Annotated in this window: 40 protein-coding genes; 20 read left to right on the forward strand and 20 right to left on the reverse strand. The window is 70.9% G+C overall.

The genetic code is table 11. The features are described from left to right. From ABZ635_RS21470 to ABZ635_RS21505, 8 genes are all read right to left on the reverse strand, one after another. Positions 1 to 170, reverse strand: a 170-nt coding sequence (locus ABZ635_RS21470; RefSeq protein WP_357768132.1) for a helix-turn-helix domain-containing protein, incomplete at its 3' end; no start/stop codon positions are given. A gap of 84 nt (positions 171 to 254) precedes the next feature. Next, positions 255 to 971 (reverse strand): DUF4191 domain-containing protein, encoded by a 717-nt coding sequence (locus ABZ635_RS21475; RefSeq protein ID WP_357768029.1) that lies wholly within the window; start codon positions 969 to 971, stop codon positions 255 to 257. 214 nt (positions 972 to 1185) lie between these two features. Beyond that, positions 1186 to 2139, reverse strand: a complete 954-nt coding sequence (lipA, locus tag ABZ635_RS21480) for a lipoyl synthase (protein ID WP_357768032.1) — start codon at positions 2137 to 2139, stop codon at positions 1186 to 1188. A 95-nt stretch (positions 2140 to 2234) separates the two neighbouring features. Continuing rightward, a complete protein-coding gene (gene lipB / locus ABZ635_RS21485; protein WP_357768034.1) occupies positions 2235 to 2939 on the reverse strand; it encodes a lipoyl(octanoyl) transferase LipB in 705 nt (234 codons plus the stop codon). 368 nt (positions 2940 to 3307) lie between these two features. Further along, positions 3308 to 3871 carry an NAD(P)H-dependent oxidoreductase gene (locus ABZ635_RS21490; RefSeq protein ID WP_357768037.1) on the reverse strand — a complete coding sequence of 188 codons (564 nt, stop codon included), beginning with the start codon at positions 3869 to 3871 and terminating at the stop codon, positions 3308 to 3310. A 193-nt stretch (positions 3872 to 4064) separates the two neighbouring features. Then, complete coding sequence (gene sucB, locus ABZ635_RS21495) at positions 4065 to 5780, reverse strand: 2-oxoglutarate dehydrogenase, E2 component, dihydrolipoamide succinyltransferase (protein WP_357768040.1); 1716 nt, start codon at positions 5778 to 5780, stop codon at positions 4065 to 4067. 105 nt (positions 5781 to 5885) lie between these two features. Next, positions 5886 to 7262 carry a dihydrolipoyl dehydrogenase gene (gene lpdA, locus ABZ635_RS21500; RefSeq protein ID WP_357768043.1) on the reverse strand — a complete coding sequence of 459 codons (1377 nt, stop codon included), beginning with the start codon at positions 7260 to 7262 and terminating at the stop codon, positions 5886 to 5888. Between the two features lie 141 nt (positions 7263 to 7403). Next, entirely contained in the window at positions 7404 to 8924 is a 1521-nt protein-coding gene (locus ABZ635_RS21505; protein WP_357768045.1) for a leucyl aminopeptidase, read from the reverse strand. Positions 8925 to 9361: 437 nt separating this feature from the next. Between ABZ635_RS21505 and ABZ635_RS21510 the strand changes: the two genes are divergently transcribed. Continuing rightward, positions 9362 to 11104, forward strand: a complete 1743-nt coding sequence (locus ABZ635_RS21510; protein WP_357768048.1) for a hypothetical protein — start codon at positions 9362 to 9364, stop codon at positions 11102 to 11104. Between the two features lie 37 nt (positions 11105 to 11141). Here ABZ635_RS21510 and ABZ635_RS21515 read toward each other — a convergent pair whose 3' ends face one another. Together ABZ635_RS21515 and ABZ635_RS21520 are read right to left on the reverse strand one after the other, a co-directional pair. Beyond that, positions 11142 to 11927, reverse strand: coding sequence for an adenosylcobinamide-GDP ribazoletransferase (locus ABZ635_RS21515; RefSeq protein ID WP_357768051.1), 786 nt, complete (start codon positions 11925 to 11927; stop codon positions 11142 to 11144). After that, positions 11924 to 12922, reverse strand: coding sequence for a bifunctional adenosylcobinamide kinase/adenosylcobinamide-phosphate guanylyltransferase (locus tag ABZ635_RS21520; protein ID WP_357768135.1), 999 nt, complete (start codon positions 12920 to 12922; stop codon positions 11924 to 11926). Before ABZ635_RS21520 ends, ABZ635_RS21515 begins: the two co-directional genes overlap by 4 nt. Positions 12923 to 13128: 206 nt before the next feature. On the opposite strand from ABZ635_RS21520, the gene ABZ635_RS21525 reads away from it, so the two are divergent. After that, the gene (locus ABZ635_RS21525) at positions 13129 to 13332 is read left to right on the forward strand and encodes a hypothetical protein (RefSeq protein WP_357768053.1); all 204 of its coding nucleotides are present in this window, start codon (positions 13129 to 13131) and stop codon (positions 13330 to 13332) included. Positions 13333 to 13395: 63 nt separating this feature from the next. On the opposite strand, the gene ABZ635_RS21530 is transcribed toward ABZ635_RS21525, so the two are convergent. Next, the gene (locus ABZ635_RS21530; RefSeq protein ID WP_357768056.1) at positions 13396 to 14400 is read right to left on the reverse strand and encodes an aldo/keto reductase family protein; all 1005 of its coding nucleotides are present in this window, start codon (positions 14398 to 14400) and stop codon (positions 13396 to 13398) included. 122 nt (positions 14401 to 14522) lie between these two features. Beyond that, a complete protein-coding gene (locus tag ABZ635_RS21535) occupies positions 14523 to 15185 on the reverse strand; it encodes a DUF3043 domain-containing protein (protein ID WP_357768059.1) in 663 nt (220 codons plus the stop codon). A 96-nt stretch (positions 15186 to 15281) separates the two neighbouring features. Between ABZ635_RS21535 and ABZ635_RS21540 the strand changes: the two genes are divergently transcribed. The 7 genes from ABZ635_RS21540 to rpsD all read left to right on the forward strand — a co-directional run bounded on the left by ABZ635_RS21540 (position 15282) and on the right by rpsD (position 20755). Further along, the gene (locus ABZ635_RS21540; protein WP_357768062.1) at positions 15282 to 16049 is read left to right on the forward strand and encodes a PspA/IM30 family protein; all 768 of its coding nucleotides are present in this window, start codon (positions 15282 to 15284) and stop codon (positions 16047 to 16049) included. Further along, on the forward strand, positions 16046 to 16324 hold the full coding sequence (locus ABZ635_RS21545) for a hypothetical protein (protein WP_357768065.1): 279 nt from the start codon (positions 16046 to 16048) through the stop codon (positions 16322 to 16324). Before ABZ635_RS21540 ends, ABZ635_RS21545 begins: the two co-directional genes overlap by 4 nt. 185 nt (positions 16325 to 16509) lie before the next feature. Continuing rightward, positions 16510 to 17430 (forward strand): zinc metalloprotease HtpX, encoded by a 921-nt coding sequence (gene htpX, locus ABZ635_RS21550; protein ID WP_357768067.1) that lies wholly within the window; start codon positions 16510 to 16512, stop codon positions 17428 to 17430. Positions 17431 to 17464: 34 nt separating this feature from the next. Next, on the forward strand, positions 17465 to 18085 hold the full coding sequence (locus tag ABZ635_RS21555; protein WP_357768070.1) for a hypothetical protein: 621 nt from the start codon (positions 17465 to 17467) through the stop codon (positions 18083 to 18085). A gap of 261 nt (positions 18086 to 18346) precedes the next feature. Beyond that, the gene (locus tag ABZ635_RS21560) at positions 18347 to 18697 is read left to right on the forward strand and encodes an iron-sulfur cluster assembly accessory protein (protein WP_049565618.1); all 351 of its coding nucleotides are present in this window, start codon (positions 18347 to 18349) and stop codon (positions 18695 to 18697) included. Between the two features lie 188 nt (positions 18698 to 18885). Beyond that, the gene (locus tag ABZ635_RS21565; RefSeq protein WP_357768073.1) at positions 18886 to 19857 is read left to right on the forward strand and encodes a carbohydrate kinase family protein; all 972 of its coding nucleotides are present in this window, start codon (positions 18886 to 18888) and stop codon (positions 19855 to 19857) included. Positions 19858 to 20143: 286 nt separating this feature from the next. Then, a complete protein-coding gene (gene rpsD, locus ABZ635_RS21570) occupies positions 20144 to 20755 on the forward strand; it encodes a 30S ribosomal protein S4 (protein WP_357768076.1) in 612 nt (203 codons plus the stop codon). A 233-nt stretch (positions 20756 to 20988) separates the two neighbouring features. Here the strand turns inward: rpsD and ABZ635_RS21575 are convergent, their stop codons facing one another. Further along, a complete protein-coding gene (locus ABZ635_RS21575) occupies positions 20989 to 21240 on the reverse strand; it encodes a sulfurtransferase TusA family protein (RefSeq protein WP_357768079.1) in 252 nt (83 codons plus the stop codon). Between the two features lie 535 nt (positions 21241 to 21775). Between ABZ635_RS21575 and coxB the strand changes: the two genes are divergently transcribed. From coxB to ABZ635_RS21595, 4 genes are all read left to right on the forward strand, one after another. Further along, positions 21776 to 22615: a cytochrome c oxidase subunit II gene (gene coxB / locus ABZ635_RS21580; RefSeq protein ID WP_357768082.1), complete on the forward strand. Its 840-nt coding sequence runs from the start codon at positions 21776 to 21778 to the stop codon at positions 22613 to 22615. Then, a complete protein-coding gene (gene ctaD, locus ABZ635_RS21585) occupies positions 22615 to 24288 on the forward strand; it encodes a cytochrome c oxidase subunit I (RefSeq protein WP_357768085.1) in 1674 nt (557 codons plus the stop codon). Before coxB ends, ctaD begins: the two co-directional genes overlap by 1 nt. Before the next feature lie 12 nt (positions 24289 to 24300). Beyond that, positions 24301 to 24726 carry a cytochrome c oxidase subunit 4 gene (locus tag ABZ635_RS21590; protein WP_357768088.1) on the forward strand — a complete coding sequence of 142 codons (426 nt, stop codon included), beginning with the start codon at positions 24301 to 24303 and terminating at the stop codon, positions 24724 to 24726. A gap of 249 nt (positions 24727 to 24975) precedes the next feature. After that, on the forward strand, positions 24976 to 26295 hold the full coding sequence (locus ABZ635_RS21595) for an Ig-like domain-containing protein (protein ID WP_357768091.1): 1320 nt from the start codon (positions 24976 to 24978) through the stop codon (positions 26293 to 26295). A gap of 21 nt (positions 26296 to 26316) precedes the next feature. Here the strand turns inward: ABZ635_RS21595 and ABZ635_RS21600 are convergent, their stop codons facing one another. From ABZ635_RS21600 to ABZ635_RS21620, 5 genes are all read right to left on the reverse strand, one after another. Beyond that, entirely contained in the window at positions 26317 to 27465 is a 1149-nt protein-coding gene (locus ABZ635_RS21600; RefSeq protein WP_357768094.1) for a glycosyltransferase family 4 protein, read from the reverse strand. Between the two features lie 87 nt (positions 27466 to 27552). Further along, positions 27553 to 28593: a C40 family peptidase gene (locus ABZ635_RS21605; protein ID WP_357768097.1), complete on the reverse strand. Its 1041-nt coding sequence runs from the start codon at positions 28591 to 28593 to the stop codon at positions 27553 to 27555. A 350-nt stretch (positions 28594 to 28943) separates the two neighbouring features. Then, positions 28944 to 29945, reverse strand: a complete 1002-nt coding sequence (locus ABZ635_RS21610; protein WP_357768100.1) for an NlpC/P60 family protein — start codon at positions 29943 to 29945, stop codon at positions 28944 to 28946. A 366-nt stretch (positions 29946 to 30311) separates the two neighbouring features. Further along, complete coding sequence (locus tag ABZ635_RS21615; protein WP_357768103.1) at positions 30312 to 31742, reverse strand: NYN domain-containing protein; 1431 nt, start codon at positions 31740 to 31742, stop codon at positions 30312 to 30314. Next, positions 31739 to 32020 (reverse strand): hypothetical protein, encoded by a 282-nt coding sequence (locus ABZ635_RS21620; RefSeq protein ID WP_357768106.1) that lies wholly within the window; start codon positions 32018 to 32020, stop codon positions 31739 to 31741. The genes ABZ635_RS21615 and ABZ635_RS21620 overlap by 4 nt, the downstream gene beginning before the upstream one ends. 131 nt (positions 32021 to 32151) lie before the next feature. Between ABZ635_RS21620 and ABZ635_RS21625 the strand changes: the two genes are divergently transcribed. The 3 genes from ABZ635_RS21625 to ABZ635_RS21635 are packed head-to-tail and all read left to right on the forward strand — an operon-like array spanning position 32152 to position 34991. Then, positions 32152 to 33918 carry a DEDD exonuclease domain-containing protein gene (locus ABZ635_RS21625; RefSeq protein WP_357768109.1) on the forward strand — a complete coding sequence of 589 codons (1767 nt, stop codon included), beginning with the start codon at positions 32152 to 32154 and terminating at the stop codon, positions 33916 to 33918. Next, positions 33896 to 34660 carry a rhomboid family intramembrane serine protease gene (locus ABZ635_RS21630; RefSeq protein WP_357768112.1) on the forward strand — a complete coding sequence of 255 codons (765 nt, stop codon included), beginning with the start codon at positions 33896 to 33898 and terminating at the stop codon, positions 34658 to 34660. The genes ABZ635_RS21625 and ABZ635_RS21630 overlap by 23 nt, the downstream gene beginning before the upstream one ends. Positions 34661 to 34715: 55 nt before the next feature. Beyond that, positions 34716 to 34991: an Lrp/AsnC ligand binding domain-containing protein gene (locus ABZ635_RS21635; protein WP_357768115.1), complete on the forward strand. Its 276-nt coding sequence runs from the start codon at positions 34716 to 34718 to the stop codon at positions 34989 to 34991. Between the two features lie 39 nt (positions 34992 to 35030). Here the strand turns inward: ABZ635_RS21635 and trpD are convergent, their stop codons facing one another. Together trpD and ABZ635_RS21645 are read right to left on the reverse strand one after the other, a co-directional pair. Next, positions 35031 to 36122: an anthranilate phosphoribosyltransferase gene (gene trpD, locus ABZ635_RS21640; RefSeq protein WP_357768118.1), complete on the reverse strand. Its 1092-nt coding sequence runs from the start codon at positions 36120 to 36122 to the stop codon at positions 35031 to 35033. A gap of 210 nt (positions 36123 to 36332) precedes the next feature. Further along, positions 36333 to 36770, reverse strand: coding sequence for a hypothetical protein (locus ABZ635_RS21645; protein ID WP_357768121.1), 438 nt, complete (start codon positions 36768 to 36770; stop codon positions 36333 to 36335). A gap of 536 nt (positions 36771 to 37306) precedes the next feature. On the opposite strand from ABZ635_RS21645, the gene ABZ635_RS21650 reads away from it, so the two are divergent. The 4 genes from ABZ635_RS21650 to ABZ635_RS21665 all read left to right on the forward strand — a co-directional run bounded on the left by ABZ635_RS21650 (position 37307) and on the right by ABZ635_RS21665 (position 41626). Continuing rightward, a complete protein-coding gene (locus tag ABZ635_RS21650) occupies positions 37307 to 37882 on the forward strand; it encodes a heme-copper oxidase subunit III (protein ID WP_357768123.1) in 576 nt (191 codons plus the stop codon). Positions 37883 to 37977: 95 nt separating this feature from the next. Next, positions 37978 to 38847, forward strand: a complete 870-nt coding sequence (locus ABZ635_RS21655; protein ID WP_357768138.1) for a cytochrome c — start codon at positions 37978 to 37980, stop codon at positions 38845 to 38847. Then, a complete protein-coding gene (locus tag ABZ635_RS21660; protein ID WP_357768126.1) occupies positions 38840 to 39970 on the forward strand; it encodes a Rieske 2Fe-2S domain-containing protein in 1131 nt (376 codons plus the stop codon). Before ABZ635_RS21655 ends, ABZ635_RS21660 begins: the two co-directional genes overlap by 8 nt. Before the next feature lie 3 nt (positions 39971 to 39973). Beyond that, on the forward strand, positions 39974 to 41626 hold the full coding sequence (locus ABZ635_RS21665; RefSeq protein ID WP_357768129.1) for a cytochrome bc complex cytochrome b subunit: 1653 nt from the start codon (positions 39974 to 39976) through the stop codon (positions 41624 to 41626). Positions 41627 to 41950 lie beyond the last annotated feature (324 nt).

Here is a 41950-nt window from a genome sequence, read left to right on the forward strand (position 1 = left end):
GTGCCGCGCCCGTTGCGCCACTTCCTGCCAGTGCGTTCATCGATACCGATGGTCCGGCAGGCTTCGGCGTTGCTGTAGCCCTGCTTCATGAGCTGTAAGTATGCCGCTCGTTCAGCGGAGAGCTTCGTTCGTCCCTGCGGTGTTCGGTCCTCGCGGATTCGAAAGTGCATAGCACCCCTTGAACTGGGGTGTTGCGACGACCACTAGAACCCAAGCAGACGGCCCCTTCGACGTGTGTCGGGCGGGTTCCCGGGTCAGCCCCCGGCCTTGTTGCCGCGCATGCCCTTGGGCAGCTTCGCGCCCTTGGGCATGGGGCCCTTGGGCATCCGCATCGCGGGCGGCAGGGCCTTGAGCCGGTAGTTCAGCTCGGCGGTGTCGCCCTTGTCCAGGTTGCGCGGCAGCTTGACCAGCGCACGCTGGAGCTTGGAGACCGGGACCTGGTCCTCGCCGTTGCCGACCTTGAAGTCGTAGATGGGCGTGTCGTGGGCCACGCGGGCCACACGCTTCTTCTCACCGGCGATCAGGCCCTTGAGGCGGCCGGGGTCGCCCTCGCCGACCAGGACCACTCCGGGGCGGCCCACCACGCGGTGGACGACGTCCATCTGCTTGTTGGCGGCCACACCGGGCTCGACCACCCAGTTGCCGCGCATGTTCTCCAGGATCGCCATGCCGGCGCCCAGGCGGCCGTCCAGCATCTGGTACTGGACCCTCTGGGCGGAGCGGGTGAACATGATGAAGCCGACCAGGAAGGCGACGGGCAGACCGGTGAGCGGCCAGATGATCCAGGAGCCGGTCCACACGCCCACGCCGACGAAGGCGGCGAAGATCAGGAGCGCGACGGCGATCGCGATCGGGATCGTCCGCGGGCTCTGCTTGTGCACGACCTTGGCGACCATGCCGATCTGCTTCAACCGGCCCGGCTGCTTCTCGCCACCCTGACCGGCGGTCGTTTTCTCGGGCTTCTTCGCCATCGTGCTTTCAGGCAGCGCACGCCGAACACTTCGGCGGGGAAGGAGATCCCTGTGCTGCCTTGCCTCCTCTTCGCGGTCGACCTGTGGTGCGGCGCCTTCGGGCGCCGCCAGCTGGGCGCCTTGCAACCCAGGATATGCGTGTGGCCCCCGAGATGCGGAACGGTGGCCCGCGGGCCACCGTTCCAGCTTGGTCACGACTCGGGTGTATCAGCCGTTATGCGTCGCTCGTGGCCTTGGCGGACTCGGCGTCACGCTTCTCGCGAGCCTGCTTGTACAGGGTCCCGGCGCGGTACGACGAACGCACGAGCGGGCCGGACATGACCCCGGCGAAGCCGATCTCCTCGGCCTCCCGGCCCAGCTCCACGAACTCCTGCGGCTTCACCCAGCGGTCGATCGGGTGGTGCAGCTTGGAGGGGCGCAGGTACTGGGTGATGGTCAGCAGGTCGCACCCGGCCTCGTGGAGGTCCCGCATGGCCTCGCTGATCTCCTCGCGGGTCTCGCCCATGCCCAGGATCAGGTTGGACTTGGTGACCAGCCCGTCCTCGCGCGCCTCGGTGATGACCCGCAGCGAACGCTCGTAGCGGAAGCCGGGGCGGATGCGCTTGAAGATGCGCGGCACGGTCTCCACGTTGTGCGCGAGCACCTCGGGGCGCGAACCGAAGACCTCGGCCAGCTGGTCGGGGTCGGCGTTGAAGTCCGGGATCAGCAGCTCGACGCCGGTGCCCGGGTTGAGCTCGTGGATCTTGCGGACCGTCTCGGCGTAGAGCCAGGCGCCGCCGTCCTCCAGGTCGTCACGGGCCACACCGGTGACGGTGGCGTAGCGCAGCTCCATCTTCTTGACGGAGGTGGCGACCTTGGTCGGCTCCATCCGGTCGAGCGCGGTGGGCTTGCCGGTGGCGATCTGGCAGAAGTCGCAGCGCCGGGTGCACTGGTCGCCGCCGATGAGGAACGTGGCCTCCCGGTCCTCCCAGCACTCGTAGATGTTGGGGCAGCCCGCCTCCTGACAGACGGTGTGCAGGCCCTCGCCCTTGACCAGGGACTGGAGCTCGGTGTACTCGGGCCCCATGTGCGCCTTGATCTTGATCCACGGCGGCTTTCTCTCGATGGGGGTCTCGCTGTTGCGCGCCTCAACGCGCAGCAGCTTGCGGCCCTCAGGAGCGATGGTCAACGCGAACCCGTTCCCTTCTGTACCCCGTGTCGGGGCCCCTGGCGCCCCTTGTGGGGGCGGTACGTCCCCTGGGGGACTGGCTCAAGTGTGGTCTGTCATCCGCGGGCGGCGGTGTCGCAGAGCATTCCGGCGCCGTCGGTGTGGCTGTACTCCCGCGCCCCGAGGACGTCGGCCAGGTGCCGTTCGAGGCGCGGTCGCGCGTCGGCGACGGTGACGGAGCGCCCCAGTTCCCTGGTGAGCGAGGTGACCCCCGCGTCGGAGATCCCGCAGGGGACGATCCGGTCGAACCACGACATGTCATTGTCGCAGTTCAACGCCAGACCGTGCATCCCGACCCCGCGTGCGATGCGGCAGCCGATCGCGGCGATCTTGCGTTCGGTCAGTCCGCGTCCCGGGTCGGCGTCCAGCCAGACACCGGTGCGGCCCTCGACCCGGCGGCCTGTGAGGCCGTAGTCGGCCAGGGTGCGGATGATGGCCTCCTCCAGCATGCGGACGTAGGCGATCACGTCGATCGGGTCCGGGAGACGGACGATCGGGTACACCGTCAGCTGGCCCGGGCCGTGCCAGCTGATTTTGCCTCCCCGGTCGATGTCGACCACGGGAGCCCCGGGGTCGGTGATGGGACGATCGGACCTCCCGGTGCGCTTGCCCGCCGTGTAGACGGGCTCGTGTTCCAGGAAGAGGACCGTGTCGGCCACCTCATCGGCGACGCGGCTCTGGTGGAGCCGTCTCTGGAGCTCCCAACCCTGGTGGTACGGGACGGGAGCGTCGCCCAGCCATGCGTAAACGAGATCACTCACACCTCCACCTTACGCCCCGGTGGGAGGGGCGGGTCAGGGCAGGATGTCGGATAGCGCACTGCCCCCACGGGGAGGTCCGGGGGAATACGCGGCACCCCGGCGGCGTTGCCGCCGAACTTTTCTCGGGGTTTTTCCGCGAAAGGACTGCGGGCGGCCCCGGTCTCTTCTAGGTTGTGAGTGGGACATGGAACTCCGCGTCAGCGTGGAGCTACCGTGAGCGACGCACTGTCGGGCTGGCAGTCGCTCGCTGACCCGCAGACCTTTGATGATGGGGATCATCAGGGGATGGTGATTGGTGGGGTAGAAAGACGGGGCGGTGCCGTTCAGGCGCCGCCCCGTCCACCTGTGTCGGCCGCCCGCCCGGCCCCTCAGCCCGGGAAGGGGCGCCGCGCACGGGCCTCACGCAGCGACAGCGCCCACCACGCCAGCTGGTCCAGCATCTCCTCCACCGCGTCCCGTGCGCCGCCGAGCTCCGGGCCCGGTCCGCTCCCGGCGGCGAACGTCCGCTGGGCGTTGTGCAGACTCACCGAGGTCCGCACCGACGCGGCGTGCAGTTCGGCGAAGACCGCCCGCAGCTGCTCCACGGCGCGCAGACCGCCTGACATCCCCCCGTAGGACACGAAGGCGACCGGCTTGGCGAACCACTCCTTGCGGGCGGAGTCGATGGCGCTCTTCAGCGGACCCGGGTACCCGTGGTTGTACTCCGGTGTGACCACCACGAACCCGTCGGCGGCCCCGATCCGCGGCGAGAACCCGTCCAGTGGAGTCCCGTGTCCGCCGTCCAGGTCGAGTTCGGACACGTCCAGCACGTCGAGCGCCATGCCCTCACGAGAGGCGGCCAGGGACAGGAACCATCGGGAGACGGCGGTGCCGGTGCGGCCGTTGAGGTTTCCGCCGAGGATGACGGCGATCCGCAGGTCCGGCTGTTGCATGGGGTTCCTCGTCTTCGGGTGGCCGCGGTGGGGATGCCGGGAGGCGCCACCACGATAGGACCTCAAGTGATGTTGAGGTCAAGCCGGGGTGGGGGCACGGTGGGGGCACACGTACCGAAGGCCCGGGCCGGGCACCCGCGAAGGGTGCCCGGCCCGGGCCGGAGCGGTCCTCCCGGTGAGGGGAGGGTCGGGGTCAGGACAGACCCAGCTCGCCCTCGAACGCGCCCTCCTCCAGGCGCTCCTTCACGGTCTGGAGGAAGCGGCCGGCGTCGGCGCTGTCGATCAGACGGTGGTCGTGCGCCATCGACAGGTAGACCATGGAGCGGACCGCGATGACCTCGCCGCCCATCGCCTCGTCCTCGACGACCACGGGACGCTTGACGACCGCGCCGGTCTCCAGGATCGCGACCTGCGGCTGGTTGATGATCGGCGTGCCGAACAGCGCCCCGGTGTGGCCCGTCTCGGAGATCGAGAAGGTGCCGCCGCCCAGCTCGTCCGGGCCGAGCCTGCCCGTGTGGGCGCGCTCGGTCAGGTCGGTCAGGCCGCGGGCCAGACCGCTCAGCCCCAGCGAACCGGCGTCCTTGACCACCGGAGCGAGCAGGCCGCGCTCGGTGTCCACCGACACGGCTAGGTTCTCGACGTCGTGGTAGGTCACCGTCTGCTCGGCCGCGTTGATCACCGCGTTGACCTTCGGGTGGGCCTTGAGGGCCTCCACGGCGGCCAGCGCGAAGAACGGGAAGAAGCCCAGCTCCACACCCTCGCGCCGGGCGAAGTCGGCGGCGGCCTGGTCGCGCAGGCGCGCGATCTTGCTGACGTCGACCTCGATGACCTGGGTCGTCGTGGCGGAGACGCGCAGCGACTCGACCATGCGGTCGGCGATGGACTTGCGCAGACGGCTCAGCTTCTCGGTGCGGCCCCGCACCGAGGTGTCCGAGGTGACCTTGCGCGGCGCGGGAGCGGACGCGGCCGGACGCCGGGTCTCGGCGGCCTTGAGCACGTCCTGCTTGCGGATGCGGCCGCCCACGCCGGTGCCGGTCACCCGGGCCAGGTCGACGCGGTGCTCGTTGGCGAGCTTGCGGACCAGCGGGGTCACGTACCCCTCGGCCACGGCGTCGGTGCCCGAGGCGCGGCCGGTGCCGCTGAGCGTCTCGATGTCCACCGACGGGCTGTCGGCGTCCTGCTCACGTGCGGCGGGAGCAGGCGCGGACTGGGCGGCCGGGGCGGGAGCGGGCTCGCTCTCGGGCGCGGGGGCGGGCTCGGCCGGAGCGGCGGCCGCGGGGGCGGCGCCGGAGCCGCCGCCGATGATCGCGATCTCCGCGCCGATCTCGACGGTCTCGTCCTCCTCGGCGAGGATCTTGGTGAGCACACCGGCCACCGGGGACGGGATCTCGGTGTCCACCTTGTCGGTGGAGATCTCCAGGAGGGGCTCGTCCTCCTCGACGGTGTCGCCGACGCTCTTGAGCCACTGGGTGATGGTGCCCTCGGTGACGCTCTCGCCCAGGGCGGGGATGGTCACGGGGGTGCCGGGGCCGTCGGAGCCGGCGGCGGGCTCGGCGGGAGCGGGCTCGGGCTGGGCGGCGGGGGCCTCGGCGGGCTCCTCGGCCGCCGGGGTGGGCTCCGGCTCGGGCTGGGCGGCCTCGGGCGCGGGCACCGCGTCGTCGGCGCCGTCACCGTCGCCGCCGATGATCGCGATCTCCGCGCCGATCTCCACGGACTCGTCCTCGTCGACGAGGATCTTGGTGAGCACACCGGCCACCGGGGACGGGATCTCGGTGTCCACCTTGTCGGTGGAGACCTCAAGGAGCGGCTCGTCTACCTCGACGGTGTCGCCCACGTTCTTCAGCCACTGGGTGACGGTCCCCTCGGTGACGCTCTCACCCAGGGCGGGCATGGAAACGGAAGTCGGCATGGATTCCTCGTTGGATCTGGACGCGGTACCTGCCCAGGCCTTGATGGGCAGCGCGGATGTGTGCGGGGGCGGGCCGGTGGGGGCCCGCCCCCGGGGGTGAAGCGGTCAGTCGTGGACGTGGAGCGGCTTGCCCGCGAGCGCGAGGTGCGCCTCGCCCAGCGCCTCCGACTGGCTCGGGTGCGGGTGGATCAGCTGGGCCACCTCGGAGGGCAGGGCCTCCCAGTTGTAGATCAGCTGTCCCTCGGCGATGAGCTCACCGACGCGGCTGCCGACCATGTGGACGCCCAGCACGGGGCCGTCCTTCTCGGCGATGACCTTGACCGCGCCCTGGGTCTGGAGGATCTGGCTCTTGCCGTTCCCCGCCAGGTTGTAGTTCATCTCGACGACGTCGTGACCGCGCTCCTTGGCCACCTTGGTGGTGAGACCGACGGAGGCGACCTCAGGCTCACAGTACGTGACGCGGGGGACACCGTCGTAGTCGATCGCGGGCGGGTTCTGCCCGGCGATGTGCTCGGCGACGAAGATGCCCTCGGCGAAGCCGACGTGGGCGAGCTGGAGGGTCGGGATGAGGTCGCCGACCGCGTAGACGTTGCCCACACCGGTGTGCAGGTTCTCGTCGACCTTGACGAAGCCGCGGTCCAGGGTGATGCCCTGCTCCTCGTAGCCCAGGCCCTCGGAGACGGGGCCGCGGCCGATGGCGACCAGCAGGACCTCGGCCTCCAGGGTCTTGCCGCCCTGGAGGGTGACGACCACGCCGGAGTCGGTGGTCTTGACCGACTCGAACGGGGTGCCGAGCTCGGACTTGATCTTCCGCTTGCGGAAGGCGCGCTCCAGCAGCTTGGAGCTGGACTCCTCCTCGACGGGGACCAGGTGCTTGAGGGCCTCGACGATGGTGACGTCGGCGCCGTAGGACCGCCACACGCTGGCGAACTCCACGCCGATCACGCCGCCGCCCAGGACGATGACGGACTCGGGGACGCGGTTCAGGCCCAGGGCCTGGTCGCTGGTCATGACCTTGTCGCCGTCGATCTCCAGGCCCAGGGTCTTGGGCTGGGAACCGGTCGCCAGGAGGATGTTCTTCCCCTTGTAGACCTTGCCGCCGACCGTGACCTCGTCCTTGCCGGTGAGCTTGCCCTCACCCTCGACGACGGTGATCTTGCGGGACTTGATCAGCCCGCTGAGGCCCTTGTGCAGGCCGTTGATGACCTTGTCCTTGTACTGGTGCACCGCGTCGATGTCGATGCCCTCGAAGGTGGCCCGGACACCGAAGTTCTCGCTCTCCTTGGCGGAGTCGGCCACCTCGGCCGAGTGCAGGAGGGCCTTGGTGGGGATGCAGCCGCGGTGCAGGCAGGTGCCACCGAGCTTGTCCTTCTCGATCAGGACGACGTTCATGTCCAGCTCGGCGGCGCGCAGTGCCGCCGCGTAGCCGCCGCTGCCGCCGCCAAGGACGACGAGGTCGAAGGTGCCGCCGCTCTCACTCACGGGAACGAACTCCTAGTTGTGGTGGCTGGTGATGTGGGTGGTGGAAGACCGGGGCCCGTCGCCGCTGGGGCGGTGTGTCGTCGGGTCCCGGGTGCCGGGACGGGCGGCGCTCCGGCTCGGGAGCGCCGCCCCTCTTCCGGACTACTGCTTACGGGCGTAGTCCTCGGCGATGCGGACGAGGGTGCGGGTCCCCGCACCCGTGCCGCCCTTGGGGGTGTAGCCGTGCGGGCCGCCCTGGTTGAAGGAGGGCCCGGCGACGTCGAGGTGGGCCCACTTGGTGCCCTCCTCGATGAACTCCTGGAGGAAGACGCCCGCGGAGAGCATGCCGCCCCAGCGCTCGCCCGCCACGTTGGCGATGTCGGCGACGGAGGAGTCGAGGCCGGCGCGCAGCTCGGCCGGGAGCGGCATCGGCCAGGAGGCCTCGCCCTCGGCGGTGGCGGCGGCGACGATCTCGTCCCGCACGGCGTCGTCGTTGGACATGACCGCGAACACGCGGGTACCGAGCGCGACCAGCTGGGCGCCGGTCAGCGTGGCGATGTCCACGATGAGGTCGGGCTGGTCCTCGTGGGCGCGGACCAGGCCGTCGGCCATGACCAGGCGGCCCTCGGCGTCGGTGTTGAGGACCTCGACGGTCTTGCCGCCGTAGATGCTCAGGACGTCGGAGGGGCGCTGGGCGGTGCCGCTGGGCATGTTCTCGGCCACGGTCAGGTAGCCGACCACGTTGACCTTCAGGCCCAGGGTGGCGATGGCGCGCATGGCGGCGAGCACGGAGGCGGCGCCGCTCATGTCGGACTTCATCCAGTCCATCGAGCCCGCGGGCTTGAGGGACAGGCCGCCGGAGTCGAACGTGATGCCCTTGCCGACGAAGGCGATCGTCCGGGTGGCCTCGGGGTGGCTGTGGGCCAGCCGGACCAGGCGGGGCGGGTTGGCCGAACCCTGACCGACTCCGGTCAGGCCGCCGTAGCCGCCCTCGGCCAGGGCGCGCTCGTCCAGGACCTCGATCTCCAGGTGCGCCTGCTGCGCGATCTCCTGGGCCGCCGAGGCCAGGTCCTCGGGGACCAGGTCGGCGGGGGCGGTGTTGACGAGGTCGCGGGTGAAGGACACGGCCTCGGCCAGGACGGCGGCGCGCTCCACGGCGTCGGCGGCGCCGTCGGCCTCGCTCACCACGCTGAGGACCACGGAACCGCGGGCGGCCTTCTTCTGGGCCTTCTCACCGGTGCGGTAGCGGTCGAAGCTGTAGGCGCCGAGCTCGGCGCCGAGCGCGACGGCGCCGGCCTGGTCGGCGGTGGTCGCGGGCAGGGCCAGGACGACGCGGCCCGCGCCCTCGGGGCGCGCGCTCAGAGAACGCAGGGCGGCGCCGGCCGCGCGGGCCAGGACGTCGGAGTCGACGGCGCCGTCGGTGGGCGCCGGGCCGAGACCGACCGCGACGACGACCGGGGCCTTGACGGCTCCGAGGGAGGCAAGGGTGTGCACCTCCTCGGGGGCGCCGCTCGCTCCCAGGAGCGACAGGGTCGAGCCGAGGCCGCCGGAGAAGGCGGCGTCGACGCTATGAGCGCCCGATGCGGGCTCCGGGGCGTCGCCTCCGGAGTGGTAACCGACGACAACCGCGTCGGCGTCGAGCGAACTGGGGGACTCCGTGTTTACTGACAACGTCGTGCTCACGTCCTCGATGCTAGTCCTCCCGCGCCCCCGGCGGTGACGCGGTGCCCCGTCCCTCCGGGGCCCTGACGCGGCGCTTCCCGCCGCGGTGCGGAGCGCGCGCGGCCCCGGGTGGGTCCGCGCCCGTCCGCGCCCTGTGGGGGCTCTGGTCCCTCGTGGGAGGTGTCGCACGCGGTCGGGTGCGCCCGAACGCGCCGTGCCCGGTCCCGATCGCGTGAAACCGGGTGTGAAAAAATGTGATGATGGCGACATCCGGTCGCCGCGGAAAACTACCAGACCGCACGAATCGGCAGGTGAGGTAGCCCCCCGACCTTCACAGCGGTCGGGCCGCCACGCCTCGCCGACCCGCTCACTCACCCCGGCAGAAGCGCCGATACCGGTGCGTTCTAGGATCGGTCGGGCGGATTCCCGTCCGCCCCTGACCTGCACGGGAGACTCAGATGCCGGGTTCCGGAACCCTCACCGCGCGACCCCTGCGGGGGGTCCGGCCCGCTTTCGCCGTTATGGCGCTCCTCGCGGTGACCCTCACCGCCCCGCCCCCGGCGGCGGCCGACTCCCCGTTGGAGGACGCGGTCCGGGAACTGTCCTCGGGCGGGTTCGTCCACGCCTCCGACGGTGCCCCCGAGGTCTCGGAGGAGACCCTCGCCCTGGCCCGCGCCCGGCTCGCCGAGGCGGACACACCGGTGCGCGGGGCCCTCCTCGACGGCGTGGACGCGACCGGTGCCGCGCACACCCTGGCCGAGGAGGTCGGCGCGCCTGGCCTGTACGTCGTGGTCACCGAGGAGCGCGGCTCCACCGGCGACACCACCACGACCTGGTCCTGGACACAGGTCGGTGCCGACACCGGCTCCGCCGACCTGGAGCACCACTTCACGTTCGCCCCCGGGGACCCGGCCGAGAAGCTGGCCGGCGTGGTGGACCTGCTCGACGGCGACCTGCTCCCCGGCGTGGCGGCGGCCGCGCGGGAGGAGACCGTCCACGTCCACCCGGCCGTCCGGGCGGCCCTGCCCGACCTGGACGTCGAGGCGGTGGCGGAGCGGTTCGCCGGACTGGAGGGCACCCGCGTCGCGGTCGTCCCGCCACCGGCGGAGGGCACCTCCGGTTTCGAGGAGGCCTACGCCGACGCCCTCCTGGAACCGCTCGACGACGACGGCACGGCCCTGCTCGCCGTCTGGGCCTACGGAGGGTTCCGGCTCACCGCCGCCTCCGGCCCGGACGGCCCCCCGCCGGAGGACCTCTCCCGGCTGCTCTCCTCCTCCCCGGGAACGGGAGAACTGGCCACCGAGCTCGGGACCTTCGCCGGGGCGGTGGACGGCGGGGTGGTGGCCGACGCCCGGGCCGCCCTCGCCGAGGACCACCTGTACGTGCACCCGAGGTCGGGAGCGGACGTGTCCGAGGCGGACCGCGCCGAGCTGGACGCCGCGCTGGCGTCGAGGGACGAACCCTTGCGGGTGGCGGTCCTGCCCGTCGGAGCCGAGCTGGAGGCCGGACCGGACGGTGCGTCCGGGCTGGCCGACGCGGTCGCGGACGGGACCGGACCCGTGGTCGTCTACACACTGGACGGCTCCGGCGCGGTGCGCGACTATCCGGTGCGCGGCACCGTCACCGGCGGGGACCACGACCTCGACACCGCGGCCTTCTTCGGCCTGGACCGCGAGAGCGCCCGCGCGTCGGTGGACGGACTCCTGGAACAGCTCGGCGACGGCGCGGTGCTCGACACCGGCGCCGCGGACACCCCTCCCGCACCGACGGGTTCGGGGCCCTGGCTGCCGGGGGCCGCCGTCCTCGGCCTGCTGGTCTCCGCGGCCCTGACCACGATGGGAGTGATCGGCTCGCGCGGGCGGCGACGGGCCCTGGCGGAGCGGGAGCGCGAACGCCTGGCCGCCGAGCGGGAGGAGGCCGAGACCATGGCCGAGCTGCGCGCGGAGGAGGAGGCCAGGGTGGTCGCCATCCAGGCCGAGAACGACCGGGGCATCACCGAACTGGGCGAGGCGCTCGCCCACGCGCAGGCGCCCGTGGTCGACTCCGTGGCCGAGTTCGAGACCCACCTGCGCGAGTACGAGCGGCTCAAGGAGGACAACGGGCGAGCCGACGACATCGACCGGGTCCTGGCGGTGCGGCGACGCACGGAACAGGCCCACGACCGGCTGCGACTGTGGAACCGCCGCCAGCGCGGCCACTGACCCTCCGGACCCGGCGACGGGGGCCCTCCCGGGGTACTCAGGCCGCCGCGGAAGCGGCCGTCACCAGCAGGACCACCGTCGAGGCGGTCTCCACCAGGGCTCCCAGGACGTCCCCGGTCACCCCGCCCAACCTGCGCACCGCGCGCCGGGCCAGGAGCCAGGCCGCCGCGATCCCCGCCGTCGCCCCCGCCGCGCAGGCCACGGCGAACCCGGGGGAGTGCGCCCACCCGAGCAGGGACACCGCCAGGACGCCGGCCGCGCAGACGGACGCGGCCGGCGCGCGTACCGTCCCCGCCACGAGCGCGCCCAGGCCGTCCGGGCGGGCCGACGGCAACCGGGTGCACGCGAGCGTCACCGCCAGGCGCCCCGTCGCCCCCGCCACCACCGCGCCGGCCACGGCGGCCCAGGGGGAGGCGTCGACCAGCTGCGCCAGTGCCAGCACCTGCGCCCCCACCGCGACCAGCAGGGTGAGCACCCCGAACGGGCCGATGTCGGAACGCCGCATCACCTCCAGGGCGCCCTCCGAGGGGCGTCCGCTGCCGAGGCCGTCGGCGAGGTCGGCCAGGCCGTCCAGGTGCAGGCCCCGGGTGAGCAGTGCGCCCAGCCCCACCGCGAGCAGGGCCGCCAGCGGCGCCGACCAGCCCCACCACGCGCCGACCACCGCGAACACGCCGGTGACCCCGCCGAGCAGACCGCCCAGCGCGGGGGCCCAGCACATGGCCCATCCGGCGGCGGCGCGGTCCACCCGGCCGACCCGCACGGGCCACACCGTGAACGTGCCCACGGCCATCCGCGCCCCGGCCAGGGCGTCGGCGCCGTTCATCCGAGCTCCACCACGCGCCCGGCCGTCACCAGCACCACCACCTCGGACTCGGCGCCCACCCACTGGTTGACCAGCCCCAGCCAGTCGCGGAAGAGGCGGCCCGCGCGGGTCGCCGGGACCACGCCCGACCCCACCTCGTTGGTGACCGCCACCACGTAGGCCCGCGTGGAGCGCCAGGCGTCCAGCAGGTCGTGGACGGCGGCCTCCAGCCGGTCCTCGGCGTCCTCCGGCGGCTGGTCGTCCCAGAGACCGCACTCGCCCATCGTCCACGTCAGCCAGGTGCCCAGGCAGTCGACCAGGACCGCGCCGCCCTCCCTCCGCAGCAGGACCGCGAGGTCGGTGGTCTCCTCGGTCCGCCACCACCACGGACGGCGGTCCGCGTGGTGGCGGACCCGCCCGGCCCACTCCGGGTCGGAGCCGTCGGGGACCGGGCCGGTGGCGGCGTAGACCACCCGGGGCTCGGTCAACAGGCGCAGTTCCGCCTCGGTCGACTTGCCCGAGCGGGCGCCCCCGGTGACGAGGGCCCGGTAGGGCCCGCGCGGGCGGGAGTCCGGCCACACCGCGGGCGGGCACGACATGACGGTGCCGTCGCCCGGGACGAGGGCTCCCCACAGGCGGGCCCGCCGGGCGAACTCCTCGGGCGAGCGCACGCGGTGGTCGCCGCCCACGGCCACCACGGCCGTGGTCACGCCGATCACCCCCGATCGGCGCAGCTCACCGATGACCTCGGGGCGTTGGGCGGCGTCCACGATCACCGTGTCCACCTGCTGGTCGGGCGCGGACGAGGCCGAGGAGTAGGCCGAGGCCCCCGAGGGCCGACCGTCGGCGGGCGGGCCGCCGGGGAGCGGTCCGGGACCGGTACGCGCGAACAGCAGACGGCCGCCGTCCGGCCCCTCCACGAGCGCACCGTCCGGAGTGGACGTCACCGTGTAGCCGGGCGGCACCGGTCCCACCGCCCCGGCCTCGCGCAGGCGGAAGCGGTCGTCGACGGTCACCCGCAGCGGCAGACGGCGTTCCGCATGGGCCTTGTTGCAGGACGAGCAGGTGCACTGCGGGGCTGGCCAGCCCGTGTGACCCGCTGTCCCCAGAAATCGGATACGCACCCGGAAAAGTAAACAGCATCGCCCACCAAGGCTTGGTTAAGCTCGGCTCAGGATCGCGGTGCGACCACCGCGCAACCGGCGACGAAGGGCGGTCGAACATGGCGTGGACGTGGCGGTACATCGGGGAGGACGGTGGCCGGACGGATGCGGGGGACCTGCCCGCCGAGTCGTTCACGTCGCGCGGCGACGCCGAGAGCTGGCTGGGCGAGAACTGGGCCGAGCTCGCGGAGGGCGGCGTGGCGAGCGTGGCCCTGCTGGAGGACGAGCGCGAGGTCTACACGATGCCGCTGGGCGCGGAGTAGCCCGCGCCGCAACGGCCGGGGCCCGGCGGTCGCGTCGACCGCCGGGCCCCTTCGTCCGCGGGGCTAGCCCCGGATGTTGTCCGGGCTCTTGGTGAGCTCGGGGTCGCGCTGCACGCTGTCGCCCAGGACCTCGTCGATCCGGGCCATCAGCGCGGGGTCGAGCCGGACCCCGGCCGCCCGCACGTTGGCCTCGACCTGCTCGGGGCGGGAGGCGCCGATGATCGCGGCGGACACGTTGGGGTTCTGTAGCACCCAGGCCACCGACAGCTGGGACAGGGTGAGCCCGGCCTCGGCGGCCAGCGGCTCCAGCCGCTGCACGCGCTCCAGCAGGACCTGGTCGGCGACCTTGTCCGCGAGGAACCGCTCGCTCTTGGGGTCGCTGGCCCGGGAACCGGCGGGGAGCCCCTGGCCCGGCTTGTACTTGCCGGTGAGGACGCCGCCCGCGATCGGGGACCACACGATCTGCCCGATGCCCTCACGCTCGGAGAGCGGGACCACCTCGGACTCGATCACGCGCCAGAGCATGTTGTACTGCGGCTGGCTGGAGACGATGCGGTCGAAGCCCATCTCGTCGGCGATCTTCAGCGCCCGCTCGATCTGGTCGGCGCGCCACTCGGAGACGCCGATGTACAGGGCCTTGCCCTGGCGGACCAGGTCCTCGAAGGCCCGCATGGTCTCTTCGAGCGGGGTGGTGTAGTCGTACCGGTGCGCCTGGTACAGGTCCAGGTAGTCGGTGCCCAGGCGGCGCAGGGAGTCCTCGCAGCCCCGGATCACGTGCTTGCGGGACAGGCCCTTGTCGTTCCTGCCCTCACCCATGGGCCAGAAGACCTTGGAGAAGATCTCCAGGCCGTCGCGGCGCTGACCCTTCAGCGCGCGGCCCAGCACCTCCTCCGCGCGGCCCTGGGCGTACACGTCCGCGGTGTCGAAGGTGGTGACGCCCGCGTCGAGCGCGGCGCGCACACAGGAGGCGGCGGTGTCCTCCTCGACCTGCGAGCCGTGGGTGATCCAGTTCCCGTACGCGATCTCGCTGATGATGAGACCGCTGTTGCCAAGATGCCGAAATTCCATGCCGAGCACTCTAGTTGGCGAACTCCCGGCGGGCACCACGGGGACCCGTGCGAGGTGAAGGGCCGGTGCGGTCACCGGCCCCGCTCACGTCGTCGGGGATGGGGAGGTGGGACGGCGGTGGTTCAGCTGTGGCCGCTCGGGGTGGGGTCGTCGCCGATCTTCACCCGGGGCTTGGGCAGACGCAGCCGCCGGAACTGGAGCTGGCGCATCGCGGCGTACATGCCGACGCCCTTGACGGCCGGGTCGTCGGGGAAGTACTCGGCGGCGCGGCGCTTGACCGTGCGGCCGATCATGACGCCCTCGATGACCAGCGTCACCATCATCAGCGGCCACAGGACGTAGGTGACGCCCAGCTGGGCCAGCGGGATGTTGATGAACAGCAGGGCGATGATCAGGATCGAGAAGGGCAGGAAGAACTCGCTCGCGCTGCGGCGCGAGTCGATGAAGTCCCGGGCGAAGGCGCGGGCCTTGCCGAGGTCCTGCTGCCGGAAGTACCTCTCGTCGCCCTTGGGGGCGCCGGAACGCCGGGCGGTCGTGCCTCGTTGACGTTCGAGACGGTCCCGGTAGGCGCGGTAGGCCTCCTTACGGGTCTCGGGGGCCTTCACCGGTCGGCGCGGGGTGGCCTCGGATTCCCTGCGCTTAGGGGTGGGCACACCCTTCTTGGGGGTATATCCCTTAGGTTGGGTGGCCTCAGTGGCCTCAGGGCTGGCGGATTCGGCGGAGTTCGAATCCGGGGCTGCGGAAGCGGAGCGACGTCGGAACACACCCTCAGGGTAGCCGGTCATAGCTTTATGGCGACCGCGGGCCAGACCGCGTAGGGTTGGGCAAAGCGCCCGCTGGGAACAGCCGATGTACGCACCGAGAAGGGGACGGCCACGCCAATGAGCGTGTTTCAGCGACTTTCGATGATCTTCAAGTCCAAGGCCAACAAGGCCCTGGACTCTGTCGAGGACCCCAGGGAAACCCTCGACTACTCGTACCAGAAACAGCTCGAACTGCTTCAGAAGGTCCGTCGCGGTGTCGCTGACGTCGCGACCTCCCGCAAGCGGGTCGAGCTCCAGATCCAGCAGCTGGAGCAGCAGTCCGGCAAGCTGGAGAACCAGAGCCGCGCCGCCCTGACCCAGGGCCGTGAGGACCTCGCCCGCGAGGCGCTCACCCGCCGGTCCGGCCTCACCAGCCAGATCGAGGGACTGCGCGAGCAGCACTCCAACCTCCAGGGCGAGGAGCAAAAGCTCACCATGGCGGCCCAGCGCCTCCAGGCCAAGGTGGACGCCTTCCGCACGCGCAAGGAGACCATCAAGGCCACCTACACCGCCGCCCAGGCCCAGACGCAGATCAGCGAGGCCTTCTCCGGCATCTCCGAGGAGATGGGCGACGTGGGCATGGCCGTGCAGCGGGCGGAGGACAAGACCGCCGAGATGCAGGCCCGCGCGGGCGCCGTGGACGAGCTCCTTGCCTCGGGCGCGCTGGACGACGTCACCGGCACCGGCCCCAAGGACGACATCCAGTACGAGCTCGACCAGATGGCGAGCACGACCGGTGTCGAGGCCGAGCTGGAGCGCATGAAGCTCGAACTCGGCGGCGGTAGCGGTGGCGCCACCCCGCAGATCGAGGGCGGCAACGGGGCCGGGAACCGGGAGGGCTCGTGATCGTCCGCATCATGGGTGAGGGGCAGGTCGACCTCACCGACGCAGACCTGGACCTGCTCAACGACTTCGACGCCGCCCTGGAGGCCGCGATCGAGTCGGGTGACGAGGCCACGTTCCGCAAGGCCCTGCACGACCTCCTGGAGAAGGTCCGGCAGGACAGCAAGCCGCTGCCGCCCGACTCCCTGGAGCCCTCGCAGTTCATCCTCCCGCACGCCGACGCCAGCATGGACGAGGTGCGGGAGATGCTCCAGGACGACGGGCTCATCCCAGGCTAGGAGTCCGCTCCCCACCGCTTCGGTGCCCGCGTGCGCGTTCTTTCCCCCGGCCGCCGTGATCCGTCACGGCGGCCGGGGTGTGCCCGGGGTCATACGCCCGTGGTGACACGCGGCGTCCCGCTTTAACCCGTTTCTCACCTCCCCGAACTACACTCCGAACACGTCCGCAGGGGAGGGGAGCCGGTGTGGCTGGTTCGAAGTTCCGTCCGGACCGGGGGCTGACGGCCCGCATGGTGATGACCATGGGTCTGCTGTTCCTGGTCTACGTCGCCTTCGTGGTGGGACTGGTGCTGTCCGGGCTCAACGTCTGGCTGGTGCTGGTGCTCGTCGCCGGCTTCGCCCTGTTCTCGTACTTCTCCTCGGACCGGATCGCCATGTTCGCGATGGGCGCCCGGGAGGTCACGCCGGAACAGGCGCCCGACCTGCACGCGATGGTCGACCGCCTGTGCGCCATGGCCGACATGGCCAAGCCGCGCGTGGGCATCGCCGACAGTGACGTGCCCAACGCCTTCGCGACCGGCCACAACGAGAAGTCGGCGGTCATCTGTGTGACCACCGGCCTGACACGGCGCCTGGAGGGCCCCGAGTTGGAGGCGGTCCTCGCCCACGAGCTCTCGCACGTCGCCCACCGCGACGTCATGGTCATGACCGTCGCGGGGTTCCTCGGCATCGTCGCGGGCTTCCTCACCCAGGCCGGTCTGCGTTTCGCGATGTTCGCGGGCGGCGGACGCAGTAACAACGGCGGCCCCGCGCCCGCGGTCGTCGCCCTCCTGGTCGTCCTGGTCAGCGCCATCGCCTGGGTCCTGAGCTTCCTGCTCACCCGCGCCCTGTCCCGCTACCGCGAGCTGGCCGCCGACCGCGCCGCCGCCTACCTCACCGGCCGGCCGTCCGCGCTGGGCAGCGCCCTGTCCAAGATCACCGGGGACATGGCGCGCATCCCCACCCGCGACCTACGCCAGGCCGAGCCGTTCAACGCCTTCTTCTTCGCCCCCGCGTTCGCCAAGAAGGGCTTCAGCATGAACCAGCTGATCGCCACCCACCCACCGGTCGAGCAGCGCCTGGCCCAGCTCTCCGACATCTCCCGCCAGCTCGGTCGCGGGGCCTGACCCCGCCGAACACCCACGAGGGGAACCCACCACCATGAGCTTCTGGCGCACCCTGCTCGGCCGCTCCGAACCGGTCAAGCCCGACCTGGACGCGCTCTTCGGCCTGCCCTCGGCCGCGCTCACCCTGCGGGCGGGGGTCGGCCTGACCCCCACCGGTGCCGGTTCGGTGGCCTTCCGCGCCTCGGAGGGGGCCGCCTTCGCCGACGTCGAACGCGACGTCACCGCACTGCTCCGCGCGGGGGAGGGCCCGACGGTGGAGCAGACCACCGACGACTACGGGTACACCTGGCTGGTCCTGCGCCCGGGCGGAGCCGAGGCCGCGGCCGACGACGCCGATCCCCGGGGCGGGGAGCTCGTGGACACCGACATCACCGGCCTGGTCACCGACCTGCACGCGGTCAACTCCACGCTGGAGGCCAACGGCTACGGGCCCTCCCTGCTGTGCTCCCTGGTGGGGTTCACCGACACCGGGGGCCGCTCCGTGGGGCTGGTCTACCTGTACAAGCGGGGTACCTTCTACCCGTTCGCCCCCCAGGGCGCGCAGCGCCGCGACAACGCGCTGGAACTCCAGGTGGAGGCGGCCGTGGGGGACGACCTGCCGATGGAGGCGGACCGCTCGCGCTGGTTCCCGGTCTACGGCGCCCCGGGCCTGTGAGGCGGGCGCGTCCGGAGATGGCATCCGCGGCCTGGACAAATTACCCTTGGAGGTACGAGCACACCCGTGCGTCTCCAAGGCCACACCTGCACCGTGCGGCCGGGGCGCCAGCACGAACACAGCGGCCACACGGCGGAATGCCACACCGGCCTCCGACGTTGGGACCCGTTGAAGAGGACTGGACCCGCCGACGCGGGCCGATCCGGTAAGCGACCGGGGTCGCCAGACGGCCGCAACCCCTTTCCAGAGGAGCTTTACAACATGACGGTTCAGAGCGAGGCCACCGCGCAGGGAGTCATCCTCACCGACGGTGCGGCCGACAAGGTTCGGGCGCTCCTTGACCAGGAGGGCCGGGACGACCTGCGCCTGCGCGTGGGCGTGCAGCCCGGTGGCTGCTCGGGGCTGCGGTACCAGCTCTACTTCGACGAGCGCGACCTCGACGGTGACGTCGTCGCCGACTTCGACGGCGTCGAGGTCGTCACCGACCGCCGCAGCGCCGCCTACCTCATCGGCGCCACCATCGACTTCGTGGACACCATCGAGAAGCAGGGGTTCACCATCGACAACCCCAACGCCACCGGTTCCTGCGCCTGCGGCGACTCCTTCAACTAGGGGGCCGCGGCTCCTCGGGGAGCGGCACCGACACTCGAAGACCCATGGGGAGGGCGGACGCGGAGCGCGGCCGCCCTCCCCTCTGGGTACCCTTGGCTGGTCCGAACGGGCGCGCCTCCGGCATGCCCCGAACAACCCGCCGGAGCGTCGTCGAGCGTTCCACCTCGCCAGCAAGGAGCCCACGTCCCGTGCGTATCGCGGTTGCCGGATCGATTGCCACCGACCACCTGATGACCTTCGAGGGTCGGTTCGCCGAGCAGATCATCCCCGAGCAGATCCAGCAGTTGTCCCTCTCCTTCCTCATCGACGAGCTGGACGTGCGCCGCGGCGGCGTCGCGGCCAACATCTGTTTCGGCATGGGCGGGTTCGGGCTGAGCCCGGTCCTGGTCGGCGCCGCCGGGGCCGACTTCGAGGAGTACCGCTCCTGGCTCGACCGCCACGGCGTCGACACCTCGGCGGTGCACATCTCCGAGCTGCGCCACACCGCCCGCTTCGTCTGCACCACCGACCTGGACCAGAACCAGATCGCCTCGTTCTACACGGGTGCGATGGCCGAGGCCCGCAACATCGAACTCCACCCCATCTCCGAGCGGCTGGGCGGTCTCGACCTCGTCCTGATCGGCGCCGACGACCCGGCCGCGATGGTCCGCCACAGCGAGGAGTGCCGCACCCGCGCCATCCCCTTCGCGGCCGACCCCTCGCAGCAGCTGGCCCGCATGGAGGGCCCGGAGGTGCGCACGCTCATCGAGGGCGCCGCCTTCCTGTTCACCAACGAGTACGAGAAGGCCCTGGCCGAGCAGAAGACCGGTTGGTCCGACGCCGAGGTCCTGGCCCGGGTGGGCACGCGCGTGACCACCCTCGGTGCCAAGGGGGCCCGGATCGACCGCAGGGACGAGCCGAGCGTCCACGTGCCCTCCGCCGTCGTCGACGAGCTGGTCGACCCCACCGGTATGGGCGACGCGTTCCGGGCGGGCTTCCTGGCCGCCCACTCCTGGGGGCTGTCCCTGGAGCGCGCCGGCCAGGTCGGCAACGCCACCGCCGTGCACTGCCTGGAGGCGGACGGTCCGCAGGAGTACACGCTCACCGGGGCCTCCCTGCTGGAGCGCCTGGAGCGTTCGTACGGTGCCGAGGCGGCCGACGAGGTCCGTCCGTTCGTGTGACCCGCGTCCTCCCCGGCCGGAATTCGCGCACTCTGGTCGGGGCGGTACCCGGGAGCCCGTAAAGTGGATGGCTGTGACCCGCACGGGGATTCCCCGTGCCCGCCCGGTGCGCTGAAACGCGTGCCGGGTCATTCGCCCGAACCGCTCGCGCCGGGTCACGCGCGGCGGTGGGGAACCCGCTTCCGGCCCGCACCGCGGGACACCGGGGCTCGGGCGCCCTGAGCGCCTCCCAGATCATAGGCAAGCCTTACCTGGGATTCCCTGATTCATCCTGAAAGGACTTCGCATGCGCTACACCGGACCGAAGGTGCGGTTGTCCCGGCGCGCCGGCACCCCGCTGACCCGTAAGGCGGTCAGCTACTTCGAGAAGCGTCCGTACCCGCCCGGCGAGCACGGCCGTCGCGTCCGTCGCAACAGCTCCGACTTCGCCGTCCGCCAGGCGGAGAAGCAGAAGGTGCGCTGGTACTACGACCTGACCGAGAAGCAGCTGGTCAGGATCTACGAGAACGCCAAGAAGCGTTCCGGTCGTACCGGTGAGGAGATGCTCGCCGAGCTGGAGCTGCGTCTGGCCACCGTCGTGCTGCGCGCCGGTCTGGCCGCCTCGATCTACGCCGCGCGCCAGTTCATCAACCACGGTCACATCACCGTGGACGGCAAGAAGGTCGACATCCCGTCGTACCAGGTCAAGCCGGGCCAGATCATCGGCGTTCGGGAGAAGTCCCGCTCGATGGTCCCGTTCGTCGAGGCCGCCGAGGGCGTCCACGCCGACGACAAGATCGCCGGTTACCTCGCGGTGAGCCACAAGGACCTGCGCGTCGCGGTCGTCGACCGCCCCAAGCGCGAGCAGATCCCGGTTCCCTTCGACGAGCAGCTCGTCGTCGAGTTCTACGCCCGCTAGACGGTCCCCGCGGCCGCGGTCCCGGCTCCCACGGGGAGCGGGGCCGCAGTGTGGGGGAGGCCGCGTGGACCCCGTGTCCGCGCGGCCTTCGTGTTGTCCGGGACCTCCCTCCCGGTGCCCCCGGGGCGGGAGGGAGATCGGTGCTTCGCGCCACTCCCGGAGAACCGGCGGGCAGGAATCGTTATCGCAACGGGACCGAAAGTCCGTTCCGGTGGTCGGGCGCCCGTCGGCGGTCAGTACATCCGGCGGATGTGAAACGCGCTACCTCGCGCCAGCGGCCGTTCGGCGACGAACTCGTGCATCTTCATCCGGCACCAGGAGGGGATGTCCGCGCTCGCCGCGGGATCGTCCGCGGTGACCGCGATGACCGACCCGATGGGCACTTCGTGCAGTCGGGCGGCCAACCTGATGATCGGGATCGGGCACTTGAGCCCCACCGCCTCCACGGTGACCTGCGGTTGCTCCGGCGTCGTTCGCTCGGACACGTGCGCCCCCTGTCGGTTGTCGTCCTGTGGCCCAATCTTGACCGGGCGCGCGCCAAAAGGCGCACCCGGTTAAGGGTGTCGTAAACCCAGCGATACGCTCGCCTTGGCCTCGTCCCGCGAACATGCACACCACCGCCCGGAGCGGTGCGGTGCACGGGAGCGGGTGAGGGCCCGGGGGATCGCCGGGCCGCGCCTCGTAGCCAGCCGGGAGGACATCCCTCGGGGGCGACCTGGCCCGGCTCCGTAGGGCCGCCGAACGTTTCGAGAGGGCGCGTCTGGCAACACGCTGACCAGGTAAGCCCATGAACGGCACGCTGGGCGGTTCGCGATAATGTTTCCCCCTGACAAGCTTTGGATACTTAGGCCGCCCGTGGAGAATCCACGGGCTTCACCGCTGGGAAGGCAATCCGTGAGTCCGACCCGCCAAAAAAATCGGCGCTCAACTCTGCGCCGATGGGCACCACGCGGCGCCGCGCTCGCCGTGCTGGGGCTGGCCGCGACCGGCTGCGCGTCGAACGATCTCACTCGTTTGGGCATGCCGGAGCCGATCACCGAGCAGGCCGAGCGTGTTATCTCGCTCTGGCAGGGCTCGTGGGTGGCGGCGTTCGCGGTCGGCGTCCTTGTGTGGGGACTGTTCATCTGGACAATCCTCTTCCACCGCAAGCGCTCTGCGCAGTTGCCGCCGCAGGTGCGGTACAACATGCCCATCGAAGCGCTGTACACCGTTCTGCCGATCGTCGTCATCTCGGTGCTCTTCTTCTTCACCGCGCGAGACCAGGCCTACCTGCTCGACACCGAAGAGCCCGCCGACGTCCACGTAGAGGTCGTGGCCTTCCAATGGGCCTGGCAGTTCAACTACATGGACGACACCAAGGAGAACGGTGGCGACGTGCTCTTCTCCGAGGTTGGCATCCCCAACCCGGACGGCAGCGCCAACCGTGACACCCAGACGACCCTCGTCCTTCCCGAGGGCGCGGTCGTCCACTTCGACCTCCACTCTCCCGACGTCATCCACTCGTTCTGGATTCCGTCCTTCGGCTTCAAGATGGACGTCGTCCCGGGCCGCGACAACGCCTTCCAGGTGAACCTGAAGGAGGGCTCCGCGGGCGAGTACGTCGGTCGTTGCGCCGAGCTGTGCGGTGTGGACCACACCCGCATGCTGTTCAACGTCGAGGTCCTCCCGCAGGACGAGTACGACGCGTGGGCCGCCGAGCAGGAGGCCAACGCGATCGAGGCCGCCGACGCCGCGGAGGCCGCCGCCCTGGAAGCCGCCGAGTCCGCCGAGACCGACGACGCCGAGGGCACGGGTGCCGACGGCACCGACGCCGAGGGCACGGGAGCCGAGGCGACCGAGTCCGAGGAGAATGACGAGTAATGACCACGACGGCAACCGCACCCCGCACTGACGGTCAGGCACCGTCGCGCAAGGGGTCGATCATCGTCAACTGGCTGACGTCGACCGACCACAAGGTCATCGGGTACATGTACCTGATCACCTCCTTCGCGTTCTTCCTCTTCGGAGGCGTGCTGGCGCTCCTGATGCGCCTGGAACTGTTCCACCCGGGCATGCAGTACATGTCCAACGAGCAGTTCAACCAGCTGTTCACGATGCACGGCACGATCATGCTGCTGATGTTCGCGACCCCGCTGTTCGTCGGGTTCTCGAACATCCTGATGCCGCTCCAGATCGGCGCCCCCGATGTGGCCTTCCCCAGGATCAACCTGTTCGGCTACTACCTGTTCCTGTTCGGCAGCCTCATCGCCATCAGCGGGTTCCTGACCCCGGGCGGCGCCGCCAGCTTCGGTTGGTTCGCCTACACCCCGCTCTCCGACGCGGTCCGCTCTCCGGGCCTCGGCGGCGACCTGTGGATCTTGGGCCTGGCCGTCTCGGGTCTGGGCACGATCCTCGGCGCGGTCAACTTCATCACCACCGGCCTGTGCATGCGCGCGCCCGGTATGACGATGTTCCGCATGCCGATCTTCACCTGGAACACCCTGCTCACCAGCGTGCTGGTGCTCATCGCCTTCCCGGTGCTGACCGCCGCCCTGATCGCCCTGGGCGCGGACCGCATGGTCGGCACCCAGGTCTTCAACGCCGAGCACGGTGGCGCCATCCTGTGGCAGCACCTGTTCTGGTTCTTCGGTCACCCCGAGGTGTACATCATCGCGCTGCCGTTCTTCGGTATCGCGACGGAGATCCTCCCGGTCTTCAGCCGCAAGCCGATCTTCGGGTACAAGAGCCTGGTGGCGGCGACCATCGCCATCGCCGGCCTCTCCGTGACCGTGTGGGCGCACCACATGTTCCCGACCGGCGCGGTCCTCCTGCCCTTCTTCTCGTTCATGACGTTCCTCATCGCGGTCCCGACCGGTGTGAAGTTCTTCAACTGGATCGGGACGATGTGGCGAGGGCAGCTCACGTTCGAGACGCCGATGCTGTTCACGATCGGCTTCCTGGTCACCTTCCTCTTCGGTGGCCTGACCGGTGTGCTGCTGGCTTCGCCCCCCATCGACTTCCACGTCACCGACTCCTACTTCGTGGTGGCGCACTTCCACTACGTGGTGTTCGGCACCGTGGTGTTCGCGATGTTCGCGGGCTTCTACTTCTGGTGGCCCAAGTTCACCGGCCGGATGCTCAACGAGAAGCTGGGCAGGTTCCACTTCTGGCTGCTCTTCCTGGGCTTCCACGGCACGTTCCTGGTGCAGCACTGGCTGGGCGCGATGGGCTTCCCGCGTCGTTACGCGGACTACGTCCAGGAGGACGGGTTCACCGCGCTGAACCAGATCTCCTCCGTGTCGTCGTTCGTGCTCGCGGCCTCGACGCTGATCTTCTTCTGGAACATCTACGTCACCGCGAAGAAGGCGCCGCTGGTCACCGTGGACGACCCGTGGGGCTACGGCTGCTCGCTGGAGTGGGCCACCTCGTGCCCGCCGCCGCGACACAACTTCACGTCGCTGCCCCGCATCCGGTCCGAGCGTCCGGCCTTCGACCTCAACCACCCGCACGCGGCCGCGCCCGGCGCCGTCGCCGCCGGTGCCGAGAAGAAGTAGGGGGTAGAGCACATGAAGATGCAGGCCTACCTGTTCATGGGCATCTCGACCTTCTTCGGTCTGGCTGCCGCGCTGTACATCTACTGGTCGCTCCTGGAGACCGGTGAGATCGAGTGGGCGGGTACCACCGCCCTGGTGGTCTCCATCGGTTTCGGCTGGATGATCGGTTTCTGGCTCTGGCAGTCGGCTCGCCACAGCGAGCACCACCACGGCCTGCCGGCCGAGGAGCGGCTCGACGGCGAGATCGCCGAGAACGCCGGTGAGTACGGGTTCTTCAGCCCGCACAGCTGGTGGCCGATGTTCGTCGCGATGGCCGTCGCCTTCACGGCGGTCGGCGTGGCGATCGGCTGGTGGATGGTGTTCATCGGCTTCTTCGCCGTCATCCTCACGTCGCTGGGCTGGGTCTTCGAGTACTACCGCAAGGAGTTCCAGCACTGACGTTCGACCTCGGGCGTTTATCACTCTTCGAGTTTTGATCGCTACGCAGGGTAGGATGTGTGTGTCACCGCCCCGGTGGCCGGACGGGTCGTCCCAGACGACCCCCGGGCACCGGGGTACTCTTTTTCGGTGACCCCCACGTGACCGCTGTCCACGCAGGTCACGCCGCATCCAGGCCCTGACGGCGTCACGTCGGCGCGCACGCTCCGCGCACGTCCGGGCCCCGCACGGACGCTGGAGGTCCTTGGCGTGAAGCGACGAAACGTCTCTACCCGAACCGCCGCGGCCGCGGCGGCCCTCCTGTTCCTCGCGGCCGCCTGTACCTCCGAGGGAGAGGGCGGCACGGAGGACGCGCCGCTCCCCGAGGAGGCCCAGAAGGGCCCCGAGGTGGTCGTGACCCCCGTCCCCGGTGCCACCGAGGTGCCGCCCAACAGCCCGGTCCGGGTCGAGGCCGCGGACGGCACCATCACCGACGTCCGGATCGAACAGGTCACGGAGGTCGAGGTGGCCTCCGGGGACGCGGCCGAGGCGGCACCGGGCGCGGACGAGGAGGAGGACCCCTTCCCGGTCACCGGCACGCTCAACGAGGCCGGGGACGTCTGGGTGAGTGACTGGAACCTGCGCCCCGGGGCCTCCGTCAGCGTCGTGGTGACCGCGGCCGACGACGAGGGGGAGGAGACCGAGGTGGTCTCGGAGTTCACCACCCTGGAGTCGGTGCCCGGCCGCCGCCTCGAACTCGCCTCCAACTTCCCGAGCAGTGGGGACGTGGTGGGGGTGGGGATGCCCGTCATCGTCAACTTCGACCAGCCCGTCACCCACAAGGAACAGGTGGAGAACTCCATCGAGGTGACCGCCGAGGAGGAGACCGAGGGCGCCTGGAACTGGGTCGGCGACGAGATGGCGGTCTTTCGGCCCAAGGAGTACTGGGACCCCTACCAGGAGGTCACCGTCGACCTCCGACTGGCCGGAGTGGAGTCCTCCGAGGGCGTGTACGGGGTGGACGACCACCGCATCCGGTTCGAGGTGGGCCGCGAGCTCGTCTCCACCATGCACGTCCCCGACCACGAGATGAACGTGTCCATCGACGGCGAGACCGTCCGCACCATCCCGGTCAGCAACGGTTCCGGGGAGGAGCGCTTCAACACCACCACCTCCGGCGTACACCTGACCATGGAGAAGTACCAGTCGTTGGTGATGGACTCCGCCACCGTGGGCATCCCCGAGGGGGCGCCGGGCTACTACCGACTGGACGTGGACTGGGCGGTCCGCACCTCCAACAGCGGGGAGTTCACCCACGCCGCTCCCTGGAACGCGGGCAACCTAGGCGGCGCCAACACGTCCAACGGCTGCACGAACATGACGGTCGAGGACGCCCGCTGGTTCCACAACCAGGCGCTCATGGGCGACATCCTGGAGACCACCGGCACGGACCGGGACCTGGAGTGGGACAACGGCTGGGGCTTCTACCAGCGCTCCTGGGAGGAGTGGCTGGAGCACAGCGTCACCGGGGAGCCCCAGCGCACCGACGGCTCCGGAACCCCCGGCCGCGTCCACGGCGACGACCTCTAGGGCTGGGCAGACCGCGTCCGGTCAGCCCCGGCCCGGCTCCACGCCCCTGAGAAGGTCGTCCAGGCGTCCGAGGGTGCGGTCCCAGGACCACTCTCGGGACACCCACGCACGGCCGTGAGCGCCCATCTGGGCGGCGCGGTCGGGGTCGCGCAGCAGACGGATGAGCGCCCGGGCGGTCGGACCGGGCAGCGTCCCGTCGACCACGTGGCCGGTCTCGCCCTCCAGGACGGCGTCAGGGGCTCCTCCGGAGGCACCGGCCACCACCGGCAGCCCGGTGGCGGAGGCCTCCAGGTAGACCATGCCGAGGCCCTCCACGTCGAGCCCCGCCCGCCGGGTGCGGCAGGGCATGGCGAAGACGTCCCCGGCGTCGTAGTGGGCGGGCAGGCGTTCGGCGGGGACGGGACCGGTGAAGCGCACCGAGTCCGTGCCCCGGGCCGCCGAGCGCAGACTCGGGGCGAGGGGGCCGTCACCGACGAACAGCAGGACCGCGTCGGGCACGTCCGCCAGCACGCGCGGCCAGGCCCGGAGCAGGGTGTCCTGGCCCTTGCGCGCGACCATGCGGGACACGCACACGACCACGGGGCGCGAACCCAACCCCAGCTCGCGCCGGACCTCCTCGCCGCCGGAACCGGGGCGGAAGCGGTCGGTGTCCACCCCCGGGGCCAGGCGCCGCATCCGGGCGGCGGCCGCGGGGGACAGCGAGCGGGCCAGCCGCCTGCGGGTGTAGTCCCCCAGGTAGGTGACGGTGTCCACGCCGTCACCGATCGCCCGTAGCGCCGTACCGGCCCCGGGCACCACCGTCCACCCGGTCTCGTGGCCGTGGGTGAGCGCCACCTGGCGCCGCACCCGGGAGCGCATCCCGGAGGCCACCAGCCCCAGCGGCGCGGCGGCGCCGTAGAGCACGGTGTCGCAGCCCTCCATCTCGGCGATCACCCGGGCCCTGCGCGCCACCCCCGGGGTGGGCAGCAGGACCCGGGCGGAGTCCCGCACGACGGGGAACGGCTGGCGCAGGTCGAAGTGCGGGTCGGCGTGGTGGTCCCCGGGGGCGGGGGAGGAGCAGTAGACCAGGACCGATCCCGGGGGGCGGCGCCGGGCCAGCTCGTGCACGAAGGACTCGATGCCGCCCGCGCGCGGAGGGAAGTCGTTGGTGATGATCAGGGTTCGCGACACCTGAGCGAGTCTAGGGGAGGGACGCCGAGGGGCCCCCGGGAAACGCGTGGTCTCCCGAGGGCCCCTCCCGGCGCGGTGCCGGTCGCCTCAGGGGCGGACGGCGGCGACGAAGTTGGAGCGGTAGTAGTCGCTCAGCTGCACCGTTCCGATGGGGCGGGCCGAGGTGGAGGCGTGGACCATCACGCCGTCGCCCGCGTACAGGCCCACGTGACTCGGGTTCGGACCGTAGAAGAAGAGCAGGTCGCCGGGCTGCTTGTTCTCCCAGGACACGCGCTGCCCCGCGTTGATCTGGTCGTAGGTGGTGCGCGGCAGGTTCACGCCCGCCCGGGCCCATGCGGCCTGGGTCAGGCCGGAGCAGTCGTAGCCGTTGGGTCCGGTACCGCCCCAGACGTAGGGCTTGCCCACCTGCTGGTAGGCGAAGTCGAGCACGGTCTGGGCGTTGCCGGTCGCGGGGCCGGTGTAGCTCGCGCCGCCGCCTCCGCCGCCCCCGCCGGAACCTCCGCCGGTCCCGGTGTCCGTGGCGACGTTCTCCGTGGCAGCGGCCTGTTCCTCGGCGGTCAGCTCCGAGAGGATGTCCTCCTGCTCGCCGATCGCCTCCTCCGCGGCCTCGGTGGCCTCCTCGGCCTCGGACAGGGCGTCGGCGGCCGCCTTCTCGGTGGCCTCGGCCTCGCCCCGCAGGCCCTCCAGGTGTTCGAGCTCCTCCAGGTACAGGGAGAGGCTCTCCTGGTGCTGCTCGGAGAGGTAGGTGAGGTCGGCCTGGTGTTCCAGGGCCTCTTCGGGGCCGGTGGCCCCGATCAGCTGGGCGGGGGAGGTCAGGTCCACGCCGGTGTAGGTGGTGTTGGCCAGGGCGCGGACCCCGGTGCTGAGGGAGTCCACCTTCTTCTCGGCGGTCTCGATGTCGCCGAGGATGTTCTCCAGCTTCTCCTCGGCCGCCTCATGGGTCTCCTTGGCCTCGTTGTAGGCCGCGTTGAGCTCGATGAACTCCTCTTCGAGGCGTTCGATCTCCTCCTGGACGTCCTCGGAGGTGGGCTCGGCATGGGCCACGGCGGTGGGGAGGAGGAGGGCGCCGAGGGCGAGGGAGGCGATGGCCGCCGTGCGGCGTCGGCGTTCGCCACGGGATGCAGACACTGAAACACCTTTCTCCCCCTGACCCGGGCGATGCGGGTTCAGGGGACTGCACCGGGTGGGGTACCTCGGGCCAGAGAGGGTGGCCGAAACGGTGTGGGGGTGTGCCCGACCCGGGCGCGGCTGTCACCACCGGGGGGTGGTGAATGAGGAGCAACCGCGCTCGGCGATGAACACTAGTGCATGCCTCCGGACGCCCTCAACTGTTTCGTGACATTCCACTGGAACCCGATGGCTGTCCGAAAGCCGGGAAACCGTACCTAAAAGGGGTTCCGCGCGGGGCCGGGTGAGCCGGTGCACAGAAAGGGCCGCCGCCCCGGCGGGGGCGGCGGCCTCACGGGAGCACGCGTGGGTCAGGGGCGCACGGCGAACTGGAACTGACCGCCCCAGTAGGCGGCCAGACCGACGACCTCCAGGTTGCGGCCGCTGCTCGGGGCGTGGACCATCTGCCCGTTGCCCGCGTACAGGCCGTTGTGGCCCAGGTCGCCGAAGAAGAACAGGATGTCACCCGGCTGGACGGCGCTCATGTCGTAGATGCGGGTACCCACGTCGGCCTGACCGTAGGTGGTCCGGGGCAGGTCGACCCCGCCCGCGCGCCAGGACGCCTGGACCAGGCCCGAGCAGTCGTAGCCGTTGGGGCCGGTGCCGCCCCACACGTAGGGCAGACCCACCTTCTGGTAGGCGAAGTCCAGAGCCGCCGACGCGCCGCCGCTGCCGCCGCCCGCGTGGGACTGGCCGCCGCTGTCGTCGGCGCCCTCGGCGGAGGCGTCGGAGTCCGGGAACTGCGCGAGGATCTCCTGCTGCTCCTCGATCGCCTCCTCGACCTCGTCCTTGGCCTCCTCGGCCTCGTCCTTGGCCTTCTCCGCCTCCTCCATCGCCTTCTCGGCCTCGTCCTTGAGCGCGAACAGGCGCTCGGCGGACTCGCCGAAGTCGTCCAGCTGCGTCTGCTGGTTCTCCGACAGGTAGTTGAGGTCGGCGTTCTGCTCCAGCAGCGCCTCGGGGCCGTCCGAGGTCAGGACGTTGGCGGTGGAGTTGAGCTCGCCGCCCTGGTAGGTGGCGCTGGCGAACTGCTGGACCTTCTCCCGCAGCTCGTCGTAGCGCTCCTGCTCGTCACCGACCTGGCCGTCGAGTTCCTCGAAGGCGGCCTTGGCCGCCTCGTAGTCCTCTTCGGCCTGGTTGTAGGTCTCGACCGCCGCCGAGGCCTCCTGGTTCAGCTCCTCGATGCGGTCCTCGACCTCGTCCTGGGTCGGCTCGGCGTGGGCGACGCCGGGGGCGAGGAAGGTACTGGCGGCGACCACGCCGAGACCGGTCGTAGCGATTCGGCGAGCCGTACGCCGACCACCGGGGTTCTTCATGGCGGTCCACGCTCCTTGAGGTTGGGAAGTCCGCATGGGGTGTTGGGAGACGGAAGGGATCGGGGGTGCCCGCGCGTCGGCACGGGCCTCACGGGAGTGTGCGGGTCCCGGCCGGTGCGGGGAGGCACAAGGGCGGCCTTCTACCCGACAGGGCACTCACGTTCCTGGAAGAACCTAGCGGAACGTCCTGCGAGCCTCAACCACGGCGGCCCGGCGAAACCTGAGGGGGGCCGCGCACCCGGGGCACGGGGAGCCGGACCCGGCCTGGTGGGAGCGCGGACTCGGCGGGCCCGGCGCGCGTACGCGCGTGGTGAGGCTCTCAGCCGGAGGCGACGGCCGGGAGCGGCGCACCGGGCCCGGGTCCGCTCAGGAGTGTGACTCCAGGTGGCGTAGGAAGACCGTGGAGGGCACCGCTCGGGCCCCCGCCCGCCGGACCGCGGTGACGACCTCCTGGTCCGAGGTGACCACGGCGATCGGCCGCCCCGGCGGTTCGGCCCGTACCAGTCGGACGATCAGCGTGTCGGCGATCTCCCCGGGCGCGCTGAACAGCACCCGCACCCGTCGGCTGGTGGCCACCGGCGGGGCCTCCACGTCGGCGCCGTCGAACACGCAGGTGATCTCCGCCTTGGTCCGGCTCGCCAACCCCTCCAACGAGGTGAGCAGGCGGGAGCGCTGGTCGGCCAGCGGCAGCGTTCCGTACCCGGTCTTGGTGACGTTGTAGCCGTCCAGCAACAGGTGCACACGGGGCACGGTGAGCAGGTGCTCCAGCAGTCCCGGGGCGTCGTCGGGCAGACCGCCCAACGACACGCGGCGGTGCTCCTCCTGGGCCTCCGCCACGAGGTCGGCCGGGCTGTCCAGGGACGTGGGCAGCGCCAGCTCGCGCCGCAGACCGTGCGAGGCGTCCACCAGCACGTCCAACAGCACCCGCAGCCGCGCCTCGTCGGCGTTGCGGCCGGTGCGCACCGCACGGCGGGCGTTCTCCACCTGCGCCTCGGCGTCGGCCAGACGCGAACGCAGCCTGCGGTTCTCCACCTCCAGGGCGCTGACCTGGCTCTCGGAGGCGTGACGCCGGTCGGCGGTCTCGGTCACCGCCTGTTCGGCCTCCGACACCGCCTTGCGGGCGCGCTGGCGCTCCTTGTGGACCTTGCGCCGCAGCTCGGCGATCTCGGTGCGCTGCTCGCCGATCTGCCCGCGCAGCCGCTCCAGTTCCGCCTGGTGCCCCCGCTGGGTTTCCTCCAGACGCCGACGGACGTCGTCGAGGGCCTCGGCGGCCTCGCCGACCTCCCGGGCGCTGCTCTGGCGCTCCAGCTCCTCGTGGACACCCTCGATGATCTCCGGCCACCCCCGGGGGCGCAGCAGGTAGGCGCTGGCGGCCACCGCGACGGGATCGGCGGCGGGCGGGACGACGCCGGCGCGCATCCCCTCGGCCAGCTCGGGCCAGACCTGCTCCACCCGTGCCGCGACCCGGCCCCGGAAAGCGCGGTCGTTCTCCAGCTGGGCGGCGATCTGCGGACCGGCCAGCCGCGCCCGGCGCCGAGGCTCGAACTTGGCGACCCGGCGCAGGACCGGGGGCAGGTCGGCGGGGCGCATACCGCCGAGCACGTCGGAGCCGTACTCGACGACGCGGGCTCGCACCGGTTCGGGCAGGGGGCGGCGCAGGCGCTCTGTGCCCTCCTCCTCGGCGGGTACCGGCTCCTCGGGCCCGGCGGGCCGCCGCGACTCCTCGCGGTCCGCCCCGCCGGGGGCGCGGTCACCGTCGCCGCCACCGGTACCGCCCGAGCCCGGGCGGGTACTCATGCCCGACCCGTCGGGCTCTCCGCCGATGCGTCGGTGACCGACGAGTCGGCGTCGGGACGGGGGACGACCTCCACGCTGTCGGTGGCACCGCACCAGCGGCACCTCACCCGCTCGACCGTCTCGGAGAGCACCGTGCGCTCCTCGACCGCCCCGACTCCGGAGAGCTCCTGATGCACGAAGTCCTGGGAGCGCACGGTCCGGGTCACGTCGAACCGCGTCAGGTTCCCGCACCCGGTGCATCGCCAACGCTCACTGTCACCCGGCATCGCGATCCCCACGGTTCCTCCTTGCGTCGTGCTCGTCTCGGGGCGGCGGCCTGTGCCGTCCCGTCACCCACATCCTTCCATGTCGGGAGGGTCTGACCGTAGCCAGGAAGTGTTTGGTCGTGGCCCCCGACTACCCTGACCGCGTGGTTCGACAGACAGCGGCGCCCGAGGGCGTCCAAACCAGCATCGGGGACCTCGGCACGCCGCTGGCCGGGGTGTCCTTCGTCGTCGTCGACCTGGAGACCACCGGAACCAGCGCCTCGCGGTCCCGGATCACCGAGATTGGCGCGGTGCGCGTGCGCGACGGGCGGGTGACCGGCGAGTTCACGTCCCTGGTCGACCCCGGGACGCTCATCCCGGCCAACATCACCCTGCTGACCGGCATCACCCAGTCGATGGTGGCGACCGCCCCGCCCATCAGCCGGGTCCTGCCCGACCTGCTGGCCTTCCTGGCGGCCGAACCGGACACCGTGCTCGTGGCGCACAACGCGCCCTTCGACACCGGCTTCCTCAAGGCCGCATGCGAGCGCGAGGGCGTGGAGTGGCCCGGTTATCCCGTGGTCGACACCCTGCGCCTGGCCCGGGCGGTCCTGCTCCGACCCGAGGTCCACAACCACCGCCTGGGGACCCTGGCGGCCTTCTTCGGCGCCCCCACCACCCCGAACCACAGGGCGCTGGACGACGCCCGCGCCACCGTCGACGTGCTCAACGGGCTGCTGGCCCGGCTCGCGCCCCTGGGCGTGACCAGCCTCGAGGAGCTGCGGGCCGTCAGCAAGCCGCCCAGCCGCGCGCAGCGGGCCCGCCGCCACCTCGCCGAGGACCTGCCCGAACGCCCCGGCGTCTACGTGTTCACCGACGCGCGCGGCGCGAGCCTGTACGTCGGCAAGAGCAACAACCTGCGCCGCCGGGTCGCCTCCTACTTCACGGCGGCCGAGTCCCGCAGACGCATCCGGGAGATGGCCGGACTGGTCGAGGGCGTCACCCCCATCGTGTGCACCACCGAGCTGGAGGCGTCCGTCCGCGAGCTGCGCATCATCGCCGAGCGCAAGCCCCCGTTCAACCGCCGCTCGCGCCACCCCGAACGCGCCTCCTGGGTCACTCTCACCCCGGAGCCGCTGCCGCGCCTGTCCGTGGTGCGGGTGATCAAGGACGACGGCGCGCCCTACCTGGGCCCCTACCCCTCGCCGCGGGCGGCGGAGGAGGCCCGCGAGGCGATCCTGCACGCCCTGCCGCTGCGCCAGTGCACCCACGTCTTCGCCACCGAGGAGGCGCCGGGTCCGTCCGGTCCCCTGCTGCGGGTGGTCCCCGGCGCCGTGCGGCCGTGCGTACTCGCCCAGCTGGGCCGCTGCGGAGCCCCCTGCGACGGCACGGAACCGCTGGCCGACTACACCGGTCACGCCGACGCCGCCCGCACCGCCATGACCGGCGACCCCGCGGTGGTGGCGGACGCCCTCACCGACCGCATCCGCGAGCTGTCCGCGGAACTGCGCTACGAGGAGGCGGCGTCCCTGCGTGACCGCCTCTCCGCCTTCCTGCGCGGGGCCCGGCGCGCCCAGCGGCTCACCGCCATCGCCGCCGTCCCGCACCTGGTCGCGACCGCTCCGGGGGCCACCGGCTGGGAGACCGCCGTGGTGCGCCACGGACGCCTGGCGGGCAGCGCCGTCCTGGAACCGGGCACCGACCCCGCGGCCTTCCTCGCGTCCCTGACCGCCACCGCGGAACGCGTGCCCCCGGGGTTCGGCCCGGTCCCCAACGCCACGGCGGCCGAGACCGAACTGGTCCTGGACTGGTTGGAGCGGCCGGGCACGCGCCTGGTCGAGGTGGAAGGTGAGTGGACATGCCCGTTGCGCAGCGCCGAAGCGTACGCCGGGATGACACACTGGGCGCATGGCCGCGCTTCCGCTGAATGACGACTACCCGGTCCGACGCGCGCCCGTCGTCACCTTCGGGCTGATCGCGGTCAACGTCCTCGTCTACCTGCTCTCACCACAGGCGGCCACCGCCGTCTGGTACCCGGCGGACGCGATCGGGCGCTTCTGCGCGATCGACGACTACTTCATGCGCTGGGGCGCGATCCCCGACGAACTGCTCGGCCGGGTCGACCTGGCCGGGCCGCTCAGCCCCTCGTGCGAGGGGATCACCGGCAAGTCCGTCTGGTTCTCCGTGCTCAGTTCCATGTTCCTGCACGCGGGCGCGATGCACCTGCTCGGCAACATGGTCTACCTGTTCGTCTTCGGCCCGGTCGTCGAGGACCGCCTGGGCCGATTCCGCTACCTCGCGCTGTACCTGGGCACGGGGGTGGTGGCCGCCTTCGGCTTCGCCCTGGTCGACGCGGACGGCACCGTGCCGATGGTCGGTGCCTCCGGGGCGATCTCGGGCGTCCTCGGCGCCTACCTGGTGGTGCAGTTCCGCAGCAGGGTCACCACGCTGGTGTTCGTCGTCATCCCGATGCGCCTGCCCGGGTGGGCGGTGGTGGGAAGCTACTTCGCACTTCAGTATCTTCTCTACGTCACATCCTCGACCGCCCCGGGCGCTGAGACCAACGTGGCCTACGCGGCACACGTCTACGGGTTCATCGCGGGGGTGATCGCGGGACTGGCGCTGCACCGACTGCGACGGCGCTCGGGGACACGGCTCTCCGGCGCCTACTAGCGCCAGCGGCCCCGGCCGGGCGCCGCGTCCCGCACAGAACCGCCCAGGAGGCACAGTGATCACCGCGATCGTCATGATCAAGGCCGACGTCCACCGCATCCCCGAGGTCGCCGAGGCGATCGCCGCGATCGACGGGGTCAGCGAGGTCTACTCCGTCACCGGCGGGGTCGACCTCATCGCCATGGTGCGGGTGCGCCGCCACGAGGACCTCGCGGACGTGATCCCCGGCCGCGTCAACAAGGTCGCGGGCGTGATCTCCTCCGACACCCACATCTCGTTCCAGACCTACTCCAAGCACGACCTGGAGTCGGCCTTCGCCATCGGCTGGTAGCCGGGGCCGGGGCCGGGTTCCGCCCGGCCCCGCCGGGCCCTACAGCTCCTTGGCCAGACCCTGGCTGGTCTCCACCCACGCCGCCAGACGGCGCTCGGCCGCACCGCTGTCGACCGCGGCCGCGGCACGCTCGTACCCCGCGCGCACCGCCTCGGTCAGGGAACCGTCCACCCCGTCCACGGCGGCCAGCGCGGCACCGGCGTTGAGCAGCACGGCGTCACGCACCGGGCCGGGGCGGCCCGCCACCAGGTCCCGCACCGCCTGGGCGTTGAACTCCACGTCCCCGCCGCGCAGGGCGTCCGGGGCCGAACGCGCGATGCCGAGGTCGGCCGGGTCCAAGCGCTCACGTCGCGCCCGGCCGTCCTCGACCACCCAGACGGTGGAGGTGGTGGCGGTGGTCAGCTCGTCCAGGCCGTCGTCGCCCCGGAACACCAGCGCGGAGGAGCCCCGGCGGGCGAACACCCCGGCGATCACCTCGCACATGCGCTCGTCGAACACCCCGATCGCCGAGGCGGTCGGCTGCGCCGGGTTGGTCAGCGGCCCCAGGAAGTTGAACACGGTCGGCACCGCCAGCTCGCGGCGCGGCTTGGCGGCGTAGCGCAGCGAGGGGTGGAACAGCGGGGCGAAACAGAAGGTGACACCGGCCTCACGGGCCACCCGCACGGTCAGCTCCGGCGGCAGGTCCAGGACCACACCGAGCCGTTCCAGCACGTCGGCGGTCCCGCACGAGGAGGAGGCGGCCCGGTTGCCGTGCTTGACCACCCGGGCGCCGGCGGCCGCGGCCACGATCGCCGCCATGGTGGACACGTTCACCGTGTGGGCCCGGTCGCCGCCCGTGCCGACGATGTCCAGGGTCGGGCCCTCGACGCTGATCCGGATCGCGTTGTCGAGCATGCCCTGGGCCAGGCCGGTCACCTCGGACACGCTCTCGCCCTTGGCGCGCAGCGCGATCGCGAAGCCCGCGACCTGCGCGTCGGTCGCCGAACCCGACATGATCTCGTTCATGGCCCACGCGGTGTCGGCGGCGCTCAGGGAGACCCCGCCCAACAGGGCGGTGATCAGGTGCGCCCAGGTGCGCTCCTCGACGGCGGACACGTGCTGGTCGGGTTCGGGTGTGACGGGGACGTTCATGTGCTGGGACTCCAGGCGGGACGGGAAGGGGAGCCGGGGCGGGCGCGCGGGCCCGCCCCCTCAACGGCTCCGAAGGACAGGGAGGGACGGGGCGGGGCGGCGCCATCGCCCGATGTCGGCGCCGTGGTTCAGGGCTCCGCCCACCACGAGGCGACGGCGCATGTCCCTGTCGCCGTTCATCCTGTCGGTCATCGCGTCACACACCAGGGCTCAGCCGCTGAGCGCCGCGACGCGCTGGCGCATGAGCTCGGCCAGCGACTCGGCGAGCGCGACCGGGTCGATCGGGTGGCTCACGACCTGGTCGGCCTGCGACCAGGTCGCCAGCCAGCCGTCGTCGCGGCGGCCCACCAGCAGCAGCACCGGCGGGCAGCGGAAGATCTCGTCCTTGACCTGGCGGCACAGGCCCATCCCGCCGTTCGGCGCGGCCTCGCCGTCGAAGATCGCCACGTCGACGCGCTCGGCCGGGTCCTTGGACTCCAGCTTGCGCAGGACGCCGGGGGCGGTCGCACACTCGACGATCTCGACCTTGGGGACGTCGGCGGCGGGGCGGCGGCCGATCGCCGTCCGTACCCGGTCGCGGGTCTCCGCCTTGTCGCTGTAGACCAGCACGCGCATCCGGGCATCCGTGTCCGTACCGCTGACCACCATCGCGCAACCGTCCCATCGCGTCGGACCGCGGTCGCCGCCGTGGGGGGTGCGACCGTGGCGTTCGTTGGCTCTTAGCCTCTGACTGTATTGCCTCGGAGCCGACCGGCCCCGAGGGGGGAGTCGGCGGACCGGTGAAGGGGTTGAGACCTTCGACACCACAGGATGCCAGGGTCATGGCGGGCCGCGCCAACCAGCCCCGGGCGCGGCGTTGTCCAACAGTGATCGTTTCGATACCTTGGCGTTGGTTGGGAGAGGTTGAAGCGCCTTCCGGCCGGGTACGGATCGCCTCAACCGCGCCGGATCGGGCCCTCGTGTGCTGGCGGGCGCGTCGGAACCCGGCAGCGGGCGCGCGAGCGGCTACAGTAACGCCCGAGTCACGGTGAGAGCGCCGCCCCGTGGGTCGAGAGCGGTCGATACCGGGACCGATCCGCCTCCTTACGGGGGGTCGAGTACGGACCTTCGCGAGAAGCCGTAATAATGCTCCCGTGGCGACAGCAACCGCGAACCCAAAATCAGCAACCGCATCAGCTCATGGTGTGGCAAAGCGTCCTGACCTGGTGAGTGTTGGCACCATCGTGTGGCTGGCCAACGAACTCATGTTCTTCGCTGCGCTGTTCGCGATGTACTTCACCATCCGATCGGTGACCAACGGGAACCCCGAGCTCGGCGAGTGGGCGGACGTCCACCTCAACGTCCCGTGGGCCTCGACGATCACCTTTGTCCTGGTGGCTTCCAGCTTCACCGCGCAGCTCGGCGTCTGGGCCGCGGAGCGCGGCGACGTCAAGAAGCTGCGCACGTGGTTCTTCATCACGTTCTTCATGGGCCTGTTCTTCATCCTCGGACAGGCGTATGAGTACTACGAGCTCATCTTCCACGAGGGCCTGACTCTCCAGTCGAGCGCCTACGGGTCGATGTTCTACCTGACCACGGGCTTCCACGGACTCCACGTCATCGGTGGTTTGATCGCGTTCCTCATCATGCTGGGACGCACGTACGCCGCGAAGCGCTTCACTCACCAGCAGGCGACCAGTGCGATCGTCGTGTCCTACTACTGGCACTTCGTCGACGTCGTCTGGGTCGCTTTGTTCGTAACCATCTACTTCATCCAGTAACCCGAAACGGGGAAACCGTGAAATGGATTACCGCGCGGCGACGGCATCCCCTGGCGGGGTATGTCGTCGTCATCCTCGCGCTAGCCCTGTTCGGGGTGGGGTACGCCGCACTGGCTCCCACCTCGGACCAGGCGCAGGCGCAGACCCTAGCCGCTGAGGCGCCGTCCGCGGACGACGTGGACATCGCCCAGGGCAAGGCCATCTTCGACCAGACGTGCGCCAGCTGCCACAACTACGACGGCAGCGGCACGTTCAACGAGGCCGACGGTGAGCGGACGATGACCAACGGCCCCGACCTCCGCGAGGTCGGCCCCGCCGCCATCGACTTCCAGGTCAGCACCGGCCGTATGCCGTCGATGGACCCGGACAGCCAGATGCCGCGCAAGCCGATGGCCATGTCCGAACAGGATCTGGCGGACCTGATCGCGTACTACAACGCGCAGATCAGGACCAACGGTGCCGGAGCCGAGGTGCCCTACGAGGTGCCTGACGCGGCTCCGCAGCGTGCCGACTTCGACGACGAGGCGGCCTACGAAGAGGCCCTCTCCGCGTACGAGGCCGAGTACGACGCCTACATCGAGGGCGCCAGCGACACCGACATGGGCATGAAGCTCTACCTGACCAACTGTGCGCACTGCCACAGCTGGTCCGGCGGCGGCGGCGCCCTCACCGACGGCCGTTGGGCCCCCGAGATCCATGACTCGTCTCCGCGCGAGATCTACGAGGCCATGGTCAGCGGGCCCGGCGCCATGCCGATGTTCAGCGACGGTGTCATCTCCCCCGAGGAGAAGCAGGAGCTGATCTCCTACGTCAAGACGCTTCAGGCCGAACCGAACGCCGGCGGCATCTTCGACCTGAAGCGCGTCGGCCAGGTCGCGGAGGGCTTCATCGGGTGGACCGTGGGTCTCTCCCTGATCATCGCCTGCGCGATCTGGATCACCGCGAAGCAGCGTGCCCATGACTGAGAACAACAACGACAACAACACGGGAGACGACGCCAAGAAGCGCGTCGTCGGTACCCCGGCGGACACCACCGACGTGGTGACCGAGACCTCCGCGAAGGCTGAGAGCGAGCACAACGGGCCGTACCTGGCCTCGGAGACTCACCAGCACTCGGAGGAGAAGCAGGTGCGCGGCGAGAAGCTCGCCTCGCTCTGGTTCGTCATCGCCTTCCTCGGCGGTGTGGGATTCATCGTCTCGTACTTCCTGTTCCCGCCCACGGCGGCGGGGCCCGCGATCGCCGACCCCCAGATCGGCCAGTACTCGAACATGCTCCTTGGTGGCACGCTCACCCTCGCCATGTTCGGTATCGGCGCCGGTATGACGGTCTGGGCACGCAACGTGATGCCGCACTACGAGGTGGCGTCGCCGTACGAGGAACTCCCCTCCAGCCCGGAGGAGAAGGGCTCGTTCAGCGAGTTCTTCATGAAGAGCGCCGACGAGAGCGGCTTCACCAAGCGGCCGCTGATGCGCCGTACGCTCATCGCGGCCATGCTGCCGCTGGGCATCGCGCCGATCGTCCTTCTGCGCGACACCGGCCCGCTGCCGGGCGAGCAGATGAAGGTCACCCCGTGGGCCGACGGCGTGCGCATGTTCGTCGAGGGCACGCACCGTGAGATCAAGGCCGAGGACCTGGAGAACGACCCGTACGGGATGATCTCCGCGCTCCCCGCGCTCACGGACGACCGCTACCCGCACGGCATGAGCCTCACCGATCAGGCCAAGTCCGTCATCCTGCTCATCAAGATGCCGGAGAAGGACTGGAAGGACGGGATGGACGAAGCGGTCCGCAAGGGCAGCGACGAAACCCGTCTCAACTGGACCCACGAGGGCATCGTGGCGTACTCGAAGATCTGCACGCACGTGGGCTGCCCCGCGGCGCTCTACGAGCGCACCACGCACCGCATCCTGTGCCCCTGCCACCAGTCGACGTTCGACGCCTCGGACGGCGCCAAGGTGGTCTTCGGTCCCGCGCACCGTCCCCTGCCCCAGCTCCCGATCGGCGTCGACGACGAGGGCTACCTCATCGCCAAGGGCGACTTCAACGAGCCGACCGGGCCGACGTTCTGGGAATACAGGAAGGACTAGTCGATGAGTAAGACCACGCAAGCCCCCAAGGCGCTGCGCGGCGTCGGAAACTTCATCGACGACCGCTTCCACCTGGCCAAGACCGGCGAGAAGAACCTGCGCAAGGTCTTCCCGAACCACTGGTCGTTCATGCTGGGCGAGATCGCGCTGTACTCGTTCATCATCCTGCTCGTCAGCGGCGTGTTCCTCACGCTGTGGTTCAAGCCGAGCATGATCGAGGTCGTCTACGAGGGCTCCTACGAGCGCCTCCAGGGCGTCCCCATGAGTGAGGCCTTCGCCTCGACCCTCTACATCGACTTCGACGTCCGTGGCGGGTTCCTGGTTCGGCAGATCCACCACTGGGCCGCGCTGATCTTCGTGGCCTCGCTCGTGGTGCACATGCTCCGGGTGTTCTTCACCGGCGCGTTCCGCAAGCCGCGTGAGATCAACTGGCTCATCGGTGTCGCCATCTTCACCCTGGCCATGGTCGAGGGCCTCTTCGGCTACTCGCTGCCGGACGACCTGCCCTCGGGCATGGGCGTGCGCATCCTCCAGGGCGTCATGCTGGCGCTGCCGCTGGTCGGGTCCTACGTGTCGATGTTCCTCTTCGGCGGGGAGTTCCCCGGAGAGGACATCATCACGCGCCTGTACATGTTGCACGTGCTGCTGATCCCGGCGCTCCTGCTCGGGCTCATCGTCGCGCACTTCATGATCCTCTGGCACCAGAAGCACACGCAGTATCCGGGGCAGGGGAGATCCGACAAGACCGTCGTGGGAACACCCATGTTCCCGGCGTTCGCGGTCAAGGCGGGCGGGTTCTTCTTCTTCACGTTCGCCGTGATCGCCGGTCTGAGCGCGTTCGTGCAGATCAACCCGATCCACCTGTTCGGCCCGTTCACTCCGACGTCCATCACCTCCGGCCTCCAGCCGGACTGGTACATGGGCTTCATGGAGGGTTCGCTGCGTATCTTCCCGAACACCCTGGACTTCACGATCCCGATCGGCGCCGGTTACCCGGTCATGACGGCGGTCCTGGTCCCGGGTCTGGTCGTTCCCGGCCTGATCTTCGGTGCCCTGGGCGCCTGGCCGTTCGTGGAGCAGTGGATCACCGGCGACAAGCGCGCCCACAACGTGGCCGACCGTCCGCGCAACGCGCCGGTCCGTACCGGTCTGGGCGTCGCGGGCATCGTCTTCTACGGCGTGCTGTGGCTGGCCGGGTCGAACGACATCCTGTCGGAGACCTTCTCGATCGACCTGTACCTGACCACGTACATCTTCCGTGTGCTGGTCATCGTCGGTCCGATCGTGGGCTTCATCGTGACCAAGCGCATCTGCCTGGGCCTCCAGCTCCGTGACCGGGAGACCCTGGAGCACGGGTACGAGAGCGGCACCATCCAGCAGCTGCCCAGCGGTGAGTTCATCGAGGTCCACAAGGAGAACTCGGCCGAGACCACCCACGTGCTGGAGAGCAAGCCGGTCATCACCTCGACCGCCCTGGAAGAGGACGAGACCGACGACAACGGCGTGGAGAACCCGGCGGCGCGCAAGCCGATGGGCAAGCTGCGCCGGGCGCTCGCCCACTGGTACACGAAGGACAACGTGTCCATCGACGGTGTGGAGGCCCACACCGGGCACCACCTGCACCACTCCTCCGGGGGAGACGACAAGGGCCACTAGGTCCCACGTGTCGTGACGACGGACCCGGCCGCATCGCGCGGCCGGGTCCGTCGTGTGTCTCGGGGCTCCTCCAGAGCCCCCAGGCTCTCTCTGGGCCCTCTGCGGCCCCTCCCCGCGGGGCTCGGGGTCCGGCCGGGTCGGCCGCGGGTGCCACGGCGCCACCAGGGGCCACGCCCGACCGGGCCGGTCGGCCCCGCTCCGGTCCACGCGGCGGCGACCGGCCCTTAGGGCGTGTTCCGCGGATCATTCCGGGCTCGCGACCACCAGGCTGCCTCTCGCTGCGCCGACTTCGCTCGGACAGCCAAACCCGGGCTGACCTTCGCT

Source organism: Nocardiopsis sp. NPDC007018 (genome assembly GCF_040635075.1).
Lineage (GTDB): Bacteria > Actinomycetota > Actinomycetes > Streptosporangiales > Streptosporangiaceae > Nocardiopsis.

What these genes read in the sequence shown, in the direction of transcription:
- ABZ635_RS21475 (WP_357768029.1), bottom strand. Translation starts at nt 971, where the DNA reads ATGGCGAAGAAGCCCGAGAAAACGACCGCCGGTCAGGGTGGCGAGAAG.
- ABZ635_RS21490 (WP_357768037.1), bottom strand. Translation starts at nt 3,871, where the DNA reads ATGCAACAGCCGGACCTGCGGATCGCCGTCATCCTCGGCGGAAACCTC.
- sucB (WP_357768040.1), bottom strand. Translation starts at nt 5,780, where the DNA reads ATGCCGACTTCCGTTTCCATGCCCGCCCTGGGTGAGAGCGTCACCGAG.
- ABZ635_RS21510 (WP_357768048.1), top strand. Translation starts at nt 9,362, where the DNA reads ATGCCGGGTTCCGGAACCCTCACCGCGCGACCCCTGCGGGGGGTCCGG.
- ABZ635_RS21515 (WP_357768051.1), bottom strand. Translation starts at nt 11,927, where the DNA reads ATGAACGGCGCCGACGCCCTGGCCGGGGCGCGGATGGCCGTGGGCACG.
- ABZ635_RS21525 (WP_357768053.1), top strand. Translation starts at nt 13,129, where the DNA reads ATGGCGTGGACGTGGCGGTACATCGGGGAGGACGGTGGCCGGACGGAT.
- ABZ635_RS21530 (WP_357768056.1), bottom strand. Translation starts at nt 14,400, where the DNA reads ATGGAATTTCGGCATCTTGGCAACAGCGGTCTCATCATCAGCGAGATC.
- ABZ635_RS21535 (WP_357768059.1), bottom strand. Translation starts at nt 15,185, where the DNA reads ATGACCGGCTACCCTGAGGGTGTGTTCCGACGTCGCTCCGCTTCCGCA.
- ABZ635_RS21540 (WP_357768062.1), top strand. Translation starts at nt 15,282, where the DNA reads ATGAGCGTGTTTCAGCGACTTTCGATGATCTTCAAGTCCAAGGCCAAC.
- ABZ635_RS21555 (WP_357768070.1), top strand. Translation starts at nt 17,465, where the DNA reads ATGAGCTTCTGGCGCACCCTGCTCGGCCGCTCCGAACCGGTCAAGCCC.
- ABZ635_RS21560 (WP_049565618.1), top strand. Translation starts at nt 18,347, where the DNA reads ATGACGGTTCAGAGCGAGGCCACCGCGCAGGGAGTCATCCTCACCGAC.
- rpsD (WP_357768076.1), top strand. Translation starts at nt 20,144, where the DNA reads ATGCGCTACACCGGACCGAAGGTGCGGTTGTCCCGGCGCGCCGGCACC.
- coxB (WP_357768082.1), top strand. Translation starts at nt 21,776, where the DNA reads ATGCCGGAGCCGATCACCGAGCAGGCCGAGCGTGTTATCTCGCTCTGG.
- ctaD (WP_357768085.1), top strand. Translation starts at nt 22,615, where the DNA reads ATGACCACGACGGCAACCGCACCCCGCACTGACGGTCAGGCACCGTCG.
- ABZ635_RS21590 (WP_357768088.1), top strand. Translation starts at nt 24,301, where the DNA reads ATGAAGATGCAGGCCTACCTGTTCATGGGCATCTCGACCTTCTTCGGT.
- ABZ635_RS21610 (WP_357768100.1), bottom strand. Translation starts at nt 29,945, where the DNA reads ATGAAGAACCCCGGTGGTCGGCGTACGGCTCGCCGAATCGCTACGACC.
- ABZ635_RS21615 (WP_357768103.1), bottom strand. Translation starts at nt 31,742, where the DNA reads ATGAGTACCCGCCCGGGCTCGGGCGGTACCGGTGGCGGCGACGGTGAC.
- ABZ635_RS21630 (WP_357768112.1), top strand. Translation starts at nt 33,896, where the DNA reads ATGGCCGCGCTTCCGCTGAATGACGACTACCCGGTCCGACGCGCGCCC.
- trpD (WP_357768118.1), bottom strand. Translation starts at nt 36,122, where the DNA reads ATGAACGTCCCCGTCACACCCGAACCCGACCAGCACGTGTCCGCCGTC.
- ABZ635_RS21645 (WP_357768121.1), bottom strand. Translation starts at nt 36,770, where the DNA reads ATGGTGGTCAGCGGTACGGACACGGATGCCCGGATGCGCGTGCTGGTC.
- ABZ635_RS21660 (WP_357768126.1), top strand. Translation starts at nt 38,840, where the DNA reads ATGACTGAGAACAACAACGACAACAACACGGGAGACGACGCCAAGAAG.
- ABZ635_RS21665 (WP_357768129.1), top strand. Translation starts at nt 39,974, where the DNA reads ATGAGTAAGACCACGCAAGCCCCCAAGGCGCTGCGCGGCGTCGGAAAC.